The sequence below is a fragment of the Agrobacterium sp. CGMCC 11546 genome, from assembly GCF_013365515.1.
GTDB lineage: Bacteria > Pseudomonadota > Alphaproteobacteria > Rhizobiales > Rhizobiaceae > Agrobacterium > Agrobacterium fabrum.
In genome coordinates, this window is sequence record NZ_CP047388.1 from 57,672 (window position 1) to 115,342 (window position 57,671).

The window sequence follows — 57,671 nt, forward strand, 5'->3', positions numbered from 1 at the left end:
AGCATGAGACCTGTCTCTCCTGCCACGTGGGCAACGTCAAGGACCACGATTTTGTGTTCACGCGCTACGCGCCCTGACGAATGACAAGGCCCCGCGGCCAGCTTTTACACTCGAATACAAATCCACGGAAATCCCGACATATCAGGGATACGCGAGGCCGGGAGAGTGGCTTCATTACCGGGCCGCCTTTACCACCCGCAGCCCGAACTCCCGCCTGAAAGGAAAAGATGATGACGCTGCTGGTCATTGCCTATCTCGGAGGGGTGCTGACAATTCTCAGCCCCTGTATCCTGCCCATCCTGCCCTTCGTTTTTGCGCGGGCGGGGCAACCGTTCCTGCGCAGCACGTTGCCCCTGCTCGTCGGCATGGCGGCAACCTTTTCCGCGGTCGCGACGCTCGCCGCAGTGGGCGGCAACTGGGCCATCAACGCCAATGAATATGGTCGGCTTGCCGCTCTCGCGCTGCTCGCCGTCTTCGGCGTGGGGCTGATCTCGCCGCGCGCTGCCAGCGTCATCAGCCGCCCGGTCGTCGAACTCGGCAACCGCCTTGCCAATGCCGCCGGGAAGCCGGGGGCTGTGCCGACGGTCGTGGGTTCCCTGATGCTCGGCATCGCCACCGGCCTCTTATGGGCGCCCTGCGCCGGACCGATCCTTGGACTGGTGCTGACCGGTGCGGCCCTGAAGGGCGCCAATCTGGGGACCAGCCTGCTGCTTGCCGCTTATGCCACGGGTGCCGCGACCTCGCTTGCCATAGCCATGCTCGTTGGAGGCCGGGTATTTGCGGCCATGAAGCGGTCTCTCGGTTTCAGCGAGCGGATCCGGCAGGGGCTTGGCGCAGCGGTTCTTGCCGGGGTCGCCGTCATCGCGCTCGGACTCGATACGGGCTTCCTGTCGCAGCTTTCCTATGCGAGTACGGCATCCTTCGAACAGCAGGTCCTCGATCGGCTCCATACCGCCAAAGCCGCTGAGCAGAAGATCGCGACGGCGGGCAAAGCCGACGCCCCGGCCACAGGCGCCAGCGCCGCGCCGGTCAGGTCGGAACTGCCGGTTGAAGGCCAGGCCCCGTCCCTCAATGGCGCCGTGGAATGGCTGAACTCGCCACCGCTCACGCGTGAACAACTGCGTGGCAAGGTCGTGCTCATCGACTTCTGGACCTATTCCTGCATCAACTGCATCCGCACCATTCCTTATGTGCGTGCCTGGGCGGAGAAATACAGGGATCAGGGCCTCGTCGTCATCGGCGTCCACGCGCCCGAATTCGCCTTCGAAAAGAAGATCGACAATGTCAGGCAGGCCGTCGCCGACTTCAAGATCGACTATCCGGTAGCAATCGACAATGATTACAAGATCTGGCGCGCCTTTGATAACAGCTATTGGCCGGCACATTACCTGATCGATGCCAGAGGTCAGATCCGCTACCACCATTTCGGCGAGGGCAACTACCGGGAGACCGAAGAGGCGATCCAGGATCTGCTGCGCGAGGCCGGCAGCAGCGCTTCCGCCAGCGACACCGTGACCCCCGAGGCAAACGGTGCCGAAGCCGGCGCGGATATCAGACACATGCTCTCGGGTGAAACCTATATAGGTTACCGGCAGGCGCAGAGCTTTGCGTCAAACGAGGCGATGCGCGCAGACACGCCCCGCGATTACTCCGTCAAGACACCGGCCCTGAATGAATGGGGACTTTCCGGAAAATGGACGGTTGGCGCGGAAGCGGCGACCCTTGATGTGGCAGATGGCGGCATAACCTACCGCTTCAGCGCCCGTGACCTGCATCTGGTGCTTGGGCCTGATGGTGCCGGAAAACCGGTCCGTTTCCAGGTGAGCATCGACGGCCACCCGCCAGGCGCGGATCATGGAGCCGATACGGATGCCGATGGCAATGGCGTCGTCACGTCAACCCGCCTTTACCAGCTCGTCCGCCAGTCCGGCACCGTTGAAGCCAGAACCTTCGCCATTCGTTTTCTGGATCCCGGCGTGCAGGCCTATGCCTTCACCTTCGGCTGACCCCGATTTTCATCCCACCCGCAGGAACACCAAAGGAGAAACACGATGCACCACCGTCTCATGCCAAAATTTGCAATCGCCGTTGCAACCGCCCTGATCGCTTTTGCCGCGCAGGCAGCAGAGGTGAAGAATATCGTCGTAGTCCATGGCGCGCTCGCCGATGGCTCGGCCTGGCGCAAGGCGACAGACATCCTCGAAAGCCGGGGGTTCAACGTCACGATCGTGCAGGAGCCGATTACCTCCCTTGCCGATGACGTCGCGGCAACAAACCGCGTCCTTGATCTTCAGCAAGGCCCAAGCCTGCTGGTCGGGCACAGCTACAGCGGAATGGTGATTTCGGAAGCCGGTAACCGACCGGATGTGGCAGGTCTCGTTTATGTCGCCGCCTTCCAGCCGGAGAAAGGAGAGAGCCTTCTCGACCTCGCCGGATCGAAACCACCGGCTGGCAACGGCATCAAGCAGACGAAGGATGGCGCATTCCTTTATCTCGATCCGGCCGCCTTTGCGCAGGATTTCGCAGCCGATCTGCCCCGTGAAGAAGCGGCTTTCATGGCAAAAAGCCAGGTCTTCGCTGCCAAGGTCGCCTTTGCCGCCAAGGCCGACGAACCAGCCTGGAAAACAAAGAAGAGCTGGTCGATCGTCGCAACGCAGGACCGGTCGATCAACCCCGATCTCGAACGTGACATGGCAAAGCGCGCCGGCAGTGCGGTGACCGAGATTGCGGCGAGCCACGCAGTCTTCGCCTCCCAGCCCGAAAAGGTCGCGGATGTCATCGAACAGGCCGCCCGGCAATCCGCGGAATAAACAGCGCCACTTTTGAGGTGCTGATACAGCCGCTCCCGACACCGGGGGCGGCTGATTTGCGTTCAGAGGGCAGACCGAATGTATCAGTCTGTATCCAGAGCCGTAGGTGCTACAAAACCATTCACATTCGTGCCCCCTGGGACACATCGAGGATACACGCTGAGCGTTACCTGCCCATCATTCAACATGGACAGGAGAGACAGCAATGAATTCCGAGATCAATTTCCAGCGCCGCCGCTTCTTCGGCATTGCCGCAATGACGGTTGCCGCCGTCGAATTCGGTGCGGCAGGCCTGGCGTACGCCAAAGGCGAACCCGCTTCGACTCAACCCTCAGCGCCAAGCGGTGGAGCCACCTCCTTTGGCGCCCTGAAGCAGGTCAAGGCGGGCGTCCTCAATGTCGGTTATGCCGAAGCTGGCCCCGCAGATGGCCCTGTCGCGCTGCTGCTGCACGGCTGGCCGTATGACATCTACAGCTATGTCGATGTCGCGCCCATCCTTGCTTCGGCAGGATATCGGGTGCTTGTCCCCTATCTGCGCGGATATGGCACGACCCGTTTTCTCTCGGACGAAACCGCGCGCAACGGGCAGCAGGCAGCACTTGCTGTCGACATGATCGCCTTTCTCGACGCGCTCGGCGTCAAACAGGCCATAGTGGCTGGATACGACTGGGGCGCGCGCACTGCCGACATCATGGCGGCACTCTGGCCAGAGCGTTGCACGGGCCTCGTGTCGGTGAGCGGTTACCTTATCGGCAGTCAGGAAATCAACAGGAAGCCGCTTCCGCCCAAGGCGGAACTCTCCTGGTGGTACCAGTTCTATTTCGCGACTGAACGCGGCCGTGCGGGCTATGCCGCAAACACCCGCGACTTCGTTCGCCTGATCTGGCAGACGGCATCTCCGAACTGGAAATTCAGCGACGAGACCTTTGATCGTTCCGCTCCCGCATTCGACAACCCCGACCATGTGGCGATCACTATCCACAATTACCGCTGGCGGCTGGCACTGGCCGAAGGCGAAGCCAAATATGATGATTACGAGCGCCAGCTTGCAAAACTTCCGGTCATCACCGTTCCGACGATAACGCTGGAAGGTGACGCCAATGGCGCGCCGCATCCGGACCCTTCCGCCTATGCATCGAAGTTTTCCGGCAAGTACCAGCACCGCAATATCAGCGGCGGGATCGGTCATAACCTTGCGCAGGAGGCGCCGGAGGCATTTGCCAAGGCGGTTCTCGACGTCGCAAAGCTTTAGGCTTGCCGAAGCCCGCGAACCGTTGTCTTACTGCCTGTGACAGCGGATGACGCGGTAGCGGGCCACTTGAACCGTCCGGACGACGAAGGCACCCAATGGAACATATCGATCACATTCTTGTCGTTGACGACGACAGGGAAATCCGGGAACTGGTCTCCAGCTACCTGAAGAAGAACGGCTTGCGCACCACCGTTGCGGCCGACGGACGACAGATGAGAAGTTTTCTCGATGGCAACGCCGTCGATCTGATCGTGCTCGACGTGATGATGCCCGGCGATGACGGGCTGGTTCTCTGCCGAGAGTTGCGGGCCGGCAAGCACAAGGCCACGCCGGTGCTGATGCTGACCGCACGCGATGACGAGATGGATCGGATCATCGGGCTCGAAATGGGCGCCGACGACTATCTGTCGAAACCCTTCGCGGCCCGGGAGCTTCTCGCACGCATCAAGGCCATCCTGCGCCGCACCCGAATGCTGCCTCCCAATCTGCAGATCAGCGAGGCGGGGCAGCTCCTGACCTTTGGTGAGTGGCGTCTCGACACGGTGGGCCGCCACCTGCTCGACAGGGAGGGCACGACAGTGGCCCTGAGCGGCGCTGAATACCGGCTTCTGAGGGTCTTCATCGATCATCCCCAGCGCGTCCTCAACCGCGATCAGCTCTTGAACCTCACCCAAGGGCGCGATGCCGAGATCTTCGACCGGTCGATCGATCTTCTCGTGAGCCGCGTGCGCCAGCGGCTGGGGGATGATGCGCGGGAACCTACCTACATCAAGACGGTGCGGGCGGAAGGTTATGTCTTTTCGGTACCGGTGGAGATTTCGGAGCCAAGGACATGAACCGCCGGCACCTGCTCGCCGGCTGGTGGCCACGCTCGTTGCGGTCCAGGCTCTTTCTCATCCTGTTCGCCGGCCTTGCCATTGCCTATGGCCTGTCGTTCAGCATCCTTTTTGCCGAACGATACATGTCGGCCAAGGCAGTCATGCTCGGCACCCTGGAACAGGACCTTGCGGTTTCGATTGCCATCGTCGACCGCCTGCCTGCTGGGGAACGGACCGACTGGGTCAATCGTCTCAGCCGCAGCAACTATCAACTCGTCCTCGGCCCCGGCCTTCCCGGCGTTTCCGACATGTCCGGACGCGGCGCGGAAATCGCGCAGAGGATCGAGGAAGCCGTGGGACACAGGTTTCCCGTCAGGGTCGAGTCCATTCCCGGCGACGGCAAGAGGCTTCAGGCACATCTGACGTTATCCGACGGCTCGCCGTTGACGATCGATGTCACCCCACGCGGCGTGATGCCTTTGGCGGAATGGCTGCCTTATGTTTTCGCTGCGCAAATGGTGGTTCTCCTGCTGTTGACCTGGCTTGCGGTGCGGCAAACGACCCGGCCCCTCAGCGCGCTTGCGGCGGCAGCGGAAGCGCTCGATCCGGGCGAGAAGGGTTTGCCGATGAGCGAGAACGGCCCAAGCGAAGTTGCCCATGCCGCCCGCGCTTTCAACGCCATGCGTGATCGCGTCGCGCAATATCTCGAAGAACGCGTCCAGATTCTGGCGGCGATCTCGCACGACCTGCAGACGCCCATCACCCGCATGCGATTGCGGGCCGATATGGCCGACGATACGCCGGAAAAGGAAAAACTGGTAAGCGACCTGCGTGAAATCGAACGCCTCGTGCAGGACGGGATCGCTTATGCACGCAGCGCTCACGGCAATGGCGAGAAAGCATCGCGGATCGACCTGGCTTCCTTCATCGACAGCATCGCATACGACTATCAGGATACCGGAAAGGCCGTCACGGTCTCCGGCATCGTCCGCGGCACGGCGTCGACCAAACCGCATGCATTGCGCAGAATATTGACGAACTTCATAGATAACGCCCTCAAATTCGCCGGTGGTGCCGAAATCACGGTGGACCGGCGCGCTGAAGGCGCCGTGGTCATAACCGTGCTGGATCGCGGACCGGGTATTCCTGACCAGATGCTGCAAAATGCCATGCAGCCCTTCTTCCGAATTGAAACGTCGAGGAACCGCGACACAGGCGGAACAGGTCTCGGACTTGCAATCGCGCAACAGCTCGCCGGAACGATCGGCGGCTCGGTGCGCCTCTATAACAGGCAGGGTGGCGGGCTCGCGGCCGAAGTGACCTTTCCCTGAAGGAAGGCGGCCGATGATACTGTCGGCCGCTACGTTTCGATACAGTTTCGCAATTTCCAGAAACATGCCGGATACGCTGATCCGTCACAACGCTCCTATCAGAAGACGCCGCAGCAGCGGCACAATGAAAGGAGCCTCCCATGACCAAGATCGAGACTGTTCTTTATACCGGCAAGACCCACACGACCGGCGGCCGTGACGGATCGGCGCAGAGCGACGACGGTGCGCTCGGCATCAAGCTCTCGCCTCCGGGCAGCGGCAAGCCGGGTACGAATCCCGAGCAGCTCTTTGCCGCCGGCTGGTCGGCATGTTTTATCGGCGCCATGACAAAGGCGGCGGCAAAACACCAGCTCCGGCTTCCGGCCGATACCGCCGTCGATGCGGAAGTCGATCTCGGCACGACGGGCAGTGAGTTCTTCCTGCAGGCTCGTCTGTCGATCAGCCTGCCCGGTATCGACCGCGCCGCCGCGCGGGCCATCATCGAGGATGCTCACCAGATCTGCCCATATTCGAAGGCAACCAGAGGCAATATCGATGTTTCGCTCAAGCTCGCTTAAGCCTGTTGTCTCCGCCCGTGCACTCGTCATCGCCGTCGTGTTTGCGGCGATATTTGCGGCGCCGTGCATCTATGACGCAACATCCAATGAAGCCTCGCCGCTTGCAGGGTTTCTGGGCGTCGTTTCAGCAATGTAGAGCATAGGGAAACGGCTCGGGGCCCGCCGCAGCCGTTTCCGCTTTTGCCCGTTCGCGCTCCACGCGGAGCATATCAGACGTGCCCCGGCGGTGACCGGCTTCACCAAATCCCCTTTCCAATCTTGAATGAGGTCAGATCCATGCGATCGATTGAACACATCTATGTCGACGGTAAATTTGTACTGCCTGACGGCAAAGAACGTCTGGAACTTTTCAATCCGGCAACGGAAGAGAAAATCGGCGATGTCCGGCTTGGCAACGCTGATGATGTCAATGCTGCGGTGACCGCCGCAAAACGGGCGTTCCCCGCAATGGCTTCATCCAGCAAGGCAGAGCGCATCGATATGCTGCGGAGCTTGCGCGACGCGATTTCAGCGCAACCGGACGCACTCGCCCAAGCCATGACCGAGGAGTATGGAGCACCGACCTATTTTACGGCCTTCTCGGTTCAAAACACCGCGTCGATTTTCGATGTGATGGCTGAAACCGTGGCAAAGTATGACTTCGACCGGGTTGCAGGCAAAAGCATGGTCAATATGCTGCCGCGCGGCGTTATGGCCGCGATAACCCCGTGGAACAGCAATTTCGGATTCATCGCCACGAAGCTCGCACATGCGATCGGATCCGGTTCGACCCTTGTCATCAAGCCGGCCGAGCAGAGCGCGTGCCAGACGGATATCCTCGTCAGAAGACTGCATCAGGCCGGGCTGCCGGCAGGGATCCTCAACGTCGTCAACGGCACGGGTCCGGTGGTCGGCGCGGCACTGACGCAACATCCCGACGTGGCAACCATCAGCTTTACGGGTTCGACCCAGGCAGCGAAAATCATTCAACGCGCTGCAATCGACGGCATGAAGAGAGTGATACTGGAGCTGGGAGGTAAAGCGCCCACCATCATCCTGCCGGATGCCGATCTCGACAAGGCAATCCCTGTCGCCCTGATGTCAGGCTTTGCAAATAGCGGCCAGGCTTGCGTCGCGGGCACCCGCATCCTCGCACCACGCTCCCGACTCGGCGAAATTTCCGAGCGACTGAGGACGCAGACTGAAAAAATCAAGGTCGGGGATGGCCGTGATCCGGAGGTTCAGATCGGGCCGCTCGCCAGCCTTGCCCAGTGGGAGAGGATTCAGGCCTATATCCGGCTTGGTGTCGAAGAAGGCGCCACGCTCCTGACGGGCGGAGCGGGGCGACCGGCTGGATTTGAAAAAGGATGGTTCGCCCGCCCGACAATCTTTGCCGATGTCAGGAATGACATGCGCATCGCGCGTGAAGAAATCTTCGGTCCTGTCCTATGCCTTCTCGCCTATGACGATGAAGATGAGGCCGTCGCGATCGCCAATGACAGCGATTATGGACTGCAGGCCTATGTGCTGGGATCCGACCTCCGGCATGCCGAGCGAATAGCGGCAAGGCTGTTGGCTGGTCGTGTCGTGATCAACGGCGCTCCCCATGATCCCCGCGCGCCCTTCGGAGGCTTCAAAAAATCCGGTATCGGCAGGGAAATCGGCGCCTTCGGCCTCGACGGCATGCTCGAACCGCGCGCCATTCTGACGCCATAACCCCAAAGGTCCAGCGCGTCGCCAACTTCCGAAGGGCTTTGTATCCGCAAGTATCAGCCGGACGAAATGCAACGTTGGGTGACGCAAAAGCGGGTCAAGGGAAACAGCCGGGATACGATCAACGCATACCAGTTTCCGACGCGAAATGGTCGCGAAACCCATCAAATGGAGATAAAAATGACCGACATCTTCACCCCTGCAAAAAGAGGCGCGGCAACCGCCATCGCCCTTGGGTCTGCAATGGCTGTCCTCATCGCCTTCACGCCCGCTCTTGCTGTCGAGAGCGGCAAGCCGCTCCAATCCGACACCGCAGCCGGCGATGACGGCATCCGGCCGTTCCAGATCCATGTTGATCAATCACAGATTGACGACCTGAAGACCAGGATCAGAAATTCACGCTGGCCGGACAAGGAAACCGTGGGCGATATCTCCCAGGGCATTCAGCTGGCGCGGGTTCAGGACCTCGTTCAATATTGGGGCAGCGATTATGACTGGCGGAAAGCCGAGAAAGAACTGAACGCATTGCCGCAGTTCATCACCAGGATCGATGGCGTCGACATTCACTTCATTCACGTCCGCTCGCGCCATCCCAACGCCCTGCCTGTCATCCTCACCCATGGCTGGCCAGGTTCCATCTTCGAATTCACGAAGGTTATCGGCCCGCTGACGGATCCGACCGCTTACGGCGGCAAGGCAGAAGACGCATTCGACGTGATCATTCCCTCCATCCCCGGTTACGGTTTTTCGGGCCACCCGACCGATCTCGGCTGGGGACCGGAGCGCGTCGCTCACGCATGGGATACCCTTGTGAAACGACTGGGCTACACTCGTTATGTCTCCCAGGGCGGCGACCATGGTTCGGTCATTTCCGATGCGCTCGCACGCCAGGCTCCAAAGGGTCTGCTTGGCATTCACCTCAATATGCCGGCCACGGTTCCCGGAGCGCTGATGAAGGGTATCAACAGCGGTGATCCCGCACCGGCGGATCTGTCGACGCCCGAACGAAATGCCTATAATGCGCTGCAGGAATTTTTCGGCCGGAACGCGGCCTATGGCGCGATGATGGTGACACGACCTCAGACGATCGGATATTCACTCTCCGATTCCCCCAGCGGCCTTGCATCGTTCATCTATGAGAAGTTCGTGCAGTGGAGCGACAGCAATGGCGAGCCCGAAAACGTGCTTTCCAGAGACGAAATGCTCAGTGACATCACGCTCTACTGGTTGACCAACAGCGGCGCGTCCGGCGCGCGCTTCTACTGGGAAAACAACAATAACAACTTCAGCGCGGACGCCCAGAAGACCCGGGACATCAAAATCCCCGTCGGCATCACGGTTTTCCCGAAAGAAATCTATCAGGCACCCGAGAGCTGGAGCAGGCAGGCCTATCCGTCACTCACCTATTATCATCAGGTGGATCACGGCGGACACTTCGCCGCCTGGGAGCAGCCCGAGATTTTCTCCCGTGAGATTCGGGAGGCTTTCAGAAAGCTGCGCTGAGAGCCGTTACGTTGGAAGCGCGACCCCCAGGCCGCGCTTCATCGCGATATTGCCCGGTTTAGCCCTGGGATTTCAGCAGTAAAAAAGGCCGTCCCTCGACACAGATCGAGGAACGGCTTTCCCTATATGAGGCAGAGACGTTTCAGGCCGCAACGGCGATCCGTCCGGCCATCCATTGATCCAGCGACGAGCGCAGCATTGATCCGGGAACGGCGTCAGTGGAGGCAATCGCGATCAGGTGTTTTGCGGCGTCGATTGCCATCGCGCATCCGATCGGCAGGCGATTATCTTCGCAGAACTCGTTCAAAACCTTGCGGATCGACAGAAGCGATACTGCTTCGTTGGTCATATCGGATCTCCACCTTGATAGCGACGCTACGCCAATGGATGGAGAGGTGTTGTGTCCGGAGTTTTCCAAAGAGGGCTGGAAATGGTACCGGGATGTAGCTTGACCGTTTTCAGATACAATAAGCTACTGCCGACGATGGCGACCGAACGGTCCGGTCTGCAATTCGGTTTCGTAACTTGACTGAGCGGGCCCCCGCCCGGCTTCGACCCGATTTTCCGCATCGGCCTGGCGGGGGAGAGGAAGCTCAAGCTGAATATTCTCCATCTCGGGCAGGCTTGCGATGCCGTCACGAAGGGCAAGGTCTTCATAAGATGGCTTGAACGGCATCGAAATCTCCTGCTTACGAGAAATTGGCCACCACCCGCTTCTGCAGGTAGCGGCCGTTTACACGATCAGCCCTTCACGAAGGCCAGCAGATCGGGATTGATGATGTCGGCATGGATTGTCAGCATGCCATGCGGATAACCCTTGTAAACCTTCAGCGTGCCGTTTTTCAGAAGCTTGACTGACAATTCGGCCGAATCTGCGATCGGCACGACCTGGTCGTCATCGCCGTGGAGAACGAGCGTCGGCACCGTGATCGCCTTGAGGTCTTCCGTCTGATCGGTTTCCGAGAACGCCTTGACCCCGTCATAATGGGCCTTGGCACTGCCCATCATGCCCTGACGCCACCAGTTCTGGATGACACCGGGATAGATTTTGGCATCCGGCCGGTTGAAACCGTAGAACGGACCGGCCGGCACGTCGAGGAAAAACTGCGCGCGGTTCTCGGCCACGCCCTTGCGGAAGCTGTCGAAGACTTCGATGGGCAGGCCGCCGGGATTGGAAGGCGTCGTCAGCATCAGCGGCGGAACGGCGGAGACGAGCACGGCCTTGGCAACACGACCCTGCGGCTCGCCGAATTTGGCGACATAGCGCGCGACCTCACCGCCGCCCGTCGAGTGACCGATGTGGACCGCATTCCTGAGATCGAGGTGTTCGGCAACGGCGGACGCATCGGCGGCATAATGATCCATGTCGTGGCCGTCGCTCACCTGCTGCGAACGGCCGTGGCCGCGGCGATCATGCGCCACGACGCGGTAACCATTCTGGACGAAGAACAGCATCTGCGCATCCCAGTCGTCTGAGGACAGCGGCCAGCCGTGATGGAACACGATCGGCTGGGCGTCCTTCGGACCCCAGTCCTTGAAATAGATTTCGACGCCGTCCTTGGTCTTTACGAATGACTCGGTCATTGGGAATGTTCCTTCGTTGCGGGATGGGATGGATTTTGAAAATGCGAGCGACGGCATGGCCATCGCAGTGGAAAGCGCGGCGCCGGCCAGCAGGACATGCCGTCTGGAAATTGCGAGCTCTATGGGATTGTCGGTCATTTCGTTTTCCTGCTCGACTTCAGCGCGCGCGGCGGGTGGTTTCGAACAGGAACCAGGTGCGGCGCTCCGTCTCATCGATCCAGCTTTCAATCAGGCTGGTGGTGGCGTGGTCATTGAGATCGGAGGTCAGACTGTGCGTTTGCCGCAGGATGGCGGTCAGTTGCTTGTTGTCCTCGCGAAGTTCGGCCAGCATGTCTTCCGGCGTGACGAAGTCGGCGTCGTTGTCGAGGAGACGCTTGACGCGGGCGATATGACCGATGGAGCGGATGGTCGTACCGCCGATCTTGCGCGCCCTTTCGGCGATGTCGTCGGTCATTGCAAAGATCTGGGCGCCCTGCTCGTCCAGCAGCGTGTGATAGTCCCGGAAATGCGGTCCGGAAACATGCCAGTGGAAATTCTTGGTCTTGATGTAGAGCGTGAAAACATCCGCCAGCAGCGCGGTCAGCGCAGCGGAGATTTCGCGGCTCGCTTCAGGGCCGAGATCGGTTGGCGTTGCGAGTGGAAGCTTGCGGTTTTTGGCAGCTGTGGTCGTGTCCATGATCGTTCTCCTTTGGCAATCGACCGCTCGTTGTTGAGCGCCCCTGTTGCGGCTGTCTGATCGGCAGCGAGAATAGGGAGAAGGATGGTTCAGGAGAAATCGGCTGCTGGTACAGTCCACCCGATACCTAAGTGTAGTTTCGGCAAGGCCTGGCCTGCGATAATTTCTGCCTGTCGCCCCGCCCCAGGGCGATTGGCTCGCAGAAGCCAGAAACTCCGGTGTCCCCCTCCCCCGGAGCCGCGGATCTCCCTCCCGATCCGCCAAGGCCGCCCCCGCCGCAGGAGGCGGCCTTTTTTCGTTTCGGCCTCGGGAACGGAGGCAACCTATGCCTGAGTATTATGTTTACCCCTTCGCAGTTGCGTTAGCGTCACTCAGCATGAGTATCGTCAATCGGCACAATCGAAGGAACCTCTGACATGGCAGAAGAACGGCCGGAAGGTATTGAAAAATACGATCACCCAGCCGGTGGCTGGGATGCATTGAAGGCCGTGGCGAAGACGCTCGCGCATCAGCATATCATCGCGCAGGGCACCATGACGCTGCTCAAGGCCAATCAGCCCGAGGGTTTCGACTGTCCCGGCTGCGCCTGGCCCGATCCCAAACACACCTCATCCTTTGAGTTCTGCGAAAACGGCGCCAAGGCCATTACCTGGGAATCGACCGCGAAACGATCCGGACCGGAGTTCTTCGCGCAGCATACGGTTTCCGAACTGTGGCAGTGGACGGATCACAAGCTTGAGGATGCCGGCCGGCTGACCCTTCCCCTGCATTACAATGCTACGAGCGATCGCTACGAGCCCATCGCCTGGGACGACGCCTTCCGCCTGATAGCGCAGGAATTGAACAAGCTCGACGATCCCGACCAGGCGGAATTCTATACTTCCGGCCGGGCCTCCAACGAGGCCGCGTTTCTCTATCAGCTTTTTGTGCGCGCCTATGGGACGAACAATTTCCCTGACTGTTCCAACATGTGCCACGAGGCCACCAGCGTCGGGCTTCCGAAATCCATCGGCGTCGGCAAAGGCACGGTGACGCTGGAGGATTTCGATCTTGCCGATGCAATCTTCAGCTTCGGCCATAATCCCGGCACCAACCATCCCCGGATGATGACGACGCTGCACAATGCCGCCAAGCGCGGTGTCCCGATCATCGTCTTCAATCCGTTGAAGGAACGGGCGCTGGAACGCTTCGCCGCACCACAGGACCCGGTCGAAATGGCGACGCTGTCCTCGACGCCCATCGCCTCCGCCTACCATCAGCTCCGCACCGGCGGTGATCTCGCCGCCCTCAAGGGCATCATGAAGGCGGTGTTCGAGCTGGATGCAGAAAGCCTGAAGAAGGGTGGCGCCGGCGTGCTCGATAGAGCCTTCATCGAAGAGCATACGGCCGGTCTTGAGGCGCTGCGTGCCGATATCGACGCCACTTCCTGGGATATCATCTCATCCGTCAGCGGACTGACGAAAGAGGCGCTTGAAAGCGCTGCGCGGATTTATGTGAAGGCCTCGAACGTCATCATCTGTTACGGCATGGGCATCACGCAGCACGCCAAGGGCACCGGCAATGTGCAGCAGATCGCAAACCTGCTGCTGCTGCGCGGCAATATGGGCCGCCCGGGCGCGGGCATTGCACCCATTCGCGGCCATTCCAACGTGCAGGGAGACCGCACCGTCGGCATTACCGAAATCCCGAACAAACCCCTGTTGGATGGCATGGAGCGCGCTTTCGGTTTTCGGCCGCCTGCGGAAAAGGGACATAATGCCATCGAAGCCATCGAGGCGATCATTGCCGGGAAATCCAGGGCGCTCATCTGCCTTGGCGGAAACCTCGCCGTCGCCATGTCGGATACGGCAGCGACCTTCGAGGGCATGCGCAAACTCGATCTCGTCGTTCACATTGCGACAAAACTCAACCGCTCGCATCTTCTGACGGCCAGAACATCGCTGATCCTGCCATGCTTCGGACGCACCGATCTGGACACGCAGGCCTCAGGCCCGCAGGCGGTGACCGTCGAAGATTCGATGTCGATGGTGCATGCCTCGCGCGGTTTCCTCACCCCGCCGGGAGAGCTTGTAAGATCGGAGCCAGCCATCATCGCCGCTATTGCCAAAGCGACCATCGGCAACCGTTACGGAATTGACTGGGATTGGCTGATTGCCGATTACGACCGCATCCGCGGCAAGATCGAAGAGGTCTTTCCCGATTTCAGGGATTTCAACAGCCGGGTCCGGGTGAAAGGCGGTTTCCGCCTCGATGTCGCGGCGTCCTATCGTCGCTGGAATACGGAGAGCGGCAAGGCCAATTTCCTCGTCGCCACGGGGCTTGAGGAAGATCCGCTCATCTCCAATCCGGACGCGCTCGTCCTGACGACCATCCGCAGCCACGATCAATACAATACGACGATCTACGGCATGGATGACCGTTATCGCGGCGTCTTCGGGCGCAGGGACATTATCTTCATGAACCGGCACGACCTTGCCGAGCGTGGCCTGAAGGATGGCGACCGCATCGACATTCACGGCATCGGCGCAGAAAGCGCGGACAGACACCTCGTGCAGGGTTTTACGGCCGTCGAATACAATATCCCAAAGGGTTCGGCGGCCGGCTATTATCCGGAGATGAATGCAGTGGTGGCGCTTGGCCATTATGATCGCCTTTCCGGAACGCCATCCTACAAGGGTGTTCCGATCACCATAAGCGCGGCGGCGACCTGAAGAGCGGCTTTCCGCTGCCCCGAGTCAAATTCACGGAAACCTCACCACCGGCCATTTTGCGTGGCCTGTGGATGAGCGATCGTACATGCGTATTTTTCGATATAACGTCGCACTGTTTTCCCGCTATCCTGATGTTTCGACGACGGGGGCAACCAAGACCTATGTATAGGTCAGGTTGTGCTGAAAAACCCGTATTGTCTTCAAAAATCGCGTCGGGGGAACAATGTCGATTTCGTCAATGATGTTTCGTGCTCGCGAGCCGGAAGGCGGAACGCACCATCTAGCCTTTGGCCTTGGGGCGCTGGCGCTGGCGGCCGCGGTATTTTACGTCGATACCTATACCGACATAGAAGGCGCGATCGCGGTGCTTTATGTGATTACGATCCTTTTGGCCGCACAGGCGATAACCCGGTCCGGACTGATCGCGATCTCCTGTATCTGCGCCATTCTTTCCCTGTTGTCCTATGCGGCAACGCATGCGGAGGACGCGGATTTCCAGTCGGCCCTTCGATTGGTCGTCGCCCTTGCAGCACTTGCCGTCACGACCATGCTGCTTCTGAAAACGGAAACCGCCCGGCTGGCGATGTTGTCCGTCAACGCGGCGCTGAAGGAAAGCGAGGAGCGCTATCGCTCCATTTTCGACCGCACGCGCGTCGCACTCTGGGAGCGTGACTATTCGAAGCTTCACGCTCTGCTGATGGGCCTCAGGCAGCAGGGCATCACCGACATGCGCGCCCATGCAAGCGCCAATCCGGGTTTCACGCAGCAATGCATTGAGCTCATCACGGTCGTTGCGTCGAACGAAGCCGGCAAGGAAATGCTCGGCTACGACTCCTCGATCCTCGGTACCCTTCAGCAATCGGTCGTTTCCTCCTCCGGCAAGTTCATTGATGTGTTGCAGGCGATCATCGACAACCGGCGTGTCTTCGAAGACAAAGTGGTCGTGTGCACCGACAGCGGCGAAGACAAGCTCGTGCTGCTTTCCATCAGTTTCCCCGCCGAAGCGACCTCCTTCAACCGGGTGGTGGTCAGCATGGTGGATATCACCCAGCGGGAAATGGAGCTGAAGGCGCTGGCAGAAGCACAGGCGGAACTGACAAAGGCCTCCAAGGCGGCGGCAGTCGGCGCCATGTCCGCATCGCTCTCCCACGAATTGAACCAGCCGCTCGGTGCCATCATCGTCAATGCGCAGACGTTGCTGCGCTGGCTCGATCGCGATCCGCCGGATCTCGCGGCCGCCCGCCGCTCGGCCGAACGCATGATCCGCGATGGCGAGCGCGCCAGTGACATCATCCAGAACACACGCAGCTTGCTCGCCCATACGAGCGGCAAGGTGGAAACCTTCGACCTTGATGAGTTCATTGATGAAACCCTCAGCCTTCTCGAACATGAACTGGAGCGCAGCGGCACCACGGTCCATGTGGAAAAACGAGCCACTCCGCCGATAACGGCCGTCAGGATCGAATTGCAGCAGGTTCTCATCAACCTCCTCACCAATGCCATTCAGGCCATGGACGAGGCGGGTATCAGCAATCGCACCGTCACGGTACGAAAAGAGCGCGAAGACGGGGATAATATTCAGATCGCGGTTGAGGACAGTGGCCCCGGCTTTCCCGCGCAGATGAAAGACAAGCTGTTTTCGCCGTTTTTCACGACGAAGGAGACGGGAATGGGCATGGGGCTTTCCATTTGCCGCACGACATTGGAAGCACGCGGCGGCAGGCTTACCGGTGACAATCATCCTCTTGGCGGGGCGGTCTTTACCATTTCCATGCCGATCAGCCAGGAGGTGGAAAATGCCTGAACCACGCAAGACAACGAAGGAACCGCCCTCACCCGTCGTTTTCATCGTTGATGACGATGTGTCGATGCGGGAAGCGCTTACCGATCTTTTCCGTTCCATGAAATTCGACGCCGAAGCTTTCGACAGCGCCGCCGCTTTCCTCGAAAAAGCTAATCTGAACCGGCACGGCTGCCTGCTGCTGGACGTGCGGCTTCCGGGTATAAACGGCCTTGATTTCCAGATGCAGCTGGAACGCGTCGGCAACAGGATGCCGATCATTTTCATGACAGGCTTCGGTGATATTCCGATGAGCGTGCGGGCGATGAAAGCAGGGGCCGTGGATTTTCTGACCAAGCCCTTCAAGGAACAGGACATTCTGGATGCCGTCGCAGCTGCGATGGAACGGGACGCGTCACGCCGCCGCGAAAGTGCCCAGAACGAGGCCGTCACCTCCCTTGCCGGGCAACTGACGCCAAGGGAGCGTGAGGTCATGGGCGCCGTTGTCCGCGGCCTGATGAACAAACAGATCGCCTACGAACTCGGTATCAGCGAAGTTACCGTGAAGCTGCACCGGGGCAATGTCATGCGCAAAATGGAGGCCAGATCAGTCGCCGACCTCGTGCGAAAGGCGGAACTGATTGGCGAGAAGCTCCGACCACCTGTATCTTAGTATGGTATCTTTCAAACGGGCCTGAGCGCATAGAGAAAGAAAGAAATAGCAAAGGTCGCTCTCATTGCCCCCCGTTCCCGTCATTGCCGTCGTCGACGACGATCCCGCCATCCGCGAAGCCATGGATGATCTCATCATGTCCTTCGGTTACGAATGCCGCCTGTTTGCATCTGCCGAGCATTTTCTGGAGTCGCAGCAGCAGGCGGGCATCGACTGTATCGTCGTGGATGTGAAAATGCCCGGTCTGTCCGGCATCGAGTTGCAGAGCGAGCTGAACCGGCGTGGCAGCCATCCGCCGATGATCTTCGTAACCTCCTACGAGGATGAACGCACCCGGAACGCGGCCCTGAGCGGCGGCGCTTTGGCTTTTCTTCGCAAGCCGGTCAATATCGGCAATCTGATCGGATGCCTGGAATCCGTTCTCGGCCAGCGGCCCTGACCGCAGCGTGACGCTCGGCCACCTGGCAATCGAGCATCGCCGCCCTTCCCAGACTGCGCAGACGGCCTTCCATCGCGCTGACCTCCCCCTATCCCCATGAATATCCGTCACTACGTTACGCCCCGACGCCTTGCCGTCCGGGCACGCATTGCGTTGAGCGCATGTCCTCCGCCAACACCTTCCGCTATACGAACTAGACCTCTGTATAGATGCCGACGCCTCCACCTCGCCGTAGCCTTTGTTCCAGTCAAGCGCCTCCCTTCCGGACGGTCCTTGCAGCACCATCACCCTTTTTGTGGAGCAGGGCATGACCTCCATCAGTCAGAATGCAGACGAGCGCCAACCTCGTGACTTCAAAGTCGCAACGGTGTTGGCATTGGGCGCGATTGCAGTGCTCGGTGGCAATGCTCTCCTGATCAGGAATACCGAACCGGCACTTGCCGCCTCCGAGGACGTCGCATCGGCCAGCGCCTTCCGCGTCCTCACACCGCAGACGATTGACGGGCTTGCGGGACTTTCCACCCCTGTGACGACCAGCGGCAATGCAGCAGAAGGCGTGGTTGTTCCGGCCGTGGACAAGACGTCCTGCGTCGCAACCCGCGCCGCCCGGAAAACGGACCGGCATAACCCGCTCGATCCCAGAGCCTTCTGCCAGTTGCAGCACCGCCTCTTCAATGCCGAGTTGATCGACCGCATCGCTATGCTCCAGCTCGCATCACAACCCCGCTTTATCGATACCTCGTCCCAACTCGCCATGAACAAGGAGTTCTGAAATGGAAACGTTGACCAGACGCGCAGTCCTCGCGATCGGCGCCGTCGGCGGCACCGCCCTTGCCGCCAGCACGGCCGGAGCAGCATCTTTCGGCAATCCCGATCAGCCCGCCGAAGGAGCAATCAACGCCAATGCAGCAGGGCTCAGCGATCCCGGCCCGAAGAACCCCGCGATCAACGACCAGTTTCCATCCTTCCAGAGCCCGCCGGCGACCGATATCGGCGACATGCAGCTTTTCTGGGGCTCGTTTAACAACGCCGCCAAACGTATCCAGAACGGCGGCTGGGCCCGTCAGGTGACCAAGTCGGACTTCGCGATTTCGGATGCCGTCTCCGGCGTCAACATGCGGCTGGGACCGGGCGGCATTCGCGAGATGCACTGGCACCGGGCGGCAGAATGGGCGATCATGACCAACGGGCGTTGCCGCATCACGGTGCTCGATACGCAGGGTCGCGCCTATGTGCAGGACGTCGAGGCCGGTGACCTGTGGTATTTTCCGGCGGGTTATCCTCATTCGCTACAGGGACTTGGTCCCGACGGGTGCGAATTCGTCATCGCATTCGACGAAGGCGACCAGTCCGAATATGGCACCCTGCTGTTGACCGACTGGCTGGCCCATACCTCTCCCGAACTGCTGGCCAAGAATTTCGGCGTCGCACAGGATGTGTTCCGCAATATTCCGCTGCAGAACCTCTGGATATTCCAGGGCAAGGAGCCGGGTCCACTCTCGAAGGATCAGGAAGCAGTTGCCGGCGCCGGTCTTCCGCCTTTTCCCTTTACCTATAAACTTGCGGCATCAAAACCGCTGAAGGAAAATGCCGCCGGCGTTATTCGTCTTGCGGACAGCAGCGCCTTTACCGTGTCCAAAACCATTGCCGCCGCCATTGAAACGATCAAGCCAGGCGGTGTACGCGAAATGCACTGGCATCCCAATGCGGACGAATGGCAATACTGGATCAAGGGTGAAGGCCGGATGACCGTGTTCGACGCGGGCCCACGCAGCCAGACCGCCGATTTCCGCGCCGGCGATATTGGTTACGTGAAAAGGAGCCAGGGCCACATCATCGAAAATACCGGGAAGACCGATCTGCAATTCGTCGCGGTCTTCAAGGCCGCCGAATACCAGGAGGTCAGCCTGTCGTCCTGGCTGACGCACACCCCGCCGGCACTGGTTGCCCAGCACCTGAATGTCAGCATCGAGGATGTGGCGAAATTTCCCGCCAACCAGCCGGCGATCATGCCGGGCTGAACATTTTGTTCCTCTATTGACCGGCTTTTCGGCACGTCCGATCCGCCGGTCGTTCCTCATCGGAGCAAGGCTCCACGCATATTGAAAGACAGGAACGGGCCATGAAACCATTGACAATCCGCATCGCCGGCGGCTCGCTTGCCGGTCTCTTCACGGCGATATTGCTTCAGGAGGACGGGCACGATGTGAGAGTATACGAACGCTCATCGTCCGGGCTCGCCGGGCGCGGCGCGGGACTGGTGCCGCAGCAGGACCTGTTCGAGGTTCTCGCTCAGATCGGCTGTGAAGACGTCGCCCATGTCGGTGTGGTCGCGAAGGAGCGCATCTATCTCGATGCCGGTGGCCGCGTCGCCCAGCGCCAAAACACGCCGCAGATTCAGGTTTCCTGGGACTACCTCTTTGAGCGCGTATCCTCCCGTCTCCTGGCGGACACCTATCGTCTCGGACACCATGTCGAGGCGGTTCGGGAAGCTCCGGAGGGAGTTTCGTTGTCCTTTACCGATGGCACGGAGGAGCGCGCTGATCTGGTGATCGGCGCGGATGGTCTGGGTTCGGCAATCCGGAGCGCCGTCAACCGCCGCTCGGAAAACACCTATGCGGGTTATGTCGCCTGGCGCGGGCTGATCCCTGAAACAGACCTGCCTGCCGATGCGGCCCTGCTGCTGGACCGCTTCGCTTTCTACATCGCACCCGGAATTCACGTTCTGGGTTATCTGGTGCCTGGCCCCCGCGGCGAGACACAGCCGGGACAGCGCCGCTATAACTGGGTCTGGTATCGTCCGACAACGGCGGAAGAGCTTGCCCGAACCTTCACCGGCCGCGACGGCAGGCATTTCGAACATTCCTTGCCCCGCGGCGAACTCTCCGAAAGCCGCCGCGCGCAATTGCGCGAAGACGCCTTTTCGTTTCTGCCGCCGCAATTGACGCTCGCGGTGGAAGCGGAGGAAACCCCGTCCATCCAGGGGATCTTCGACTATGAGGCGGAACAGATGGTGTCGCGGCGTATCGCGCTGATCGGAGATGCCGCCTTTGTAGTTCGTCCCCACACCGCAATGGGCGTTTCCAAGGCCGCGGGCGACGCGATGGCGCTGCGCGATGCCCTGCGGCAAACGGAGGATCTGCCCGGAGCCCTTTCACGATATCAGAGCACCCGCCTGCCGGTGGGCAAATCAATTGCCGCCTATGGACGCCGCCTTGCCGAAACCGCGATGTAAACACGGGTCAAAAATCAGCAATGCTGCCGCCTTGCGTCACTCCACCTTTGCGCTACGCTTGCGCCGGGAATTTTCAATGGAGGGACTGAGGCATGTGCAATACCTGCGTGATCGAGAACGTGAAACGAAACATGCTGTCACGACGCCTGCTGTTCAAGGGTGCCGTGGCGGGAGCGACGGCAATGGCGGCGGGCAGCCTGGCGGCCCCGGTGCTGGCACAATCACCCAGACAGGTCATCGATCTCACCCATAGCTATGACTCTACCTTTCCCACATTCGATGGCAAACCGGGCATAGAATTCGAGTGGGCGGCAGAGATTGCCAAAGACGGCTATCAGCTCCACAAGCTTACGATCTACGAACATACCGGAACGCATATCGATGCACCGTTCCACTTCAGTGCCAGCGGCGCGAGCGTCGACCAGCTGGAACCGCAGAAACTCGTCGCGTCGCTGGTCATCATCGACATTACCGACCGTGCGAAAGAGGATGCCAATTCCACCGTCGAAGCCGAAGACATCGAGCGCTGGATCTCAGCGAATGGCGACATACCGGCAGGTGCGATCGTGGCGTTGCGTTCCGGCTGGGCGACGAAGGTGAAGAGCCCCTCATTCCGCAATGACGATGCCGGAAAATTCGCCTTCCCCGGTTTCGGAAAATCCGCAACCGACCTGCTGCTCGAGCGAGACACGGTGGCCATCGGCGTTGACACGCTTTCACTGGACCCGGGCAATTCCGCAGATTTTGCGGTTCACAATTCCTGGCTCCCGGCGGGGCGCTACGGGATCGAAGGCCTGAACAACCTCGAGGCTCTGCCGGTCAAGGGCGCGACCATCATCGTCGGCGCACCAAAGCATAGCGGTGGAACGGGTGGGCCGGCGCGTATTCTGGCTCTGGTCTGAGGCATGCACATCCGAAAAGGGCAACCTGCGGCTGCCGGCGAATGAACTCCGACTGAATAGTCTCTTCAGCTTCCATTCCAATGGGACCGTCTAAAACAAAGACGTTCAACCGCGGTCCCATCCGCCTGAGGAGACAGTCATGATCCGGAAGTCTTTCATTGCAAGTGCACTCGTTGGCCTCTCTGCTGCGGCGCCCGCCATGGCCAATGATGTGCGCATCGAACAATATGGCTGGTCCAACTCTGCCGGTGGCGCGCAGGAAGGGTATGGCAACCGGATCCGCACCTACCAGAATGGCGGTTACAACCGGATCATCGGCCACCAGTATGGTCGTCACAACCTTTCGGCTGTCGGTCAGGAAGGGCATGACAATTACGGTTCCACCACCCAGAACGGCAACCGCAACGTGGCCGGCATCGGCCAGTTTGGCTCCAACCACACCACCATCCTGACCCAGGACGGCAATGGCAACATTGCAGCCGGCGTTCAGGTCGGTCGCGGTTGCAGCGCCAATGTCAGCCAGGGCGGCAACGACAATGTCGCGGCGTTCGTGCAGGCCTGCCCGTAACGACATTGCCATGACGTGAAACGATCGAGATCGGACACCAGATCATCAGGGAGACGTGCCATGCCCCATAATGTCAGACACCCGCGCCGCTTGGCGGCAATCCTTGCACTGGCGCTGCTTCCTGTCGGCGCCGTTGCGGCCATATCGACAGCAAAGGCGTCGGCCGATGGGCGGCTCTGCGAGATCAAGGCAACACCGCAGGCGGGCATGGTGAGACTGGAGGCCGTCGCCAAAGGTGATACCGGTCCCGGCGGGACCTACTCCTTTCACGTCGAAAAATCAGGTGGCAGCGGCAGTTCCGTCATCAGTCAGGGTGGCGACTTCAACGCCGCCGCCGGACGGTCGCAGCTGCTGAGCTCGGTGACGCTCGATGCGAAGGGAGCCCGCTACACGGCAGTGCTCGATCTCGTGATCGACGGGAAGAGCTTCAGTTGCACGAAGCAGATCGGTAGCGATTAAGCTGCTGCACGCCATCAATTTTCACCTGAGAGGGCGCCGGTTCTGGCGCCTTTTCTTTTGCACACCCCGAGTGACTGAACGCGATGTGAATGGGTAATTCCGGTGGGGTTCAGTTGCGGAATGCGATTATGGATCATCGGCAAGGCGCTGATAAATGGAGATAAGAATGGCCCGCAACATATTGAAACTTATTACAGTTACCCTGCTTGTCGGCGGCCTGGCACCGATCGGATTTATAGCTCCCGCCCATGCCGGCGGCCGCATCTCCTTCGATCTAGCGCCCAGCAGTAACGCCGATGGCGACCTGCTTTCGACCGGGCTGCGCGCCTATTCGCTTTATCGAAACTTCAAGGATGCCGACATAAAGCAGCTCGGCCGTGGCAATGCGGCAGGTATCGCCCAGAATGGCGGCGGCAATCTTGGCTTCATCCGGCAACGCGGCAATGGCCATTCCGCGACGCTGCAGCAGAACGGCAACAACAATGCCTATGGCATTTTCCAGTATGGGCGCAACACCGAAACCAATGTGGTGCAGGATGGCGACAATGGCAGCGGCCTGACCTTCAGTTATGGCTGGTAAAGACGGAAGGCCGCTCGCCGCAGTTTAGTCCGGCAAGTGCTTCCCCGGGCATCAGGAAGGCCGCAGCCGTTGCCCTGAGGTCATGGCGAACGTCCTCGCTCATGCGGGCCCACGTCGCGTAGGGTTGCGGCAGGCGGTGATCGAATTTCAGCTTTTCACGACATCACGGACCGGGCCTCCACTCCCTGTTCAGCACCGCATAGATGAACTCGTCACCCCATACGCCGTCAAACCGGTCGTTCTCGATCAGATGTGCTTCTTTCCGCATGCCCAAACGTTCAGCGACACCGATCGATCCGTGGTTCAATGCGTCAAGTCGTGCAAAAATGCGGTGATAACCGAGTGTCCTGAAGCCGAGCGTGATCATTGCCCTGACAGCCTCAGTGGCATAACCTTTTCCCGAAAACACTGGATTGAAAATATAACCCACCTCGGCCTGTAGAGCAGCCGCACTGGCGATTTTGAGGAGTACCTCCCCGACGAGCGCCCCATCCTCGACGCGGATGACGGCAAGTCGCAGCGTATCTCCGTCCTTCTCGAAAGGGGCCGAGAGCAGGTCGGAAAACTCCGCCTCCATCGCTTCCGCCGATGGCGGCGAGGAGTAGAGGAAACGATAGACCTCCTCGCGCCTGTGATAGTCACCATAGGCCGCCATATCCGCGGACTGAAACCTGCGAAGGATCAGCCGGTCGGTCGTTATAGGGAGTGAGGTCTCAGTCATCATCGTAGCGCCTTTTCATCAATCACCGACATCTGGTGGCGCGTCCTCGAAATCACAAGTCATCACACCTCAATTGGAAAGGAAAACCCGGCTTTTACGCGGTCCATCACAACCATGGTCTTGAAACCCTTGATATCGTGGTTTTCGTAGAAGAACCGGCGGGTGAAAACCTCGTAGTCTTCCATGTCCTTGGCCGTGATCACCAGAATGAAATCAGCATCGCCAGTGACATAATATCCGATCATGACCTCGCGCGTCGCCCGGATCGCCGCTTTGAAGCGGTCGACGATGTCGGCCCGCTCGCGCTCAAGCGAGACGAGTACGATCATGGTGATGCCGCGTCCCACGGCCTTTGGAGAAACGATGGCGACATCCGCCTCAATGATGCCCTCCTCGCGCAGTCGCTTCAAACGCCGCTGACAGGCCGTCGGCGACAAATTGACGATGTGCGCCAGTTCTTCCGAGGTCAGGCGATTGTTTTTCTGGACGGCGTCAAGCAACGCCCTGTCAGCTCTATCAAGCGTAATCATGCAGAATTCCTGCGTTTTTGGATGAAAACAAGCATTATTCCGGCGTTGAAATACAGAAAAATGCCGCTTTGCGATCATGCCGCGCCGTTAGGCTACTGGCAAATAAAAAGGGAGCATTTTTATGAAAGGCATCGCAAGCGCTGCGTTGAAAAACCTGCATCGACGCGATTTGATCGAAGACCGTGCGTTTGTGAATGGGGCATGGTTGGAGCGCGACCAGACGTTCGCCGTCGTTGATCCCGCGGGTGGCGATCACCTTGCCGACGTATCGTCCTGCACGCTCGATGATGTCGATTTTGCGATAGACGCAGCCAGCAAGGCTTTTGCCGGCTGGCGCGATATGCTGCCTGTTGATCGCGGCGACATTTTACGCAACTGGAGTGCGCGCATGCGGGAGAATGCGCATGACCTCGCCACGATCATCAGCGCCGAACAGGGCAAACCGCTGGCGGAATCACTCGGCGAAATCGACTACGCCGCTAATTTCCTCGACTGGTTCGCGAGTGAGGGGGAGCGATCTTACGGCGAAACAATTCCAACCCATCTGAAGGGCAGCAATCTTTCCGTACGAATGCAGCCGATCGGCGTTACCGTCGCCATCACGCCATGGAACTTTCCCTCAGCGATGATAGCACGTAAGGCCGGTGCTGCGCTTGCTGCCGGCTGCACGATGATCGTCAAACCTGCTCCCGAAACACCTCTCTCCGCACTGGCGCTGGCAAGACTTGCCGAAGAGTCCGGCGTACCACCTGGCGTATTGCAAGTTCTGCCGGGAGAAGCCGCACCCCTTGCGCGCCGCCTTCTGGAAAATACCGAGGTGCGGGCATTTTCCTTTACGGGTTCGACCGAGGTGGGACGAATCCTTCTGACGCAATCTGCGGCGACGGTGAAAAAAGCATCCTTGGAGCTTGGAGGGCACGCACCCTTCATCGTCTTCGCAGATGCAGATCTCACAGAGGCGGTCAAAGGCTGTCTGGGCGCAAAATTCGCCACTTCCGGGCAGGACTGTCTTGCGGCAAACCGCATCTATGTGCAGCGCAGCCTTTATCCACGATTTGTTGAGCGGTTTGCCGAGGCGACGTCCAGGCTGACTGTTGGTCACGGCCTCGAAACCGGTGTCGATATCGGCCCCATGACGCGGCCGTCCGTCGCCGAAAAGTGCCGCCAGCAGGTTGCTCAGGCGCTGTCGGCCGGTGCGCGGCTCGTCTGCGGCGGACAGGACAGTCCGCTCGGCGGCAACTTCGTCACCCCGACCGTGCTTGCCGATGTCACCGACGACATGCTGATCGCCCGCGAAGAAACCTTCGGCCCGGTGGCCGCCATCTTACCATTCGATGACGAGGCGGAGGTGATCCGCCGCGCCAATGCAACAGAGATGGGACTGGCGGCCTATCTCTACACCAACGATCTCGGCCGGGCGATGCGCCTGACCGACCGGCTCGAATACGGCATGGTTGCCGTCAACACGCCGAAATTCACCGGAGCGCCCATTCCATTCGGCGGCTGGAAACAATCAGGCCTTGGCCGCGAGGGCTCGCGTCACGGCCTCATGGAATATCTCGAACCCAAATATGTCTGCTTCGGCAATCTGGCTGCCTGAAAGGATCTCACCTATGACCATCGACATCAAAAATATCGCGGAAATGGATCGAAACGCCGTTCTGCATCCCTTCACGCAGCTCAAGGATTTTGCCAGTGGCAAACTCGGCGAACCGACCATCATTGAAACGGGCAAGGGCATCCGCATTCAGGACGCGCACGGCAAGCAATTGATCGATGGATTTGCCGGTCTTTATTGCGTCAATGTCGGTTATGGCCGCACCGAGGTAGCTGAGGCGATTTCGCGGCAGGCCTACCGCCTTGCCTACTACCATTCTTACGCCGCTCACACGACGGATGAACTGGCCATCCTTTCCGATCGCCTCGTCAGGATGGCACCGGGCAAAATGAGCAAGGTGTTCCACGGCATGTCGGGGTCCGACGCCAACGAGACGCAGGCCAAGCTCGTCTGGTATTACAACAATCTGCGTGGCAAGCCGCAGAAGAAGAAGATCATCTCCCGCGAGAGGGGATATCACGGCTGCAGCGTCGTCTCCGGCTCGATGACAGGCATGAGTTTTTATCACGACCACATGGACCTTCCACGGGCCGGCATCCTCCATACCGGCGTTCCGCATCACTATTGGGGCGCGGAAGCCGGTGAAACCGAGCTGGAATTCTCAAAACGACGCGCCGCCGAACTGGAAGCCCTCATTCTGCGCGAAGGACCGGACACGATCGGGGCATTCATCGCCGAGCCGGTGCTCGGAACGGGCGGTATCACACCGCCGCCGGAAGGTTACTGGCCAGCCATCCAGGAGGTTCTCAAAAAATACGATGTGCTGTTGATTGCCGATGAGGTTATTACCGGCTTCGGCCGCACGGGTTCGATGTTTGGTTCACAGCATTACGGCATCGAGCCGGATCTGATCACCGTCGCTAAAGGCCTGACCTCGGCCTATTTCCCGCTTTCCGGCGCCATCGTAGGGGAGAAAGTCTACAAGGTGATGGAGGACGGCGCGGATCGCGTCGGCGCCTTCTCCCACGGCTACACCTATTCCGGCCATCCTATCGGCGCGGCGGCTGCAAACGCCGTGCTCGACATCGTCGAAAAGGAAGACCTGCCGGGCAACGCACGGGCCGTTGGCAGCTATTTCCAGGAACAGCTGAAGGCGAAGTTCGCCCAGCTTCCTATCGTCGGCGAGGTGCGCGGTGTGGGACTGATGGGCGCTATCGAGTTCGTCGCTGATCGGGAAAAGAAGACCCGTTTTGCCCCTCATCTGACGGTGGGTGCACGCGTTTCAAAGGCGGCGCGCAACGGCGGCCTCATTGCGCGCGCCATGCCGCACGGCGATATTCTGGGCTTTGCACCGCCGCTCGTCACAACGAAGGCGGAGGTGGACGAAATCATCGCCATCGCGGAAGCCGCCGTACGCAGCGTCATGGACGATCTGGTCCAGGCCGGCGAGAAAATCTAACCGGCAGCTTCAGTTTTCAACTATCGCAAATGCTGCTCATTTCGACGGCAACTGCGCCTCTTTACGGCGCAGTTGTCATCTGCGCTGCATAAGGCTTCATCTTTTCGCAGAAGCATGCATAATGTCATGAAATTACCTTCGTCGAAAACGAGACAATTTCATGCGTCGTCAAGCCAATTCACCCAGCCCAGATCCAGTTTCCACAACGAGACCGGTGGCATGGCGGCCGACGCTGGCCAAGCAGAAAGGCGAAACAAAACATTCCGCACTGACGGAACGCATCATTGCCGATATCGACGCCGGCGTTTTGAAGCCGATGGACCGCATGCCGACGCACCGCGATCTCGCCCGCGAACTCGGCTTGTCTGTCCAGACGGTCAGCCTTTCCTACAAGGAGGCGGAGCGGCTCGGTTATCTCAGCGGCGAAATCGGCCGCGGAACCTTCGTGAAGACGCGGGTGACGGAGCGGGCAGGTCGGATGATGCTCGACCACAGCCCGACCGAGGTGCTCGATCTATCCATTATCCGCGGCGTTTATCTCGATGACCATGAAAACGCCTCGCGCGCCATTCTGCGCGAGATGGCCGACGGTGACAATTCTGGCTTCATGCGCCCCTGTCGGCCGGTCGCAGGCCTTGACAGCCATCGCGAAACGGCCAGAACATGGCTTGGCATGATGGGCGTGACAGCCGGTGCGGAACGCATTCTTGTGACCAATGGCGCGGCGCACGGCATTTTTCTCGCTCTGAGTTGCATCATCCGTTCTAACGACGTGGTTCTCTGCGAGAACCTGACAGACCACGGCATTATCGGCCTGTCTAATATCCTCGGCTTCAGCCTCAAGGGCCTGCCCACGGATGAAGAGGGCATTTTGCCCGACGCGCTGGAGGCCGCCTGCGCAGCCGGAGGCGTGCGCGCTCTGGTGCTTATCCCAACCCTTAACAATCCGACCGGGCATGTGTCGGGCGCGGCGCGACGGCAGGCCATCGCCGCGATTGCCGAGCGATACGGCATTTTTGTCATTGAGGACGAAGTCTACCGTCCGATGATCGAGGATGATCTGCCATCCATCACAGAAATGCTGCCTGACCTGGGCTTCTTCGTCACCAGCTTCACCAAGACAGTGCTGACCGGGCTGCGCGTCGGTTATCTCGTCGTGCCACCCGCCTATTCCATCCGCGCCGCCTCCATCCTGCGGGTGTCGAGCTGGAGCGGAACCTATCTTACTGCCGAAATCGCAACGCGTTGGGTCGAAAACGGCACCGCACGGCGGCTGCTGGATGTCCAGCGCACCGAGGCCCGTGCGCGGCAAAAAATTGCCGTGGACATATTGGGCGACCATATAGGCTCGACCCACCCCCTCTCCTTCTGCGCCTGGCTGACGGTTCCGCCGCGCTGGACGGAGGATGGTCTGGTCCGCGCGCTCACGAACCAGAATGTCGCGGTAACCCCGTCAGAACCCTTTATTGCCGGTCCGGGCCATGGTGGCGGCATTCGCATATGCCTGGGCGGCCGCCTCAATCATGCAAGCCTCGCCAGGGCCTTGACCACCGTGCGGCAGACATTCGAGCAATTGCCACCGGTTTACGACATAGGTTCGATCGGTTGAGGCAAAGCCCCAAAATCATTGAATCATTACAATATAATAATTGACATGATTTTATTTCGCTCTCAACATGACAATCATGAAGAGCGAAAACCTGTCCATATCTGCCGATAAAAACCAGCTTCCGGTCTCGCTGGCCGCGATAGAGCGGGCGGCAACGCGGCTTGCGGGGCAGGTGGAGCGCACACCGCTGGTTCGCTCGGAGTTTCTCTCCGAACGCTGCGGTCATCCTGTTCATCTCAAACTTGAAACCCTTCAGCCCATCGGCGCCTTCAAACTGCGCGGCGCGATGAACGCCATCCTCTCGCTTGCCGATGCGACGCGTCGGCGCGGTCTCGTCACTGCCTCCACCGGCAATCATGGCAGGGCCGTTGCTTACGCCGCCGCCAAACTCGGCATTCCCGCCACGATCTGCATGTCAGCGCTGGTGCCGGCAAACAAGGTCGAGGCGATCCGCACGCTTGGCGCGGAAATCCGCATAGTCGGCAGATCACAGGATGATGCGCAGGAGGAAGTGGAGCGCCTGAGCAATAGCCTAGGCCTAACCGCTATCCCGCCTTTCGATCATGCTGACGTCGTGGCTGGCCAGGGCACTATCGGCCTCGAGGTCGTCGAAGACATGCCTGAACTGGCGACAATTCTCGTTCCTCTCTCGGGCGGTGGCCTTGCGGGCGGTATCGCCGTTGCGGTGAAGGCGCTGAAGCCAAGGGCGCGGGTCATCGGCATTTCCATGGCACGGGGTGCGGCCATGCATGCGTCGGTCAAAGCCGGCCACCCCGTCTCGGTTCGCGAGGAAGAAACGCTGGCGGATTCGCTTGGCGGCGGGATTGGACTGGCGAACCGCGTGACCTTTGCGCTTTGCCAGACACTTCTCGACGAGATCGTGCTGGTCTCCGAAGATGAAATTGCAGCCGGCATCCGCCATGCATCCCGCAAGGAAGGCCTCACAGTGGAAGGCGCGGGCAGCGTTGGCTTTGCAGCAATCCTCTCCGGCAAGATCCCGGTGAGCGGCCCAACCGCGATCATCGTGTCGGGTGGAAATATCGATCCGGCGGTTCACAAGACGATCATCGAAGGGCCTGCCGAATGAGTCAAATCACCATCCTCACCGAAAAAGATCTGCGCGCTGTCGTGAAGCTCGACCTCTCCGCAATCGACTGTGTCGAGCGGGCCTTTTCGGCGCTTGCTACGGAGGCTGTCGCCATGCCGCCGATCCTGCGGCTCGATATCCCTGAGTTTCGTGGCGAGGTTGATGTGAAGACGGCCTATGTGCCGGGTTTCGACGGTTTCGCCATCAAGGTCAGCCCGGGTTTCTTCGACAATCCTAAGCTCGGTCTGCCGAGCCTGAACGGGCTGATGATCCTCTTCAGCGCCAGGACCGGGGTGGTGGAGGCCCTGCTTCTCGACAACGGTTATCTTACCGATGTGCGCACCGCCGCAGCCGGTGCAGTCGCGGCAAGGCATCTCGCCCGCGAGGACGCTTCCGTCGCAGCGATTTTCGGGGCGGGCATGCAGGCGCGTCTGCAACTTGAAGCCCTGACGCTGGTGCGACCGATCAGATCAGCGCGGATCTGGGCACGGAACCATGACAGGGCCGAGAAGCTGGCCAGCGATTTCGCCAGAGAGCACGGTATCGACGTTATCGCGATGACCGATGCCCGAGCCGCTCTGCAAGGAGCCGACATCATCGTCACCACGACACCGGCCGAAAAGCCGATCCTGCTCGCCGACTGGCTGGAAGAAGGCCAGCATCTGACAGCCATGGGATCGGATGCCGAACACAAAAACGAAATCGATCCGGCCGTGTTCGCCAAAGCGCGCTATGTCGCGGACCGGCTGTCGCAGACCCGCATTCTCGGTGAACTACATCATGCCATCGCCGCAGGTCGTGTCGCGCCGGATCAGCCCTTTCCGGAGCTTGGCGCCATCATCGCCGGCAAGGCGCAGGGCCGACGCTCGAACGACGACGTCACCTTTGCCGATTTGACCGGCACCGGGGTGCAGGACACCGCTATCGCCAATCTCGCCTTTACCCGCGCGAAAGACGCGAACAGCGGCCAGATCATCGAAAACACTGTAAAAATGGGAGACGCAGCGTGAGCGTAACGCTGAACTTTACACGCGAGGAATATGCCGCGCGCCTGTCCAAAACCCGCGATGCCATGGAAAAGGCCGGTATCGACCTGCTTGTCGTCACCGACCCGTCCAACATGCATTGGCTGACGGGTTATGACGGCTGGTCCTTCTATGTCCATCAATGCGTGCTGGTGCCGCCGGAAGGCGAGCCTATCTGGTATGGCCGCAAGCAGGATGCCAATGGCGCCAAACGCACCGCCTACCTCGGCCATGACAACATCATCGGTTATCCGGACCACTACGTTCAATCGACCGAACGGCACCCGATGGATCTGTTGTCGCAGATCGTCGATGACCGGGGTTGGTCAGGCCTGTCGATCGGCGTCGAGATGGACAATTATTATTTCTCGGCTGCTGCCTTCGCATCTTTGCAGAAACATCTGCCGAACGCCCGCTTCAAGGATGCCGCCGGTCTCGTAAACTGGCAGCGCGCCGTCAAAAGCCCGACCGAGCTCGACTATATGCGCAAGGCCGGCAAGATCGTCGAGCTGATGCACAAGCGTATCGTTGACGTGGTAGAGCCGGGCATGCGCAAATGCGATCTCGTCGCCGAAATCTACGATGCCGGCATTCGTGGCACCGCGGAATTCGGCGGGGATTACCCCGCGATCGTTCCGCTGCTCCCATCGGGCGCCGATGCGTCTGCGCCGCATCTGACATGGGACGACAAGCCGATGCGCTTGGGCGAAGGCACCTTCTTTGAAATCGCCGGCGCTTACCGCCGTTATCATTGCCCGCTCTCACGCACCGTCTTTCTCGGCAGGCCGACGCAGGCGTTCCTTGATGCGGAGAAGGCGACGCTTGAGGGCATGGAGGCCGGTCTTGCGGCTGCCAAACCCGGCAATACCTGCGAAGATATCGCCAACGGGTTTTTCGCGGTGTTGAAAAAATACGGGATCATCAAGGACAACCGCACCGGTTATCCAATCGGCCTCTCTTATCCGCCGGACTGGGGCGAGCGCACCATGAGCCTGCGCCCCGGGGACCGCACGGAACTGAAGCCCGGCATGACGTTCCACTTCATGACCGGTCTGTGGCTGGAAGACATGGGGCTCGAAATCACCGAGAGCATTGCCATCACCGAAACGGGTGTCGAATGCCTCTCCAACGTGCCTCGGCAACTGTTCGTGAAAGGCTGAGAGATGTTAAACATCGCGCTACGCCCCTCACCTATCACGCCGACGGTCGATTTTGACAGGAAAGGCGTACAGCACGGTCATCTGCGGCTGCCATACAGCCGCGATGACAGTGCATGGGGGTCGGTGATGATCCCGATCTGCGTCATCGCCAACGGCGACGGGCCGACAGCCCTTTTGACCGGCGCCAATCATGGCGACGAATATGAGGGGCCAGCCGCGCTTTTCGAACTTGCCCACACACTCGATCCAGCTGACGTCAGCGGGCGTATCATCATCGTGCCAGCGCTCAACTATCCGGCCTTTCGCGCGGGTACACGCACCTCGCCGATCGACCGCGGGAACCTCAATCGCAGCTTTCCCGGTCGGCCCGACGGTTCCGTGACAGAGAAGATCGCCGATTACGTGACCCGTCATCTGTTACCGCTTGCGGATATCGTTCTTGATTTTCATTCAGGCGGCAGGACGCTTGATTTCCTGCCTTACGCTGCCGCTCACGAATTACCTGACAAGACACAGGAAGCCCGGTGTTTCGAGGCGGTTGCAGCTTTTGCTGCCCCCTATTCTATGAAGATGCTGGAGATTGACGCCGTCGGTATGCTGGACACGACAGCCGAGGAACTGGGCAAGGTCTTTGTCACCACTGAGCTTGGCGGCGCGGGCACGGCCAGCGCAAAATCGATCGACATCGCCCGCAAAGGCACCGTCAACCTGCTGCGCCATGCCGGCATCCTGACCGGCACCCCGGTGCCGGCGCCGAGCCGCTGGCTGGACATGCCCTCCAGCGACTGTTTCACCTTTGCCGAAGATGACGGGCTCGTCGCCTTCGTCCGCGATCTGGGAGACGCGGTCACGGCGGGTGAAACCATCGCCAGGGTCTACCCCGTCGGAAAAACCGGTCTTGCACCGGTCGAATACCGTGCCTCCATCAGCGGCGTGCTCGCAGCGCGTCACGTTCCCGGCCTCATCAAGGCCGGCGACTGCCTTTCCGTCATCGCCACGGTCACGGAGAATACCTAGCCAGAAGAATGAAGTGAGATCCGAAAACGGACCACGCAACCAACCAGAGGAGTTAGAACATGAATATGACCAAAATCGCCGGGCTTTCCGCCCTTGCTCTTTCCATCAGCGTGACAGCGGTGAGCGCACTCACCCTTGAGGAGGTGAAGAAGCAGGGCTACATCCGCGCAGCGACTGCCAATGAAGTGCCCTATTCCTACATGCAGCCCGACGGCACTTCCGCAGGCATCGGCCCGGATGTCGCCAATGCGGTTCTGAAATCGATGGGCATCGAGGAGGTAAACTGGACGGTGACGCCATTCGGCACGCTGATCCCGGGGCTGAAGGCGCGTCGCTTTGATTTCGCAGCCGCCGAACAGAACATTTCGCCAGAGCGCTGCAAGCAGGTGGCCTTCACTGAACCGAACTCGTCCTATGGCGAAGGTCTGCTGGTGAAGAAAGGCAATCCGAAAAAGCTGACCACCTATGCGGATATCGCCAAGGATCCTGCATTGAAGGTCGCCGTCGTATCCGGCGCCAACAATGTCGATTTCCTGCGCGCCGTCGGCGTCAAGGAAGAGCAGATCGTCTTTATCCCGGCGAATGCAGATGCCATCCCCACTGTCCAGAGTCGCGCCGACGCTTACGCAGCCACGGAGCTGACGGTGTCGGAACTGGCCAAGGGCCAGGCCAATGTCGAGCAGGTGAAGCCCTTCGTTGATCCCGTCGTCAAGGATGCGCCTGTGCGCAATTACGGCGGTTTCGCTTTCCGGCCGGAGGACAAGGAGCTGCGTGATGCCTTCAACGCCGCGCTCGTCGAATTCCGCAAGACCGACGACTACAAGAAAATCCTCGCGAAATACGGCCTCTCCGAACAGAGTATCGCGGCCGCGGCCGAAAAGAAGGTTGCCGATCTCTGCGCCGGAAAATGACGCCCTCTGGCGCCCGGGCAAAACCGGGCGCCGATTACCAGGAACTCGGGAACACTCCAGATGGACATGACCGCTTACCTGCCGATGTTGTGGCAAGGCGCCGTCGTCACCATGACGATAACGCTTGCAGCCCTCGTTGTCGGCACGGTACTCGCCTTTTTCTTTGGCATTCTGCGCGTCGAGGGTGGACCAATCCTTTCGACTGTCGCGCTGTGCTACACGGAAGTGTTTCGCGGCACCTCGCTGCTGGTCCAGCTTTTCTGGTTCTATTACGCGTTGCCGCTGGTCGGTCTGAGTTTTGATCCGGTCACCACCGGCGTCATGGTGCTCGCCGCCCATGCGGGTGGGTATGGCGCCGAGATCGTCCGCGGTGCATTGTCTTCCGTCTCAGTACAGCAGCTGGAAGCAGCACGAGCACTGAACTTCACGCGAATGCAGACGCTGTTTCGCATTTCCTTGCCGCAGGCGGTCGTCGAAATGATGCCGGCCTTCGGCAATCTGGCCATCGAAACGCTGAAGCTCTCCTCGCTCGTCTCGCTGATTTCGATTGCCGACCTCACCTTCGCGGCGCAGTCGATCCGCAACCTGACGCTCGATAGCACCAGCATCTATTCGATCACACTGCTCTGTTATTTCGCGATGTCGCTGATCCTGATGGTCATCATCCGGGTGATCGAACATGTCGTGCGGCGCGGCAATGTCTTTCCGCGCACCCGCCATTCGTAAGGATATTCATTCATGATGTATGGTTACGAATGGGACACGACCACCTGGATCACCTACACAACCTCCATCCTGCCCATCATTCTGATCGGCCTGACGGTAACGCTGAAAGCCGCCGCCGCCGGTTTTGCCATCGCGCTTATTCTGGGGCTGGTTTTTGCGCTGCTGCGCCGCAGCCGGGTGAAGTTGATTTCCTGGCCGACCGCGGTGGTTGTCGAATTCCTTCGCGATACGCCGCTTCTGGTGCAGCTTTTCTTCCTCTATTACGTGCTTCCCGAATTCGGCATCGTACTGCCCGCCTTTCTCACCGGTGCGCTGGCGCTCGGCCTGCAATATGCCGCCTATACCTCCGAGGTCTATCGCGGTGGTATGGAGGCGGTGCATCACGGCCAGTGGGAAGCGGCGACTGCGCTTAATCTCACGCGCATGCAGACCTATCGGGACATCATCATCCCGCAGGCCATACCGCGCATCGTCCCGGCCATGGGCAACTATCTTGTCGCCATGATCAAGGAAACGCCGGTGCTTTCCGTCGTCACGGTTCTCGAGATGATGGGGCTGGCAAACATGATCGGCGAGCGCACCTTCGAATATCTGGTGCCGCTGACGCTTGTCGGTCTGATCTTCCTTCTCCTGACCATAATCTGCTCGGCAGGCCTCAGCCGCCTGCAAAGGGCGCTTCCAAAAGCAGGAATACCCTTGCGATGACAAACAACACCAATCAGCCGCTGATAGAATTTTCCGATGTCACGAAGCGTTTCGGCATTTTGACGGTCCTCGACCAATTCAATTTCAGCGTTGCAAAAGGCGAGAAAGTCACCCTTATCGGTCCTTCCGGCTCCGGAAAGTCCACGGTTCTGCGCATTCTCATGACGCTGGAACCGTTCCAGGAGGGACAGCTGAAGCTCGCGGATATCTCCTACCATCAGCCCGGCGGCAAAGGCCCCTTCCAAGCCTCGGAAAAACACCTTCGCCAGATCCGTAACCACGTCGGCATGGTTTTTCAGAGCTTCAACCTCTTCCCCCATATGACGGTGCTGCGCAACATCGTGGAAGCGCCGGTGCGTGTGCTGGGTATTGCCCGTGCGGAGGCAGAAGCACGGGCAATCGAGCTCCTGAACATGGTCGGCCTGGCCGACAAGAAGGACCACTTTCCAGTGCAGCTTTCCGGCGGCCAGCAGCAGCGTGTCGCCATTGCCCGCTCACTTGCCATGCGCCCGCGTGTCCTGCTTTTTGACGAGCCGACCTCGGCCCTCGATCCGCAACTGGTGGGCGAAGTACTTTCCGTCATCCGCGACCTTGCCCATGAGCACGATCTGACGATGCTTCTCGTCACCCACGAAATGCGATTTGCCCGCGAGGTTTCGGATCGGGTGTGCTTCTTCGACAAGGGCCGCATCTGCGAACAGGGGAAACCGGACGAGATTTTTGGCCAGCCAAAGGAAGAACGGACACGCGAGTTTCTGTCGTCTGTTTTACGGTGAGTTTACAGCCTTCGCAGCTCACCGCGCTTATTCACTAAGCGTCGCCAGAACGTCGCCATGACGGCTGAGCACGATTGACTGTCTGGATCCCGGCCCAGACCGAGTGTCGTCGGCGGGCTGCATCACCCACCACGCGCCAGGATAGTCGCCACGAATATGCCGGGAATTCAGGCGGATTTCCGTGCCGGGCGGAGAACGCTCCGTCCCGACCATTTTTTCTTCAGACAGCCTCGCCCTCCTGATTTCATAGAGGTTTCGCTCGCCATCAAGCGCAAGTGTCACGTCCTCGAGATCGAAATCATCTATGTGGACGATCTGGCCTTCCGGCGTATCGAGAACCCATCTGTCGGAATCGACAAAGCCATCGGTGTAGACATTGCCGGTTGAGGAACGCAGGGACGTCCCCTTCGGCAAGCTGATGCCGTCAATGACATTGCCATCGGCGAGAATGCACGTACTGAAAGCGGATATGCCCCCATCCGGCTTCAGGTCGAATTCCACTGGCTGTGTCGCGTCACAACGCCAGCCGCTCTGTGTGCTAACGCCCTGCCCGGTTATCCGCATATTGTCTGGGGTAAAGCCGATCGTCTGGTAATTTTCGTTGATTTTGATCGAGATATAACGGGCGATCTCAACCGTATCGATATCCGCGACAGATACAGGATGCGGAAAGAGGGCGCGACGGAAGGACTCCGGTGTATCGGCGACCGACAGTTCGAGTTTCGTGCCTTTGGGCATATCGATCTGGCCAAGGCGCGTCGCCTCCGCGAGTTCCGGGCGATAACTTGCCGCCCTCTCTTTTTCATAGGCATGCATCTGGATATAAAAATCAGCGATCTGCCACAGGGTGAAAAGTGCAACGGCGGTTACCAGCCCATACGGCAATATCATAGGGCGTTTCCAGCGCCCCGCCGCATATCGAATGACAAGTACCAGTGTCCACACGGCCCAGACGAAGGTCGTCGCGAGAAGGAAGGCAAGGAAAAGCAGCGCTTCGACGGATGGCAGTGCGACAGGGATCATGAAACCAGGGGCCTTGGGCGGATCGTCTTGATCCTGAAGAGACGCTGGAGCTTTAGCCGCAAGCGATGGCCAGTTCAACTCGCAGATGGTCGCAGTGCTGAACCGGGCGACGGCGGATGGCGGCCGCCCGGTGAGGATATTATCGCAAATCAGCCACCAAGGACGAAGCGGGAGAATGCCAGCGCATTGCGAGCATCCTCATCCATTTTCGCTATGTCGGCGCCGCCGCTCAGGTCGCGCCACACCTTGATATCCGAGCCGATAGTGCCGCCTGTCTTGACGAAGGGTTCCATGATTACCGCGCCAGTGTAGTTGATATTACGCAGCGCAAGGCCGATTTCGTGCCACGGCATTCTGCCCTTGCCCGGTACGCGGCGATTGCTTTCACCGGTATGGAAGTGCCCCAGATGCGGACCGGCCGTGCGGATGGCGTCACCGAAACTGTCTTCCTCGATGTTCATGTGGAAGGTATCCAGCATGACTTTCACATTGTTCTTGCCGACATCCTTCACGAAAGCGACGCCTTCGGCCGCCGTGTTGAGGACGTGGTTTTCAAAGCGGTTGAGGACTTCGATGCACAGGTTGATGCCGAGATCATTGGCGAAATCGGCAATGCCGTTGATGCCCTCGACGCCGCGCGCATAATCGCCTGCCTTGTCGACGGGCTGCGAATAATCGATTGGCCAATAGGAATGCAATGCGCCACCAATGGTGTGGATATCGAGCTTGGCGACATTGGAAAGGGTTCGTTCAAAGAACGCCTTGCCGGCCGCACGCACAGACGCATCTTCCGACGACAGGTTCTTCGTTTTCGACGGACCGATGCCGGCGGTGAGGATGATGCCGTTATCCCTGGCGCTCTGCCTGATGGTCGCGAGTTCGGCGTCGCTATAATCGTTGATATGATGCGCGGCGACTTCGATGATGTCAAAACCGAGCTTGGCGACCTTCTCGATATAGGGGCCGAACTTGGCGCTCCACTCATGTTCCCAGTAAGAATAATAGATGCCGTGTTTCATGGGGTCTCTTTCGTTTTTCTGTTTCGCTTGACTTTGGATAAGGAGGCGCAGTCATTCAGGAGGGCTCAGGACGCGGCGCCTTTGCCCGGATTTCTGACGCGAAGATCAGGCTCGGCGCTTGTGGACGTGATGAAGCGGCCATTGGGAAGATCGTTCTCCTCCACCTTCCTGATGGTCTCGTCCTCGCCGAGACCGAAACCAAACCAGCGGTCCCGCAGCCGCGCACGCAGATCGTCCTCCTCGACATCGACGAAGACAGTAAGATCGAAGATCGGTTTCAGACGATCCCAAGGCGTCTCTCTGGCGAGGAGATAATTGCCCTCACAGACGATGATATCGACGGATTGGGGGATCAGCCGGCCGCCGGCGCGGGCGATCTCGATGACGCGATCGAAGACCGGCACGGCGACGACATCGTCCTCATTGGCTTTCAGACGCTCAAGCATATGGCGCAGGCCGTGGGCGTCAAAGGTATCGATGGCACCCTTGAAGGCACGGCGGTTCATCGCCTCAAGGACGGCATCGTCATAATGGAAACCATCCATCGGAAACAGCGCAGCGGACACGCCTTCGCCCGTGTTCAGTGCGTCGACCACGCGTTCGGCGATGGTCGATTTTCCCGATCCGGGGGCGCCGGCAATGGCAATCATCACGCGCCGGCCATTCGAGCCGGCAAAACGCTTCAGTGCGAGACCTGCAATTTCACCGGCATTATCGTCAATTTTACTCAAGGTGCTCCTCGCCTCGAAAAGTGGTTATCGCCACCGGTTACTCGAAAATCCGGTACTGATTTGCCTTGTCGCGTAGAAAGGCCAGCCCCTTCTCCAGGGACTCCTCAGTGCTGGCCGCGACGGGCCGCCACGTCGAAATCGCGCCCGCCATCTCCACCGGCATCGCGGCAAAGCCCTCTAGGGCAAGGACGCCATTGAACCTTATGGCCGCGAGCGCCGAAAACACCTCGTCCCAGGCGACGTTGCCGAAACCCGGCGTGCCGCGGTCGCTTTCCGACATATGCATATATTTCAGATGGTTGCGGGCAGCGATGATGCCATTGGCGATACCCTTTTCTTCCATGTTCATATGGAAGGTATCGAGATGGATGAAGATGTTGTCGGCACCGATGCGCTCCACCAGCGCCACCGCCTGTTCGGCGGAGTTGAGCAGATGGTTTTCGTAACGGTTGACGGTCTCGATGCCGAATTGCAGACCGAGCGTTTTTGCGTGGGCGGCGGCCTCGGAGAGCGCCCTCGTCAGATTGTCATATTCACCCTGCGTCGGCGGAAAACCGGTGCGCTCATTGGTGCCGCCATAGGTGACACCCGTCAGCGCCTTCGCCCCCATGGCGGCAGCCTTGTCCAGCGCCGCCTTGAGATGTTCGACCGCGGCTTGCGGACGGACCGAAGCCCAGGCCGGTTCCGGCAGCACGAGCGAACAGACAGCACTGAGATCATGCTGTTCCAAAAGGCTGCGTGTGTGTTCCGCATCGACGGAAGCGATATCGACAAGCGGGATTTCGATGAAATCCTGACCGTAGCTAGCTGCACCGGCAATCGCGCGGGCGGCATTTTGATGGTTCCATTGCAGAGACCACATCATTGCGTGAACACCGAGGCCTTTCACGTCATACCTTCTTTCTGAGAGATGCGAAGTAACTGGAGAACAGCCCACGCGCCGCCATGACGACGATCATCAGCACGCCCCAGAGCGCGGTCGCCAGATGCTGGTTGGCGCCGAGAAGATTGAGGCCGGACGACAGGAGCTGCAGCACGATAAGCGCGACGAAGACGGGTAGCACCCGGCCGAAACCACCGAACGGATTGATGCCACCGAGAAAGGCCGCAAGCACCGTGATCAGCAAGTAGGATTCCCCATGGCCGACGCGGACGGAGTTGAAACGAGCCAGCATGATGATGCCGGCGACCGCACACATCAGACCCGAAAGCGTATAAACGAGCACCTGGATCCTGCGGGTGTTGAGACCGGAATAACGTGCGGCCTCAATGTTCGAGCCGATCATAAGAAGACCAAAGCCGAGCTTGGTGCGCGTTAGCAGCACATGCCAGATGCCGACGCAGACGATGAAAATCAGAAGCGGGATCGGCAGGCCGAGAAGCGTGCCATGACCGAGCGGCGCCATATAGGCTGGAAAACCGGAGACATCGCCGCCGCGCGTCAGAAACTCGCCCAGTCCGCGCAGGAAAATCATCATCGACAGCGTCACCAAAATGGGGTGCGCGCGGGTGTAGGCGATCGCCGCTCCCGTCATTGCTCCGGCGGCTCCGCCGGTGAAAAGGGCGGCAAGGCACGCGAGCAGGAATGCACTCGGCGGCGCATCCACCCCGCCATGGGCCTGCAGCACCCAGGCTGCGGCGAGCCCCGACAGATTGGCGGCGAATGTGACGGAAAGGTTGATCCCGCCCGTCAGAAGCGGCAGCAGCATTGCGAGCGTCAGCAGGCCAAGTTCCGGCAACTGGAAAGCGACCGAGCCGAATGTTGCAAGCGACAGGAAGTTGTCCGCAAAGGTTCCGAAGATGAGCATGACGGCGATGAGGGCAATCACCGGACCTGCCATGTCGGCCCCGAAGATCGCGTTGAATTTCCTGATGAGGCTGTTCATCGCTGGGCGCTCCCCTTTTTCGGGGATGTGCGAAGCGCACTCGGCAGAAGCTTGTCGAACCGGGTGGAGGACAGCGTGATGGCGATGAGAATAATGGCGCCGACGATCATCTTGAAGGCAAAGGGAGAAACACCCATCAGATTGAGGCCGTTCTGGGTGATCGACACCATCAGCACGCCAAGCACGCAGCCGATGACCGACCCCTTGCCGCCACCAAGCCGCGCGCCGCCGAGCACGGTGGCAGCAAGCACATCCAGCTCGCGGCCATAAAGCGCGTTCGGCACCACCTCCTGCGCATAATGCGCCTGCATGAGCCCAGCTATACCCGCCATCAGGCCAAGCCAGCCGAAGGAAATGTAATGCATGGCGCCGATATTGATACCGAAGCGGCGAGCGCCTTCCGGATTGTCACCGAAAGCATAAAGTTTACGGCCGACAGTGGTGCGCGAGATCATGAACCAGGTGGCGACACAGCAGAGGATCATGACGACGACCGGCAGCGTCAGCTCCACCCATGAACCATCGGGCATTTCGCGTTCATAAAACACCACACGCGTCGAGAGCCATTCCGGCAGGTCGTAGATCGACACGCCCTTGGTGAAGAACATCAACAGCCCGAAGAAGATGTTGAAGGTGGAGATGGTCGCGACGATGGAAATGATATTGAGCCGCCAGACGAGGAAGGCGTTGACGAAGCCGAGGCCGAGGCCAACGGCACCGGCGATGATGAAACCCTCCGCCCAGTTGCCGCCGCCGAGCGCATTGAGCGCCAGCACCGTCACATATTGCACGACGGAAGCCGCGACCGCGAAGGAGATGTCGATGCCGCCCGAGATCAGCACGACAAGCAGGCCGACCGCGAAGATGATGTTGACCGCCGAGACATTCAGCACATCGAAGGCGTTGGATATCGTGAGGAAGCGGTCGGTGGCGAAAGAAAGCCCCGTGCAGAGCAGCACCATGACGACAAGCAGGGTGAATTCGGTCGTATGTCCGAGGACGAGCCTACGCATAGATGGCGGCCTCCAGTTCGGTCAGCGACAGGCGTCGCGGATCATAGGTGGCGTGGAACCGGCCTTCGACCATGTGGATGACCCTGTCTGTATTGAAATAAACTTCCGGCGCTTCATCGGAGATGACGATGATCGACAGGCCCTCTGCGGCGAGCTTGCGGACGATTTCGAAGATGCCGGCGCGAGCGCCGACGTCGACACCCACGGTCGGCGCATCGAGGATGAGAATTTTCGGCCCGATCGCCAGCCATTTGGCAATCGCTACGCGCTGCTGGTTTCCGCCAGAGAGCGTGCGGATAGGATCTTCCGCCAGGCCGATCTTCACGCCGAGCGCTGAAATCCAGCGGGAAACGACATCCGCCTTTTTCGACGTGGAGATAAGGCCGCCGCTCAGCAACTTGTCGAGCGAGGCCATGACCAGATTGTCGGCAATGGACTGCGGCTGGTTGAGACCAAGCGACAGCCGGTCTTCGGAAAGATAGGCGACACCCGCCCGGATCGCATCCCGGTTGGAATGGAAATCCACCTTCTTTCCATCGATCAGGACTTCACCCGATTGCGGCCGGTGCATGCCGAACAGCGTCAAGGCCAGTTCGGTTCGACCAGCGCCGAGAAGGCCGGTGATCCCGAGCGTCTCCCCGCGCCGCAGATCGAAGGAAACATCCTCGAACTCGCCGGCCCGTGTCAGGCCACGCACGGAAAGAACGACGGACTTGTCATCGTGATCGGCGGCAATGACGGCGCTGTCGAAGTTGCGGCCGGTCATCAGCTCGGTCACGCGCGACTGGGTCATGCCTTCGACCGGGAAGACACCAACAAGCGATCCATCCCGCAAAACGGTGATGCGATCCGATATCTCAAGCACTTCCGCCAGCCGATGCGAAACGAACACGACAGCGACGCCGGATGCCGACAGGTTACGGACGATATCGATCAGATAATCCGTCTCCGACTGTGTCAGCGATGCGGTTGGTTCATCCATAAAAACGAGACGGGCTTCGCCAACCAGCGCACGGGCAATCGCCACGATCTGGCGTTGGGCAATCGGCAATTCCTTGAGCGGCCTGTCGAGATCGAACGAGACACCGAGCCGAGCCAGCGCCTTTTCGGCGGCGTTTTCGATTGCGCGCTTGTCGACCAGCCCAAATCTGCCGTTCACCGCATATTGAAAACCAATATTTTCGGCCACCGTCATCTCATCGAACAGCACCAGATCCTGCCAGATCACCTGAATGCCAAGCGATTGCGCAAGCGTCGGGGTCATAGCAGCGATGGGTTTGCCATCGAAATAGAGTTCCGCATCGCTTTGCGGCGTATAGACACCGGTGATGACCTTGATCAGCGTGCTTTTGCCGCAGCCGTTCTCGCCGGCAAGGCAATGCACTTCACCTGGATTGACCTCGAAGGAAACGCCCTTCAGGGCCCGCACGCCACCGAAGGTGACCTTGACGTTTTTGAGGGACAGGAGCGGTTCTGCGCTCATGATAGCGTATCTCTCCTTTCGCCGCGAAAGCATCGCAGACGTGGCGCTCGGCATAAATTTCGGATGGACGTCGCGCGGGCGATGTGTCCCGCGCGACGCCTTCGGCCTTGGGGAGGATCAGAGGCCCATGGAAACAAGCTTGTCGATGCTTTCCTTGTCGATCTTCAAGAGCTGATCGACGACGATGGTGTTACCCTTGGGATCGATGGTGCCGAGACCTTCGATAGTGTCGCCGGCCTTGGGTGTTTCGCCCTTGGCGATGCGGTCGGCGAGCGTGATGAAGACCTCACCCGCCTGCTTGGGGTTCCACATGAAGCCGCCCGTCAGCGCGCCTGACTTGATGAGCTTGGCGCCCTGTCCCGGCGAAAACGGGCCGATGACGAAGACCTTGCCATCCTTGCGGCGTTCTTCAACCGCGCGTCCCGCACCGATCGGCCCCTGCGAACCGAAGGCGAGGAAACCCTTGAGATCAGCATTGGCCGACATCAGGTCAAGCGCGGTCGAACGGCTCTTGTCGAGGTCTTCCGCCACACCGTAGCGGTCGCCGACCAGCTTCATGTCGGGATAGTTTGCCTTGATATAGGCGATGGCGGCATCGGCCCAGGCATTGTGAAGCGGAACGGTGAGCGAACCGACGAAAACGGCATAGGAACCCTTGCCGCCCATCTTTTCCGCCAGCAGCTTGCCATGCGCTTCACCGAAGCCCTTGGCAGACGCCAGCTCGAAATCCCAATCGGCGCCAAGCTGCTCCGGGGATTCATGAGTGATGACCTTGATGCCGGCGGCCTGGGCTTTTTTCAGCACCGGCTCAAGCACCTTCGCATCATTCGGAACGACACCGATGAAATCGACCTTCTGGGCGATCAGGTCTTCAATCGCGCGAACCTGCAGGGCCGGGTCGGCACTGGTGGGTCCGACCATGAAACCGTCGACACCGAGCTTCTTGCTCTGCTCCTTGATGCCGGCCTCCATAGCGTTGAACCACGGAATGCCGCCGATCTTGACGACGATGCCCACCTTCGGCCCTTCGGCAAAGGCTGCGGACGAGAGCAACGCCAGCGACAGACCAACCGCCGCAGCAATAATTTTCTTCATTGATGTTCCTCCTCAAAAATTCGGCAAACGAAATCCGCCCGCAGCCCGTTTTTCCCGGACGCGTTCAAAATCTCTCATCTCGCTTATTCGAGACTCTCCCTTGCCACTCCCACAGCAACCATCATGCACAATCGATATTGCCAAGTTGCACAATCGATGGTGCAATAACCATATCATGAAGCGCCCTTCCGTCAAGGGGATGCGTGCTCTAATAATCGGAATCAGTTGGGGAGATCACATTGACCGGCATAAGTTCAAAGAAAGCCACCATTTATGACTTGTCGATATTATCGGGCGCTTCCGCCTCGACGGTCAGTGCGGTGTTGAACGGATCATGGCGCAAGCGGCGGATTTCGGAAGAAACCGCCGACAAGATCCTCTCGCTTGCCAAGGCCCAGCGCTACACCACCAACCTGCAGGCGCGCGGCCTCAGAAGTTCGAAATCCGGGCTCGTCGGGCTTTTGGTGCCGGTTTACGATAACCGGTTCTTTTCATCGATGGCGCAAACCTTCGAGGGTCAGGCCCGCAAACGCGGCCTGTCGCCCATGGTCGTTTCCGGCCGGCGCGACCCCGAAGAAGAACGACGCACCGTCGAGACGCTGATTGCCTATTCGATCGATGCCCTGTTCATCGCCGGCGTGACCGACCCCGATGGCGTTCACCAGGTCTGCGCGCGCGCGGCCCTTCCGCATGTGAACATCGACCTGCCCGGCAAATTTGCGTCCTCGGTAATTTCCAACAACAGGCACGGCGCGGAAATTTTGACGGCAGCGATCCTTGCGCACGCGGCAAAAGGCGGCCCGCTCGGCCCTGACGATGTCATCCTGTTCGGCGGCCATGACGACCACGCCAGCCGCGAACGTATTGATGGTTTTCATGCAGCGAAAGCCGATTATTTCGGCGTTGAGGGCGGTGACGATATCGAAATCACCGGCTATTCGCCGCATATGACGGAAATGGCTTTCGAACGTTTCTTCGCCCGCAGGGGCCGCCTGCCCCGCTGTTTCTTCGTCAATTCTTCGATCAATTTCGAGGGGCTGCTGCGTTTCATGGGGCGTCATGACGGCGAGGCCTTCGGCGACATCGTCGTCGGCTGCTTCGACTATGATCCTTTCGCGTCTTTTCTTCCCTTCCCCGTCTACATGATCAAACCAGATATCGCGCAGATGCTCGAGAAAGGCTTCGAACTGCTGGAAGAAAACCGGACGGAGCCCGAAGTCACCATCATCGAACCGCAGCTCATCCCCCCACGAACCGCCCTTGAGGGGCCGCTGGACGACATATGGGACCCGGTTGCATTGCGGCGTATGGCGAAGTGAAACACCCTCGCGAAAGTGCCGAAATCTCCGCTTGACCTCAACCGCGCTTGACGTCGTACCGATTTGCAACAGGCATCATCATTGCAACGGAATAACGATGATTGAAAAGCTCATGAAGGTGTTGGAAAGCGGTAGGGACAGCCCCGTCTTGCGCTTTTCCCTCGCGAAGGCCCTGATGGACACGCGGCAATTCGAAGACGCCGCGCAACATCTGCAGGAGGCCATCCGGCAGAATCCCGACTATTCGGCGGTCTGGGCGGCACTCGGTGAATGCCGCGAGCGGCTGGGAGATCACGAGGGTGCCGCCGCGGCCTGGATAGAAGGCGTGGCAGTGGCCATCCGGCGGGGCGACATCCAGGCGAAAAGGCAGATGGAGGTCCGGTTTCGACGTTTGCAGACGCGCAGCCTGAGTGCCAGTTGATGGCAGCGGAAGTTCAGTCTGTCCCTTCTGCCAAAAAATAGACGGAATATTGGTCAGGTTTCATAAAACTGGTTATGATCGTCGGAAAAATCACGGGAGGCGGCTGTCCAAGGGCCGGTGGTTTATGGGTTTTTCGGATCATATCAAGGAAATCGAGACCGTCGGCCAGGGCAGGAATACCGGCCGGGATGCGGTGGTGCTGGAATCCTGGCGGCGTTGCCTCGACACCTATCAGCTTGATCCGACCAAGGCGCGCGAAGCGGTCATCGTCTCCGAGACACGTCTTCGCGAGCATCGCCAGCAGGCGGAAGACCTCGTGCACATCGCCCGCTCCGGCCTGGAACGGCTTTACCGGCAGGTGGCCGAGCAGAATTATGTCCTCCTCCTTTCCGATCGGCAGGGTGTGACGGTGGAGTTCCTGGGCGATCCCTCTTTCAATAACAATCTGCGCAAGGCTGGGCTTTATCTTGGCTCGGAATGGTCGGAACCCCGCGCCGGCACCTGCGCCGTCGGCGCCTGCATCGCAACCGGTGAATCGCTCACCATTCACCAGACCGACCATTTCGATGTGACGCACACGCCGCTTTCCTGCACCGCAGCGCCGATCTACGATACGCAGGGTGCACTGACGGCCGTGCTGGATATTTCACTGCTCAGTTCACCAATCCTGAAGACGAGCCAGAACATGGCCCGCCATCTGGTCTCTTCCACCGTGCGGAGGATCGAACTTGCCAATCTGATGGCTAGCAGCCGGCATGACCTCGTTTTGCGCTTTGCGGGTGCGCCCGAATTTCTGGATGTCGACCCGGAAGCGGCCTTGTCGGTCGACGGATCCGGCCGCATCACGGGCATGACGCAAGCCGCCGCCCGCCTTCTCGCCGCATCGCGGGGGTTCGACTGGCGCATGCCCGAGCGTCTTCTCGGACAGCGGGTGGAAGAATTTTTCGAAGCTGATTTCGACGAGCTTGCATCCCTCACCCGTTCCAGCCTTCCGCAGGACAGGCGCATCGTCGTCAGGGACGGGACCGTGCTTTATGCGCACGCGATCGAACCGCAACAGCGCAGGTCAAGCGTTCCGCTTGCCCGCCCGACACCGCAGCCGGTAACGGAGAGGATCGGCGGTGACAGCCCGGCAGTTCGAAATCTCAGGCGGAAGGTGGAGAAACTTGCGCCTGCAAGACTGCCGATCCTGCTGCAGGGCCAGACCGGCACTGGCAAGGAACATCTCGCCCGCATCATTCACGATGCCAGCGGCGTTTCCGGCCGCTTCGTCGCTGTCAATTGCGCCGCCATTCCCGAACAGCTGATCGAAAGTGAACTGTTCGGTTATCTGCCGGGCGCCTTCACCGGCGCTCTGGCGAAAGGGCGCAAGGGGCTGGTGGAGGAGGCGCAGGGCGGAACGCTTTTCCTCGACGAAATCGGTGACATGCCGTTTGCGGCGCAGAGCAGGCTTTTGCGCGTTCTGGCAGAAGGCGAGGTTCTGCCTGTCGGCGGTTCCACTCCGCAGAAGGTGGATTTCAGGGTGATTTCGGCATCTCACCGTCCCCTGAACGACATGGTGCGAACAGGTGCATTCCGCGAAGATCTCTATTACCGGCTGAACGCCGCGGTCCTGACGCTGCCGGCACTCAGCGAGCGCGACGATTTTCCGTGGCTTCTCGACAGGATACTCGAAAAACACGGCATGCCCGGCCGGCCGCTGACGCTTTCCAACGCTGCCCGACTGACGATCCTGCACCACCGCTGGCCGGGCAATATCCGCGAACTGGACAATGCGATCGCCTTTGCAGCAGCCCTTTGCGACGACGGGCTGATTACGGTGGAGGACCTTCCGGAGCAGCTCACCCCCGCCTCCTCAACCCCCATGATCGACAGCCGCGGCACCGACCTTCGCGCACTTCTCGCCGCCTGCAACGGCAATATTTCTGAAGCCGCCCGCCGGCTCGGCGTCGACCGCACGACCCTCCATCGCCGCATGCGGCGCCTCGGCATCGGAAAACCGCACTGACTGTGAGGCATATGCCACAGCTGTAGCGCCACAGCTGTGGCAAGTCGCAAAACAGGCGGCTCCGCAAAACCCAGCGATTTCAGGCCTTCGGTGGAGAAGGCCGTTCTGGCATGGGCATTGCACCTTCTCTGGCATCAAGTGCCATCGAGGAGAAAACATGCGCGCGCTCAGATTTCATGCAGCCAAGGATTTGCGGATCGAAGACATTGCCGAGCCGAAACGGCCTGGCCCGGGACAGGTCCTCGTCCGCAACCGTTTCGTCGGCATCTGCGGCACCGATCTGCATGAATATAGCTACGGCCCGATCTTCATTCCCACCGAACCGCATCCCTTTACCGGCGCCCATGGCCCACAGATTCTGGGCCACGAATTCGGCGGCGTGGTTGAGGCGATCGGCGAAGGCGTTACCTCCGTCAGCGTCGGCGACCGCGTCTCCATCCAGCCGCTCGTCATGCCGCGATCCGGCGATTATTTCGCTGATCGTGGCCTTTTTCACCTTAGCGCGCAGCTGGCACTGGTCGGCCTCAGCTGGGATGGCGGCGGCATGGCGGAAGCCGCACTTGTCAACGACTATAACGTTCAGAAAATTCCGGACGAGATGACCGACGAAGAGGCGGCGCTGGTGGAACCCTCGGCCGTTGCCGTTTATGCCTGTGATCGCGGTGGCGTTACCGCCGGTAACAGCGTTCTGGTCACGGGTGCCGGCCCGATCGGCATGTTGACGCTTCTGGCGGCCCGCGCCGCCGGCGCTACCCAGCTTTTCGTCTCCGATCTGAATGATGCCCGCCTCGAGCTTGCCCGCAATGTCATCCCTGATGTCATCGCCATCAACCCCAAGCGCGACAATGTCGGTGATGTCGTCCGCTCGGCAACCGAAGGCAAGGTCGGCTGCGACGTGGCGATCGAATGCGTCGGCAATGAACATGCGCTCAAGGCCTGCGTTGACGCCGTGCGCAAGCAGGGCGTCGTCGTGCAAACCGGGCTGCACCCGCATGAAAACCCGATCGACTGGTTCCAGGTGACGTTCCGTGATCTGGAGATCAAGGGCTCCTGGGCCTATCCGACCCATTATTGGCCGCGCGTCATCCGGCTCATTGCCTCCGGCCTGCTGCCGGCGACGAAGATCGTCACCAAACGCATCACGCTGGATACGGCAGTGACCGAGGGGTTCGATGCCCTACTCGACCCCGCCGGCACGCATCTGAAAATCCTGATCGATCTTTCGAAATAGGCTTTTCGCCTGCGCCTGCCGGGAAGAGGAGCCCGGCAGGCGCAGGTATTGGCTTTCGGAGCGGCGACACCGCCGCTCCGCCATCAGACCAAGCACCATGGAGGAGATGAATATGCTTGATGTCAGTCCCGCCACCAAAATCGACACCGTTCTTTTGAAGCTCGGCAATGCGCTTGAAGCCGGCGACATAGACGCCGCCGTCAACTTGTTTCAAGCGGATTGTTACTGGCGCGATCTCGTGACCTTCACCTGGAACCTGAAGACGCTGGAGGGCCGCGAACAGATCCACGACATGCTGGCGAGCCAGCTCGCCGCTATCAAACCCTCCGGCTTCGTGCAGGATGCGAAGGAGCAGGCCTCTGAAGGCGGTGGCGTCACCGAAGGCTGGTTCGAGTTCGAGACCGGGGTCGCCCGTGGTTACGGCCATATCCGCCTGAAGGACGGGCTGATCTGGACGTTGCTCACCACCATGAGCGAACTGAAAGGCCACGAGGAACCAAAGGGCATTCGCCGGCCCATGGGCGCGGAACACGGCCACGACCGCAGCCGCCGGACCTGGAAGGAAAAATGCGAGGCCGAAGCCGCTGAACTCGGCTATGCGGAGCAGCCCTATGTCGTCATCATCGGCGGCGGACAGGGCGGCATTGCGCTTGGGGCACGTCTTCGCCAGCTCGGCGTGCCGACGATCATCATCGAAAAGAATGAACGACCCGGGGACAGCTGGCGCAAGCGCTACAAGTCGCTCTGCCTGCATGACCCGGTCTGGTACGACCACCTGCCCTACATTCCCTTCCCGGAAAACTGGCCTGTCTTCACACCAAAGGACAAGGTGGGCGACTGGCTGGAAATGTACACGCGGGTCATGGAGCTGAATTACTGGGGCTCCACCACCTGCAAATCGGCGCAATATGACGAGGCGACGGGCGAATGGACCGTTATTGTCGATCGTGCCGGCCAGGAAGTCGTGCTGCGGCCGAAACAGCTGGTGCTGGCAACAGGCATGTCCGGCAAGGCCAATGTACCGAAATTTCCCGGGCAGGATGTCTTCAAGGGCGAGCAGCAGCATTCCTCGCAGCATCCGGGTCCGGACGCCTATGCCGGCAAAAAGGTCGTGGTGATCGGCTCCAACAACTCAGCGCATGATATCTGCGCGGCGCTCTGGGAAGCGGGTGCTGATGTCACCATGCTGCAGCGTTCCTCCACCCATATCGTCAAGTCGGACTCGCTGATGGAGATCGGCCTCGGTGATCTCTATTCCGAACGCGCAGTTGCAAACGGCATGACCACGCGCAAGGCCGACCTCATCTTCGCCTCCCTACCCTACAGGATCATGCATGAATTCCAGGTGCCGATTTACGACCGGATCCGCGAACGGGACGCCGAATTTTACGCGGCACTGGAAAAGGCCGGTTTCATGCTCGACTTCGGCGATGACGAGTCCGGTCTGTTCATGAAATATCTGCGCCGCGGCTCGGGTTATTATATCGATGTTGGTGCCTGTGATCTGGTGATCGACGGCTCGATCAAGCTGAAATCCGGCGTGGACGTCTCACATCTCACCGAAAATACGGTGGTGCTGAAGGACGGCACGGAACTGCCCGCCGATCTGGTGGTCTATGCCACCGGTTACGGCTCGATGAACGGCTGGGCAGCGGACCTCATCTCGCGAGACGTTGCGGACAAGGTAGGCAAATGCTGGGGCCTCGGTTCCAATACCACCAAAGATCCCGGTCCTTGGGAAGGTGAGCAGCGCAACATGTGGAAACCGACCCGGCAGGACGCGCTGTGGTTCCACGGCGGCAACCTGCATCAGTCGCGCCATTATTCGCAATATCTGTCGCTTCAGCTCAAAGCCAGACAGGCGGGGTTGAACACTCCCGTCTATGGGCTGCAGCAGCCACATCATCTCTCCTGATCCAGCCGGAAAGCGCCGGCCCGCCCTGTCTGGACGGGCCGGCAATCTTTACCGCTAGAGGCTATCGGACAGCCAGAAACGATGGAGATCTGCGACATTGCTGCTGGTCATGAACGGCATCGCAGCTTTCAGCCGCTCCGCCGGCCAGTCCCACCATTTCATCTCGAGCAGCAAGGCGATGCTATCGTCGTCAAACCGCTTGCGTATCGTTTTTGCGGGATTGCCGCCGACGATGGCGTAGGGTTCGACGTCCTTCGTTACCAGCGCCCGCGTTCCGATTACCGCGCCATCACCGACGGTGATGCCGGGCATGATGATCGCTTCCGAACCGATCCAGACATCGTTACCGATGACAGTGTCGCCCGCCGGCAGATAACCGTTGGCGGCATTCTCGAATTCCGGCACCTCCGGCATGAAGAAGAACGGGAAGGTACTGATCCATTCGTTGCGGTGGCCCTGATTGCCCGCCAAGATGAAGGCGGCGCCCGAACCGATCGAGCAGAAGCTTCCGATCACCAGCCTGTCCGCGCCCTCATCGGGCAGCAGATACCGGGCGCAATCCTCGAAACCGTGGCCGTGGTAATAGCCGGAATAATAGCTGTATTTTCCGACCACCAGGTTCGGGCTCTTCACCTGCTTGTCGAGCGTAATGCCCCGGAACGGGCTTTCGAAATAGTTTTCCATTAAGATAATCTCACTGCATCTGTTCGCATTCGCTTGCCTTCAGGCAAGCATACGCCAAGCGCAAAACCGACCGGTTTCGCGCCGGATGCTCCTCGCGCTCAGGCGGGAGCTAGATGCAGGTGATACTCGAGGCCTTAATCATGGCTCATGGTTAGCCCAAAATACGCCGAAGGCCAAGCGCTGCCGCAGAACGGTCGTCAGGCCTCACGACGCCATGGCCAGAATGACCGCGATCCCGATCAGCATCGGCCCCATCCATTTGAAATGACGCACCACCCGCGGCTGGTAAGCGGGGTTTTTAGAGAGAGCCAGATAACCGAAGCCCACCAGCGTCATCCACAGGCCCGCGCAGAACATGATGAATTCATCGATATAGGCCGCGATCATGGCTCCCCCTCAGACGTATTGCAGACAGTTGCGATAAACCTAGCGGGCGTGAATGCAAAAGGCAAAGAACAGGGTACGAGATCGGCGCTGGCGCAGGGTGAAAAGCAGAACACCGGAGATCAGAGCCTGATCCCCGGTGTCCATGTCTGAAACGATGCCCTCAGCACCCTGCCGGAAGCAAGGGCTGAAAGCGGGTGAGAATCAGAACTCCTCCCAGTTGTTCGCTGCGGTATTCAACGCCGCGTTGCCGGAAAACGCAGCCCTGATCCTTCCACCGAGGGCGCGGGCGGGCGAAGCAGCCGGCCTGTCGGCCGCCGATGCCGTGCGCATGGGTGCTGCGGTCTCCGCATAACCCGCTTCATGGAGCTTGAACTGCGCAATCAGCCGGTTGAGTGACGATGCCTCGCGGGCGAGACCATGGCTTGCCGCCGTGCTTTCTTCCACCATGGCGGCATTCTTCTGGGTGTCCTGATCCATCTGGTTCACAGCCGTATTGATCTGCTGCAGGCCGGAGGATTGCTCCTGAGCCGATTCCGAAATGGCGGCGACGTGCCGGTTGATTTCCTGCACTTCCGTCACGATCAGTTCCAGCGCCTTGCCCGTTTCGCCAACCAGTTGCACGCCCTGCTGAACCTGCCCATTCGACGTCGTGATCAGGTTCTTGATCTCCTTGGCCGCATTGGCGGAACGCTGCGCCAGTTCGCGAACCTCCTGCGCGACGACAGCAAAGCCTTTGCCCGCGTCGCCCGCACGGGCCGCTTCCACGCCGGCATTCAGCGCCAGAAGGTTGGTCTGGAAGGCAATCTCGTCGATGACGCCGATAATGTTGGAAATCTCATTGGCGGAGGTCGCGATCTGCTCCATGGCGGAGACGGCCTTCTGAACCACTTCTCCGGATTTCTCCGCACCGATCTTCGCGCGGCCAACGAGGTGGCCGGCTTCCTGCGCCCGCTTGGTGGAATCCTTCACCGTCGTGGTGATTTCTTCCAGAGCCGCTGCCGTTTCTTCAACCGCCGCAGCCTGCTGCTCCGTGCGTCTGGCCAGATCGTCCGCGGCGGATCTGATCTCGTTGGCGCCGGCATCGATGCCGCGTGCATTCTGAGCCACCTGGGTCAGCGTTGATTGCAGCTGTTCCGCAGCCCTGTTGAAGTCACCACGAATACCATCAAGATTTGGCACGAAAGACTGGGCAATGCGGTAGGTCACGTCACCTTCAGCAATCCTGGACAGCGCCGTGGCGAGGTTGTTGACTGCGAACTGAACGTCGGCGGCCTCCTGCGCCTTCTGTTTTTCGCGTTCGATCCGATCTTTCTCGGACATTGACCGGTTCGCTTCGGTTTCATTCTCGAGCCGCACGCGCGCGATGGCGTTTTCGCGGAAGGCCTGGACGGTGGCGGCCATCTGTCCGACTTCATCCCTGCGGTCCATGCCGTCGATCTCGCTTGCCGTATCACCGGCGGCGAGCGATTCCATTCGGGCGCGAAGCCGCGCAATGGGCGTGGTAATGCCGCGCGACGAGACCAGCAGACCAAGCGCAATCAGGGCGATAGACACCAGTGCGAGGGTGATGAGACCCGTCCAGATCGTCGTATTGGTGCTCGCCGTCAGCCGCTCCCTGCCGTCATTCATGACCTGGATGAGCTGCTCGTTGCCCGCACTGATTTTCGGCGAGACCTCGGTTATCTTCCTGAGCACGTTGAGCGCCATCTGCTGCGCTTCGGCCTGCTTGCCCGCCTGCATCAGGGTGATGACCTGGTTGCCGATCTCCTCGACCTCGACAACACCCTTGAGGATGTCGCGAGCGGCATCCGTGCGCGCCGGCACCAGCTCCATGATCTTGTTCTGGCGCTCTTCGAGTTGCTTGCGATCCGCCCTGAAGGTTTTGACCGCCGCTTCGAAATCGCTGCTCGCCGGGTCGTTGAGGCTGGCGCGCAGCATCTGCATACCGAGCGCATTGAGATTGCCGCTGGTTCTGGCGTTCAGCACCGCAGCAAGTGCCTCATGGCCGATGAAATCGCTATAGACGGCGTCGGTTTTTTTATATTGCAGGCTGACGTAGCTTATTCCGGAAAGCGACATCAGGCTCATCAACGAAATGACAAAAACGACCTTCGTTTTTATCTTGGTATTCTTCAGGAAAGACATGAATGGCCTCAAGGCAAGCGCTCTCCAGCCGTCGATTAGGGCGGCCGGGAACCATATGATGAAACATCGCGGGTAGCTGTTGCCCCTCCTCATAGGGCGACAAGCGGATGCCTTTTGAACCGCCGCTGGGGCAGCTCAAGGTGGCTCCGCTTGTTCTACCGGCTCCGGATGAAACCTTGGAACCTGCGTATTTTAGATTTCACGAAATCACTAAATGAAGTGTTACCCGGGCTATGCAAGTGCTGACAATTCGGCAGGCAAAACCGGTTTTAACCGCTAAACCAAATGATAAAAAATCTTCTCCATACAAATGAAAACGCAGCGGAAATCGATTTCCGCTGCGTTCATTCATCTGATGCCAGTAGGCGAGCCCGCATTCGCAGGCCGAGGCCTGCGAAATCCGGTGCTTAGTAATGCACCGACTGGGAATCGATCGGCGTTGTCTTCGGCGGGGCGAACTTCGTCAGGTCGATCCCTTCGACGGCTGAGCGATACTCCTCAATGCTCGGCGTGCGGCCGAGAATTGCCGAGAGCACCACAACCGGGGTGGAAGCCAGGAGTGATTCACCCTTCTTCTCGGCGCTGTCTTCCACGACACGGCCCTGGAAGAGACGGGTCGAGGTCGCGAGAACCGTATCGCCCTTTGCTGCCTTCTCCTGGTTGCCCATGCACAGGTTGCAGCCGGGACGCTCCAGATAGAGGATGTTTTCGTACTCGGTACGGTTCGAGGTCTTCGGGTTGACGTCATCGAATTCGAAGCCGGAGTATTTCTGCAGGATTTCCCAATCCCCTTCCGCCTTCAGCTCATCAATGATGTTGTAGGTCGGTGCGGCAACGACGAGCGGTGCCTTGAACTCGACCTTGCCTTCGGACTTCTCCATGTTGCGCAGCATCTGCGCAACGATCTTCACGTCGCCCTTATGCACCATGCACGAACCGACGAAACCGAGATCGACCTTCTTGGTCGCGCCGTAATAGGAAACGGGGCGGATCGTGTCGTGCGTGTAGCGCCTGGAGACGTCGTTGTTGTTGACATCAGGGTCGGCGATCATCGGTTCGTTGATGATGTCGAGATCGACGACGACTTCCGCGAAATATTTCGCGTTGGCGTCTGGCTTCAGCGCTGGCGTTTCACCTGAGCGGATTTCGGCAATACGCTGATCCGCCTTATCAATCAGGCCCTTGAGTGTCTGGGCGGCATTGTCCATGCCCTTGTCGATCATGATCTGGATGCGCGACTTGGCGATTTCGAGCGACTCGATCAGCGTCTCGTCCTCGGAAATGCAGATCGACGCCTTGGCCTTCATTTCGGCCGTCCAGTCGGTGAAGGTGAAGGCCTGGTCGGCGAGCAGCGTGCCGATGTGGACTTCGATGATGCGGCCCTGGAAGACGTTGTCGCCGTGCTGCTGAAGCATCTGCGCCTGGGTGGCATGCACCACGTCGCGGAAGTCCATGTAAGGCTGCATCGTGCCCTTGAAGGTGACCTTGACCGATTGCGGGATCGGCATGGTCGCCTCGCCCGTAGCGAGCGCCAGCGCGACGGTGCCGGAGTCAGCACCGAAGGCCACGCCCTTGGACATGCGGGTATGGCTGTCGCCGCCGATGATGATCGCCCGATCGTCCACGGTGATGTCGTTCAGCACCTTGTGGATCACGTCCGTCATCGAATGATAGACGCCCTTCGGGTCACGGCCGGTGATGACGCCGAAATTGTGCATGAAGGACATGAGCTTCGGCGTGTTGGCCTGCGCCTTCTTGTCCCACACGGAAGCGGTGTGGCAGCCCGACTGGTAGGCGCCGTCCACGAGCGGCGAAATGACGGTGGCCGCCATCGCTTCCAGTTCCTGCGCGGTCATCAGACCGGTCGTATCCTGCGAACCGACGATGTTGACCTTGACGCGAACGTCCGAGCCGGCATGCAGCACCTTGCCGGGGGTGACGCCGACGGCATTGCGGTTGAAGATCTTCTCGACGGCGGTTAGGCCCTGGCCTTCGATCGAAATTTCCTTGTTCGGTGCAAAGACTGGGGTCGCCTCGACGCCGAGCGTCTGAGCCGCGAATGTCTGGAGCTTCTTGCCGAAGACGATAGCGTAAGAGCTGCCGGCCTTCATGAATTCCATCTTCTGCGGCGTGAAGGAAGAAGCGAGGTCCACCAGTTCGGTGCCGTTCTCGTCGCGCAGCTTGCGGTTCTTGGCGTCGATCTTGAGGACCGTGCCGGTCTCGACCGAATATTTCTGCTCGAGGATCGGATTGCCGTCATTGTTGAGGATCGGCTTGCCGTCTTCACCGAGCTTCTTCACCCAGTTCTTGAGGTTGATGCCAATACCGCCCGTCACGTCGACGGTGGTCGCGAAGATCGGCGAAATGCCGTTGGTGCCGGCAACGATCGGCGCGTAATTCACGAAAGGTACATAGGGGCTGGCCTGCTTGCCGGTCCACAGCGCCACGTTGTTGACG

At 59.7% G+C, this 57,671-nt stretch carries 54 protein-coding genes (2 of these 54 cut by a window edge); 36 read left to right on the plus strand and 18 right to left on the minus strand.

The window, feature by feature from the left end:
- The 9 genes from GSF67_RS15155 to GSF67_RS15195 form a co-directional block, all read left to right on the plus strand.
- Positions 1–77, plus strand: the 3' end of a protein-coding gene (locus GSF67_RS15155) for a cytochrome P460 family protein (RefSeq protein ID WP_006311428.1). 433 nt of this gene lie to the left of the window's left edge; only the last 77 of its 510 coding nucleotides appear in the window; the start codon falls outside the window, past its left edge; the stop codon is at positions 75–77.
- Between the two features lie 153 nt (positions 78–230).
- The gene (locus GSF67_RS15160; protein WP_035214795.1) at positions 231–2,006 is read left to right on the plus strand and encodes a cytochrome c biogenesis protein DipZ; all 1,776 of its coding nucleotides are present in this window, start codon (positions 231–233) and stop codon (positions 2,004–2,006) included.
- Positions 2,007–2,051: 45 nt separating this feature from the next.
- Positions 2,052–2,810: an alpha/beta fold hydrolase gene (locus GSF67_RS15165; RefSeq protein ID WP_006311426.1), complete on the plus strand. Its 759-nt coding sequence runs from the start codon at positions 2,052–2,054 to the stop codon at positions 2,808–2,810.
- A 205-nt stretch (positions 2,811–3,015) separates the two neighbouring features.
- Positions 3,016–4,062, plus strand: a complete 1,047-nt coding sequence (locus tag GSF67_RS15170; protein ID WP_006311425.1) for an alpha/beta fold hydrolase — start codon at positions 3,016–3,018, stop codon at positions 4,060–4,062.
- Between the two features lie 95 nt (positions 4,063–4,157).
- Positions 4,158–4,898, plus strand: a complete 741-nt coding sequence (locus GSF67_RS15175) for a response regulator (RefSeq protein ID WP_006311424.1) — start codon at positions 4,158–4,160, stop codon at positions 4,896–4,898.
- A complete protein-coding gene (locus GSF67_RS15180; RefSeq protein WP_006311423.1) occupies positions 4,895–6,211 on the plus strand; it encodes a HAMP domain-containing sensor histidine kinase in 1,317 nt (438 codons plus the stop codon). Before GSF67_RS15175 ends, GSF67_RS15180 begins: the two co-directional genes overlap by 4 nt.
- A 140-nt stretch (positions 6,212–6,351) precedes the next feature.
- A complete protein-coding gene (locus GSF67_RS15185) occupies positions 6,352–6,768 on the plus strand; it encodes an organic hydroperoxide resistance protein (protein ID WP_006311422.1) in 417 nt (138 codons plus the stop codon).
- 276 nt (positions 6,769–7,044) lie between these two features.
- Positions 7,045–8,463: an aldehyde dehydrogenase family protein gene (locus tag GSF67_RS15190; protein WP_006311420.1), complete on the plus strand. Its 1,419-nt coding sequence runs from the start codon at positions 7,045–7,047 to the stop codon at positions 8,461–8,463.
- 177 nt (positions 8,464–8,640) lie between these two features.
- Complete coding sequence (locus tag GSF67_RS15195; protein WP_035214794.1) at positions 8,641–9,963, plus strand: epoxide hydrolase family protein; 1,323 nt, start codon at positions 8,641–8,643, stop codon at positions 9,961–9,963.
- 142 nt (positions 9,964–10,105) lie between these two features.
- Here the strand turns inward: GSF67_RS15195 and GSF67_RS15200 are convergent, their stop codons facing one another.
- The 4 genes from GSF67_RS15200 to GSF67_RS15215 form a co-directional block, all read right to left on the minus strand.
- On the minus strand, positions 10,106–10,312 hold the full coding sequence (locus GSF67_RS15200; RefSeq protein WP_006311418.1) for a hypothetical protein: 207 nt from the start codon (positions 10,310–10,312) through the stop codon (positions 10,106–10,108).
- Between the two features lie 123 nt (positions 10,313–10,435).
- Entirely contained in the window at positions 10,436–10,639 is a 204-nt protein-coding gene (locus tag GSF67_RS15205; protein ID WP_006311412.1) for a hypothetical protein, read from the minus strand.
- Between the two features lie 65 nt (positions 10,640–10,704).
- Entirely contained in the window at positions 10,705–11,685 is a 981-nt protein-coding gene (locus tag GSF67_RS15210) for an alpha/beta fold hydrolase (protein WP_006311411.1), read from the minus strand.
- Between the two features lie 19 nt (positions 11,686–11,704).
- Positions 11,705–12,223: a Dps family protein gene (locus GSF67_RS15215; protein ID WP_006311410.1), complete on the minus strand. Its 519-nt coding sequence runs from the start codon at positions 12,221–12,223 to the stop codon at positions 11,705–11,707.
- A 416-nt stretch (positions 12,224–12,639) separates the two neighbouring features.
- Between GSF67_RS15215 and GSF67_RS15220 the strand changes: the two genes are divergently transcribed.
- The 11 genes from GSF67_RS15220 (at position 12,640) to GSF67_RS15270 (ending at position 23,570) form a co-directional block, all read left to right on the plus strand.
- Positions 12,640–14,934 (plus strand): FdhF/YdeP family oxidoreductase, encoded by a 2,295-nt coding sequence (locus tag GSF67_RS15220; protein ID WP_006311409.1) that lies wholly within the window; start codon positions 12,640–12,642, stop codon positions 14,932–14,934.
- A gap of 223 nt (positions 14,935–15,157) precedes the next feature.
- Positions 15,158–16,738 carry a sensor histidine kinase gene (locus GSF67_RS15225; RefSeq protein ID WP_006311408.1) on the plus strand — a complete coding sequence of 527 codons (1,581 nt, stop codon included), beginning with the start codon at positions 15,158–15,160 and terminating at the stop codon, positions 16,736–16,738.
- Entirely contained in the window at positions 16,731–17,387 is a 657-nt protein-coding gene (locus tag GSF67_RS15230; protein ID WP_006311407.1) for a response regulator transcription factor, read from the plus strand. Before GSF67_RS15225 ends, GSF67_RS15230 begins: the two co-directional genes overlap by 8 nt.
- Positions 17,388–17,451: 64 nt before the next feature.
- Entirely contained in the window at positions 17,452–17,826 is a 375-nt protein-coding gene (locus tag GSF67_RS15235) for a response regulator transcription factor (RefSeq protein ID WP_006311406.1), read from the plus strand.
- Between the two features lie 307 nt (positions 17,827–18,133).
- On the plus strand, positions 18,134–18,598 hold the full coding sequence (locus tag GSF67_RS15240; protein WP_006311405.1) for a hypothetical protein: 465 nt from the start codon (positions 18,134–18,136) through the stop codon (positions 18,596–18,598).
- A 1-nt stretch (position 18,599) separates the two neighbouring features.
- The gene (locus tag GSF67_RS15245; RefSeq protein WP_006311404.1) at positions 18,600–19,847 is read left to right on the plus strand and encodes an oxalate decarboxylase family bicupin; all 1,248 of its coding nucleotides are present in this window, start codon (positions 18,600–18,602) and stop codon (positions 19,845–19,847) included.
- Positions 19,848–19,948: 101 nt separating this feature from the next.
- On the plus strand, positions 19,949–21,061 hold the full coding sequence (locus GSF67_RS15250) for an FAD binding domain-containing protein (RefSeq protein ID WP_006311403.1): 1,113 nt from the start codon (positions 19,949–19,951) through the stop codon (positions 21,059–21,061).
- A gap of 92 nt (positions 21,062–21,153) precedes the next feature.
- Entirely contained in the window at positions 21,154–21,963 is an 810-nt protein-coding gene (locus GSF67_RS15255; protein ID WP_176072039.1) for a cyclase family protein, read from the plus strand.
- Positions 21,964–22,102: 139 nt separating this feature from the next.
- Positions 22,103–22,531 carry a curlin gene (locus GSF67_RS15260; protein WP_006311401.1) on the plus strand — a complete coding sequence of 143 codons (429 nt, stop codon included), beginning with the start codon at positions 22,103–22,105 and terminating at the stop codon, positions 22,529–22,531.
- A 60-nt stretch (positions 22,532–22,591) separates the two neighbouring features.
- Positions 22,592–22,990, plus strand: a complete 399-nt coding sequence (csgH, locus tag GSF67_RS15265; RefSeq protein WP_006311400.1) for a curli-like amyloid fiber formation chaperone CsgH — start codon at positions 22,592–22,594, stop codon at positions 22,988–22,990.
- A 166-nt stretch (positions 22,991–23,156) separates the two neighbouring features.
- Complete coding sequence (locus GSF67_RS15270) at positions 23,157–23,570, plus strand: hypothetical protein (protein ID WP_006311398.1); 414 nt, start codon at positions 23,157–23,159, stop codon at positions 23,568–23,570.
- 163 nt (positions 23,571–23,733) lie between these two features.
- Here the strand turns inward: GSF67_RS15270 and GSF67_RS15275 are convergent, their stop codons facing one another.
- Both GSF67_RS15275 and GSF67_RS15280 read right to left on the minus strand, forming a co-directional pair.
- Positions 23,734–24,294: a GNAT family N-acetyltransferase gene (locus GSF67_RS15275; protein WP_006311396.1), complete on the minus strand. Its 561-nt coding sequence runs from the start codon at positions 24,292–24,294 to the stop codon at positions 23,734–23,736.
- A 59-nt stretch (positions 24,295–24,353) separates the two neighbouring features.
- Complete coding sequence (locus tag GSF67_RS15280; protein ID WP_006311395.1) at positions 24,354–24,821, minus strand: Lrp/AsnC family transcriptional regulator; 468 nt, start codon at positions 24,819–24,821, stop codon at positions 24,354–24,356.
- 121 nt (positions 24,822–24,942) lie between these two features.
- Here GSF67_RS15280 and GSF67_RS15285 point away from each other — a divergent pair, with 121 nt between their 5' ends.
- The 11 genes from GSF67_RS15285 (at position 24,943) to ehuA (ending at position 36,854) form a co-directional block, all read left to right on the plus strand.
- Positions 24,943–26,421 (plus strand): NAD-dependent succinate-semialdehyde dehydrogenase, encoded by a 1,479-nt coding sequence (locus GSF67_RS15285; RefSeq protein ID WP_006311394.1) that lies wholly within the window; start codon positions 24,943–24,945, stop codon positions 26,419–26,421.
- Between the two features lie 13 nt (positions 26,422–26,434).
- Complete coding sequence (locus GSF67_RS15290) at positions 26,435–27,838, plus strand: aspartate aminotransferase family protein (RefSeq protein WP_006311393.1); 1,404 nt, start codon at positions 26,435–26,437, stop codon at positions 27,836–27,838.
- Between the two features lie 160 nt (positions 27,839–27,998).
- Positions 27,999–29,447, plus strand: a complete 1,449-nt coding sequence (locus tag GSF67_RS15295) for a PLP-dependent aminotransferase family protein (RefSeq protein WP_035214793.1) — start codon at positions 27,999–28,001, stop codon at positions 29,445–29,447.
- Positions 29,448–29,514: 67 nt separating this feature from the next.
- Positions 29,515–30,534 (plus strand): hydroxyectoine utilization dehydratase EutB, encoded by a 1,020-nt coding sequence (eutB, locus tag GSF67_RS15300; protein ID WP_006311391.1) that lies wholly within the window; start codon positions 29,515–29,517, stop codon positions 30,532–30,534.
- On the plus strand, positions 30,531–31,544 hold the full coding sequence (eutC, locus tag GSF67_RS15305; RefSeq protein WP_006311390.1) for an ectoine utilization protein EutC: 1,014 nt from the start codon (positions 30,531–30,533) through the stop codon (positions 31,542–31,544). Before eutB ends, eutC begins: the two co-directional genes overlap by 4 nt.
- Positions 31,541–32,719, plus strand: coding sequence for an ectoine hydrolase DoeA (gene doeA / locus GSF67_RS15310; protein ID WP_006311389.1), 1,179 nt, complete (start codon positions 31,541–31,543; stop codon positions 32,717–32,719). Before eutC ends, doeA begins: the two co-directional genes overlap by 4 nt.
- A gap of 3 nt (positions 32,720–32,722) precedes the next feature.
- Positions 32,723–33,736, plus strand: coding sequence for a N(2)-acetyl-L-2,4-diaminobutanoate deacetylase DoeB (gene doeB, locus GSF67_RS15315; protein ID WP_035214791.1), 1,014 nt, complete (start codon positions 32,723–32,725; stop codon positions 33,734–33,736).
- A gap of 59 nt (positions 33,737–33,795) precedes the next feature.
- The gene (ehuB, locus tag GSF67_RS15320) at positions 33,796–34,647 is read left to right on the plus strand and encodes an ectoine/hydroxyectoine ABC transporter substrate-binding protein EhuB (RefSeq protein ID WP_006311387.1); all 852 of its coding nucleotides are present in this window, start codon (positions 33,796–33,798) and stop codon (positions 34,645–34,647) included.
- A gap of 60 nt (positions 34,648–34,707) precedes the next feature.
- The gene (gene ehuC / locus GSF67_RS15325; protein WP_006311386.1) at positions 34,708–35,373 is read left to right on the plus strand and encodes an ectoine/hydroxyectoine ABC transporter permease subunit EhuC; all 666 of its coding nucleotides are present in this window, start codon (positions 34,708–34,710) and stop codon (positions 35,371–35,373) included.
- Positions 35,374–35,385: 12 nt separating this feature from the next.
- A complete protein-coding gene (ehuD, locus tag GSF67_RS15330; protein WP_004431448.1) occupies positions 35,386–36,078 on the plus strand; it encodes an ectoine/hydroxyectoine ABC transporter permease subunit EhuD in 693 nt (230 codons plus the stop codon).
- Positions 36,075–36,854 (plus strand): ectoine/hydroxyectoine ABC transporter ATP-binding protein EhuA, encoded by a 780-nt coding sequence (gene ehuA, locus GSF67_RS15335; protein ID WP_006311385.1) that lies wholly within the window; start codon positions 36,075–36,077, stop codon positions 36,852–36,854. Before ehuD ends, ehuA begins: the two co-directional genes overlap by 4 nt.
- Positions 36,855–36,881: 27 nt before the next feature.
- On the opposite strand, the gene GSF67_RS15340 is transcribed toward ehuA, so the two are convergent.
- From GSF67_RS15340 to GSF67_RS15375, 8 genes are all read right to left on the minus strand, one after another.
- Positions 36,882–37,877 carry a hypothetical protein gene (locus GSF67_RS15340; RefSeq protein ID WP_006311384.1) on the minus strand — a complete coding sequence of 332 codons (996 nt, stop codon included), beginning with the start codon at positions 37,875–37,877 and terminating at the stop codon, positions 36,882–36,884.
- 149 nt (positions 37,878–38,026) lie between these two features.
- Positions 38,027–38,896 (minus strand): sugar phosphate isomerase/epimerase family protein, encoded by an 870-nt coding sequence (locus GSF67_RS15345; RefSeq protein WP_006311383.1) that lies wholly within the window; start codon positions 38,894–38,896, stop codon positions 38,027–38,029.
- 65 nt (positions 38,897–38,961) lie between these two features.
- A complete protein-coding gene (locus GSF67_RS15350; RefSeq protein WP_006311382.1) occupies positions 38,962–39,627 on the minus strand; it encodes a nucleoside triphosphate hydrolase in 666 nt (221 codons plus the stop codon).
- Between the two features lie 37 nt (positions 39,628–39,664).
- A complete protein-coding gene (locus tag GSF67_RS15355; protein ID WP_006311381.1) occupies positions 39,665–40,516 on the minus strand; it encodes a sugar phosphate isomerase/epimerase in 852 nt (283 codons plus the stop codon).
- A gap of 1 nt (position 40,517) precedes the next feature.
- Complete coding sequence (locus tag GSF67_RS15360; protein ID WP_006311380.1) at positions 40,518–41,513, minus strand: ABC transporter permease; 996 nt, start codon at positions 41,511–41,513, stop codon at positions 40,518–40,520.
- On the minus strand, positions 41,510–42,526 hold the full coding sequence (locus tag GSF67_RS15365; RefSeq protein ID WP_006311379.1) for an ABC transporter permease: 1,017 nt from the start codon (positions 42,524–42,526) through the stop codon (positions 41,510–41,512). The genes GSF67_RS15360 and GSF67_RS15365 overlap by 4 nt, the downstream gene beginning before the upstream one ends.
- The gene (locus GSF67_RS15370) at positions 42,519–44,009 is read right to left on the minus strand and encodes a sugar ABC transporter ATP-binding protein (protein ID WP_006311378.1); all 1,491 of its coding nucleotides are present in this window, start codon (positions 44,007–44,009) and stop codon (positions 42,519–42,521) included. The genes GSF67_RS15365 and GSF67_RS15370 overlap by 8 nt, the downstream gene beginning before the upstream one ends.
- 117 nt (positions 44,010–44,126) lie before the next feature.
- The gene (locus GSF67_RS15375; protein WP_006311377.1) at positions 44,127–45,104 is read right to left on the minus strand and encodes a substrate-binding domain-containing protein; all 978 of its coding nucleotides are present in this window, start codon (positions 45,102–45,104) and stop codon (positions 44,127–44,129) included.
- A gap of 239 nt (positions 45,105–45,343) precedes the next feature.
- On the opposite strand from GSF67_RS15375, the gene GSF67_RS15380 reads away from it, so the two are divergent.
- The 5 genes from GSF67_RS15380 to GSF67_RS15400 all read left to right on the plus strand — a co-directional run bounded on the left by GSF67_RS15380 (position 45,344) and on the right by GSF67_RS15400 (position 51,998).
- Positions 45,344–46,423: a LacI family DNA-binding transcriptional regulator gene (locus GSF67_RS15380; protein ID WP_006311376.1), complete on the plus strand. Its 1,080-nt coding sequence runs from the start codon at positions 45,344–45,346 to the stop codon at positions 46,421–46,423.
- A gap of 97 nt (positions 46,424–46,520) precedes the next feature.
- Positions 46,521–46,844 (plus strand): tetratricopeptide repeat protein, encoded by a 324-nt coding sequence (locus GSF67_RS15385; RefSeq protein WP_006311375.1) that lies wholly within the window; start codon positions 46,521–46,523, stop codon positions 46,842–46,844.
- A gap of 124 nt (positions 46,845–46,968) precedes the next feature.
- Positions 46,969–48,852, plus strand: a complete 1,884-nt coding sequence (locus GSF67_RS15390; RefSeq protein WP_006311374.1) for a sigma-54-dependent Fis family transcriptional regulator — start codon at positions 46,969–46,971, stop codon at positions 48,850–48,852.
- A 157-nt stretch (positions 48,853–49,009) separates the two neighbouring features.
- Positions 49,010–50,083, plus strand: coding sequence for a 2,3-butanediol dehydrogenase (locus tag GSF67_RS15395; protein ID WP_006311373.1), 1,074 nt, complete (start codon positions 49,010–49,012; stop codon positions 50,081–50,083).
- A 112-nt stretch (positions 50,084–50,195) separates the two neighbouring features.
- Complete coding sequence (locus GSF67_RS15400; protein WP_035214810.1) at positions 50,196–51,998, plus strand: NAD(P)/FAD-dependent oxidoreductase; 1,803 nt, start codon at positions 50,196–50,198, stop codon at positions 51,996–51,998.
- 54 nt (positions 51,999–52,052) lie between these two features.
- Here GSF67_RS15400 and catB read toward each other — a convergent pair whose 3' ends face one another.
- The 4 genes from catB to GSF67_RS15420 form a co-directional block, all read right to left on the minus strand.
- Positions 52,053–52,682 carry a type B chloramphenicol O-acetyltransferase gene (catB, locus tag GSF67_RS15405; protein ID WP_006311371.1) on the minus strand — a complete coding sequence of 210 codons (630 nt, stop codon included), beginning with the start codon at positions 52,680–52,682 and terminating at the stop codon, positions 52,053–52,055.
- 204 nt (positions 52,683–52,886) lie between these two features.
- Complete coding sequence (locus GSF67_RS15410) at positions 52,887–53,069, minus strand: hypothetical protein (RefSeq protein ID WP_006311370.1); 183 nt, start codon at positions 53,067–53,069, stop codon at positions 52,887–52,889.
- Positions 53,070–53,270: 201 nt separating this feature from the next.
- Positions 53,271–55,214 carry a methyl-accepting chemotaxis protein gene (locus GSF67_RS15415; protein WP_006311368.1) on the minus strand — a complete coding sequence of 648 codons (1,944 nt, stop codon included), beginning with the start codon at positions 55,212–55,214 and terminating at the stop codon, positions 53,271–53,273.
- 407 nt (positions 55,215–55,621) lie between these two features.
- Positions 55,622–57,671: the 3' portion of a bifunctional aconitate hydratase 2/2-methylisocitrate dehydratase gene (locus GSF67_RS15420; RefSeq protein ID WP_006311367.1), read on the minus strand. Its footprint extends 740 nt past the window's final position; 2,050 of the gene's 2,790 nt are visible here — the last part of the coding sequence; the start codon falls outside the window, past its right edge; the stop codon is at positions 55,622–55,624.

Excerpts from the sequence above, each read along its gene's own strand:
- GSF67_RS15160 (WP_035214795.1), top strand. The coding sequence starts at position 231 with ATGACGCTGCTGGTCATTGCCTATCTCGGAGGGGTGCTGACAATTCTC.
- GSF67_RS15165 (WP_006311426.1), top strand. The coding sequence starts at position 2,052 with ATGCACCACCGTCTCATGCCAAAATTTGCAATCGCCGTTGCAACCGCC.
- GSF67_RS15170 (WP_006311425.1), top strand. The coding sequence starts at position 3,016 with ATGAATTCCGAGATCAATTTCCAGCGCCGCCGCTTCTTCGGCATTGCC.
- GSF67_RS15175 (WP_006311424.1), top strand. The coding sequence starts at position 4,158 with ATGGAACATATCGATCACATTCTTGTCGTTGACGACGACAGGGAAATC.
- GSF67_RS15180 (WP_006311423.1), top strand. The coding sequence starts at position 4,895 with ATGAACCGCCGGCACCTGCTCGCCGGCTGGTGGCCACGCTCGTTGCGG.
- GSF67_RS15185 (WP_006311422.1), top strand. The coding sequence starts at position 6,352 with ATGACCAAGATCGAGACTGTTCTTTATACCGGCAAGACCCACACGACC.
- GSF67_RS15190 (WP_006311420.1), top strand. The coding sequence starts at position 7,045 with ATGCGATCGATTGAACACATCTATGTCGACGGTAAATTTGTACTGCCT.
- GSF67_RS15195 (WP_035214794.1), top strand. The coding sequence starts at position 8,641 with ATGACCGACATCTTCACCCCTGCAAAAAGAGGCGCGGCAACCGCCATC.
- GSF67_RS15200 (WP_006311418.1), bottom strand. The coding sequence starts at position 10,312 with ATGACCAACGAAGCAGTATCGCTTCTGTCGATCCGCAAGGTTTTGAAC.
- GSF67_RS15205 (WP_006311412.1), bottom strand. The coding sequence starts at position 10,639 with ATGCCGTTCAAGCCATCTTATGAAGACCTTGCCCTTCGTGACGGCATC.
- GSF67_RS15210 (WP_006311411.1), bottom strand. The coding sequence starts at position 11,685 with ATGACCGACAATCCCATAGAGCTCGCAATTTCCAGACGGCATGTCCTG.
- GSF67_RS15215 (WP_006311410.1), bottom strand. The coding sequence starts at position 12,223 with ATGGACACGACCACAGCTGCCAAAAACCGCAAGCTTCCACTCGCAACG.
- GSF67_RS15220 (WP_006311409.1), top strand. The coding sequence starts at position 12,640 with ATGGCAGAAGAACGGCCGGAAGGTATTGAAAAATACGATCACCCAGCC.
- GSF67_RS15225 (WP_006311408.1), top strand. The coding sequence starts at position 15,158 with ATGTCGATTTCGTCAATGATGTTTCGTGCTCGCGAGCCGGAAGGCGGA.
- GSF67_RS15230 (WP_006311407.1), top strand. The coding sequence starts at position 16,731 with ATGCCTGAACCACGCAAGACAACGAAGGAACCGCCCTCACCCGTCGTT.
- GSF67_RS15240 (WP_006311405.1), top strand. The coding sequence starts at position 18,134 with ATGACCTCCATCAGTCAGAATGCAGACGAGCGCCAACCTCGTGACTTC.
- GSF67_RS15245 (WP_006311404.1), top strand. The coding sequence starts at position 18,600 with ATGGAAACGTTGACCAGACGCGCAGTCCTCGCGATCGGCGCCGTCGGC.
- GSF67_RS15250 (WP_006311403.1), top strand. The coding sequence starts at position 19,949 with ATGAAACCATTGACAATCCGCATCGCCGGCGGCTCGCTTGCCGGTCTC.
- GSF67_RS15255 (WP_176072039.1), top strand. The coding sequence starts at position 21,154 with ATGTGCAATACCTGCGTGATCGAGAACGTGAAACGAAACATGCTGTCA.
- GSF67_RS15260 (WP_006311401.1), top strand. The coding sequence starts at position 22,103 with ATGATCCGGAAGTCTTTCATTGCAAGTGCACTCGTTGGCCTCTCTGCT.
- csgH (WP_006311400.1), top strand. The coding sequence starts at position 22,592 with ATGCCCCATAATGTCAGACACCCGCGCCGCTTGGCGGCAATCCTTGCA.
- GSF67_RS15270 (WP_006311398.1), top strand. The coding sequence starts at position 23,157 with ATGGCCCGCAACATATTGAAACTTATTACAGTTACCCTGCTTGTCGGC.
- GSF67_RS15275 (WP_006311396.1), bottom strand. The coding sequence starts at position 24,294 with ATGATGACTGAGACCTCACTCCCTATAACGACCGACCGGCTGATCCTT.
- GSF67_RS15280 (WP_006311395.1), bottom strand. The coding sequence starts at position 24,821 with ATGATTACGCTTGATAGAGCTGACAGGGCGTTGCTTGACGCCGTCCAG.
- GSF67_RS15285 (WP_006311394.1), top strand. The coding sequence starts at position 24,943 with ATGAAAGGCATCGCAAGCGCTGCGTTGAAAAACCTGCATCGACGCGAT.
- GSF67_RS15290 (WP_006311393.1), top strand. The coding sequence starts at position 26,435 with ATGACCATCGACATCAAAAATATCGCGGAAATGGATCGAAACGCCGTT.
- GSF67_RS15295 (WP_035214793.1), top strand. The coding sequence starts at position 27,999 with ATGCGTCGTCAAGCCAATTCACCCAGCCCAGATCCAGTTTCCACAACG.
- eutB (WP_006311391.1), top strand. The coding sequence starts at position 29,515 with ATGACAATCATGAAGAGCGAAAACCTGTCCATATCTGCCGATAAAAAC.
- eutC (WP_006311390.1), top strand. The coding sequence starts at position 30,531 with ATGAGTCAAATCACCATCCTCACCGAAAAAGATCTGCGCGCTGTCGTG.
- doeB (WP_035214791.1), top strand. The coding sequence starts at position 32,723 with ATGTTAAACATCGCGCTACGCCCCTCACCTATCACGCCGACGGTCGAT.
- ehuB (WP_006311387.1), top strand. The coding sequence starts at position 33,796 with ATGAATATGACCAAAATCGCCGGGCTTTCCGCCCTTGCTCTTTCCATC.
- ehuC (WP_006311386.1), top strand. The coding sequence starts at position 34,708 with ATGGACATGACCGCTTACCTGCCGATGTTGTGGCAAGGCGCCGTCGTC.
- ehuD (WP_004431448.1), top strand. The coding sequence starts at position 35,386 with ATGATGTATGGTTACGAATGGGACACGACCACCTGGATCACCTACACA.
- ehuA (WP_006311385.1), top strand. The coding sequence starts at position 36,075 with ATGACAAACAACACCAATCAGCCGCTGATAGAATTTTCCGATGTCACG.
- GSF67_RS15340 (WP_006311384.1), bottom strand. The coding sequence starts at position 37,877 with ATGATCCCTGTCGCACTGCCATCCGTCGAAGCGCTGCTTTTCCTTGCC.
- GSF67_RS15345 (WP_006311383.1), bottom strand. The coding sequence starts at position 38,896 with ATGAAACACGGCATCTATTATTCTTACTGGGAACATGAGTGGAGCGCC.
- GSF67_RS15360 (WP_006311380.1), bottom strand. The coding sequence starts at position 41,513 with ATGAACAGCCTCATCAGGAAATTCAACGCGATCTTCGGGGCCGACATG.
- GSF67_RS15365 (WP_006311379.1), bottom strand. The coding sequence starts at position 42,526 with ATGCGTAGGCTCGTCCTCGGACATACGACCGAATTCACCCTGCTTGTC.
- GSF67_RS15370 (WP_006311378.1), bottom strand. The coding sequence starts at position 44,009 with ATGAGCGCAGAACCGCTCCTGTCCCTCAAAAACGTCAAGGTCACCTTC.
- GSF67_RS15375 (WP_006311377.1), bottom strand. The coding sequence starts at position 45,104 with ATGAAGAAAATTATTGCTGCGGCGGTTGGTCTGTCGCTGGCGTTGCTC.
- GSF67_RS15385 (WP_006311375.1), top strand. The coding sequence starts at position 46,521 with ATGATTGAAAAGCTCATGAAGGTGTTGGAAAGCGGTAGGGACAGCCCC.
- GSF67_RS15390 (WP_006311374.1), top strand. The coding sequence starts at position 46,969 with ATGGGTTTTTCGGATCATATCAAGGAAATCGAGACCGTCGGCCAGGGC.
- GSF67_RS15395 (WP_006311373.1), top strand. The coding sequence starts at position 49,010 with ATGCGCGCGCTCAGATTTCATGCAGCCAAGGATTTGCGGATCGAAGAC.
- GSF67_RS15400 (WP_035214810.1), top strand. The coding sequence starts at position 50,196 with ATGCTTGATGTCAGTCCCGCCACCAAAATCGACACCGTTCTTTTGAAG.
- catB (WP_006311371.1), bottom strand. The coding sequence starts at position 52,682 with ATGGAAAACTATTTCGAAAGCCCGTTCCGGGGCATTACGCTCGACAAG.
- GSF67_RS15410 (WP_006311370.1), bottom strand. The coding sequence starts at position 53,069 with ATGATCGCGGCCTATATCGATGAATTCATCATGTTCTGCGCGGGCCTG.
- GSF67_RS15415 (WP_006311368.1), bottom strand. The coding sequence starts at position 55,214 with ATGTCTTTCCTGAAGAATACCAAGATAAAAACGAAGGTCGTTTTTGTC.